Genomic DNA, 54,489 nt, shown 5'->3' with positions numbered 1-54,489 from the left:
CGGCAGCCTGCTCCACCAGTTCGGCGGCCGGCTGTTCGCCGAGGACGCCGGCGTCTCCCGCTTCGCCGAGGAGCCCGGGGTGCAGGCGCTGACCTGGCTGGTCGAGCTGGTCAACAAGGGCCACAGCCCGAAGAACGTGGGCCAGGACGCCGACTTCATCGCCCTGCAGAACGGCAAGGCCGCCTTCAACTGGAACGGCATCTGGTCCATCAACACGCTGCGCGAGCACAAGGACCTGGAGTGGGGCGTGGCGCCGCTGCCCCAGGTCGGCACCGAGCCCGCCGCATGGGCCGGATCGCACCAGTTCGTGATCTTCAAGCAGCGCCGGCCCGACCAGAACAAGCTGACCGCCGCCAAGGTGTTCATCAACTGGATCAGCGGCCACTCCATCGAGTGGGCCAAGGCCGGTCAGGTGCCCGCCCGCAAGACCATCCGCGAGAGCGCGGAGTTCAAGGAGCTGAAGGAGCAGGCGGCGATCGGCTCCCAGATCGACCACCTGTACTTCCTGCCGCCCGTGGCCGGCATCGGCGACGCCTCCGCGGTGGTCGATGAGGCCGTCAACGCGGCCGTCCTGCTGAAGAAAAGTCCCAAGGACGCCCTCACCGAGGCCGCGGCCAAGGCGGACAAGGTCCTGGAGCAGAACCGGAAGAAGTACGGCGCCTGATGGTCTCGCTCACGCTGAAGGGGGCCGCGTCCCGCACGGCCACCGTCGTTCCCCGGTCGGGACGGGCCACCCCCTACCTCTTCCTGGCCCCCTACCTGCTGCTCTTCGTCGTGTTCGTGCTGGCTCCGGCGATCTACGGGATCTGGATCAGCCTGCACGACTGGGACTACCTGCTGGAGGCCAGGCCGTTCGTCGGTCTGGACAACTACGCCGCCCTGCTCGACCCCGCCTCGGCGGTCTACGCCGACTTCTGGATGTCGATGCGGGCCACCGGCATCTTCACGCTGTTCAGCGTGCCGTTCCTGGTGGTGCTGCCGCTCGGGCTGGCGCTGCTGCTCCACCGGCCGTTCAGGGGCCGGACGTTCTTCCGCGGGCTGTTCTTCGCGCCGTACGTGCTCGGTGTGGCCGTGGTCAGCCTGATGTGGCGGCTGCTGCTCGACCCGAACCTGGGGCTGATCGACTGGCTGCTCGGCATCGACATCGGTTGGACGACGTCGCTGCCCTGGGCGTGGATCGCGCTGGTCGGCGTGACCGTCTGGTGGACGATCGGCTTCAACGGCGTGATCTACCTCGCCGGCATGCAGGACATCCCGCGCGACCTCTATGACGCGGCCAAGGTGGACGGCGCCGGCAAGTGGGCCGAGTTCCGCCACGTGACGCTGCCCGGCCTGCGGCCCGTCGGGTTGTTCGTGGTCACCACGACGATCCTGGCCTCGGCCAACATGTTCGGCCAGTCGTACCTGCTGACGCAGGGAGCGCCGGGCGGCGAGACCAGGACGGCGATCTACTACATCCTCGACCAGGGCCTCAGCCAGTACAAGATGGGCAGCGCCGCCGCCATGAGCTACGTGCTGACGCTCGTCCTGATCCTGGTCAGCGTGCTCAACTTCCGCCTGTTCAGGAGGCGCTCGTGAAGCGCTACACACTGCTCGCCGCGCTGTCCGTGGTGTTCGTGGCACCACTGCTGTGGGCGCTCGGCACCTCGCTGAAGAGCCAGTCGGAGGCCACGAGGATGCCGCCGACGTTGTTCCCGACCGAGCCGGTCACCAGGGCGTACGGCACGATCTTCGAGGGCACGACGCAGACCCCGGTGCTGCGCTGGTTCGCCAACAGCCTGATCGCGGCCACCCTGCACATGCTGCTCGTCCTGGCGGTCTCGTCGCTGGCCGCGTACGCGCTGGCCAGGCTGGAGTTCCGGGGCAAGCGGCTGATGTTCGTCGTCATCGTCAGCACGCTGCTGGTGCCGGGGTTCGTCTTCCTCATCCCGCAGTTCCTCATCATCGACCAGCTGGGCTGGCTCGACAGCCTGACCGCGCTGATCGTGCCGGGCGCGGCGGGCGCGTTCGGGGTGTTCTTCCTGCGCCAGTTCTTCCTCGGCCTGCCTCGCGAGCTCGACGAGGCCGCGCTGGTCGAGGGGGCCAACCACTGGCAGATCTTCACCAGGATCACGCTGCCGCTGTCGAAGCCGGCGCTGGCCACGCTGGCGGTGCTGAGCTTCCTGGCCAACTGGAACGACTTCATCTGGCCGATCTTCGTGATCTTCAGCCCGGAGTACTTCACGCTCCCGCCAGGGTTGTCGATCCTCCAGGGCGCCTACACGATCGACTACCCGGTGATCATGGCGGGTGCCGTGCTGGCCGGCGTTCCGGTGCTGATCCTGTTCGCGCTGACCCAGCGCTACGTCATCGAGGGCATCTCCCGCAGTGGGCTGAAAGGCTGAATGATCTGCTCCATGCACTCCAGGTGGGTCCCGGTGAACACCCGATGCCGGAACTTGGTCACGAAAACCACACGGCGTACCGTAACTTCTTCGCCTCCTGGTCGGGCAAGCGGAAAGGACCGAAGCTCGTCACCTGGGCCTCGACGCCCGCCTCGGCCAGCGCCTGCGCGTACGCGTCGCCGTCGCCGCGGAGCACGTCGTACGCCGCGGTCATGATCAGGGCGGGCGGCAGCCCGGTAAGGTCGTCCGCCAGCAGCGGCGAGGCGTAGGCGTGCCCGCGGTGCTCAGGAGCGCAGTACTGCTCGATGTTCGCGGTGAGCTCCTCCCGCGTCAGCACGACGGCGCCGGGGTCGGGGCCTCCCTGCTCGCCGTGAGGTCGAGGACGGGGATCTCCAGCACCTGGGCGCAGCGCGGCCCCGCCTGCTCGCGGAGCATGAGGGCGGTGGCGGCGGCCAGGCGGGCGCAGACGGTGTCGCGGTGGCGCAGCTCGCCGAGCCACCACCCGCCCCCGTGGACGTAGACGTGACAAGGGAGCGGCCCGGGACGTTCGGGCGTGTAGCCGCGCACCGTGATCCGCCCGCCGTCGACCTCGACCTCGTGGTCCACGACCGTCACGGGCGGCGCGGGCCGCGCCACTGTGGCGGCCCGCTGGTCCATGCCGCGATGGACCTGCCGGGCGACGAACTCGGGCCTCGCGCCGTCATCGCCGCCCGGCGCGGCCTCGCCCTGCTCGCCGGCGGCTTGGCCGCCTACGCCGCCCACCGCCCCGGCGCGGCACCACGCCGGGATTCAGCCGCCCCCTGGCCAGACCCGCCCGGGTCCCACCTGGCGTTCGGCCAGACCTCTGCTCGACCGGGTCAGGTGTGGGCTGGAGCAAGCCGGACGCCAGGCGCGGTCAGGGGTTGTCCATGCCGGGTGAGCGGGAGCTGCCCGGTGTGCCGGTGCCGTTGCCGGTGGACGTCGGTGACGGGCTCGGCGGGGCCGTGCCGGCCGACGTGGGCGACGGCGGGCTCGCGGGCGACGGCGTCAGACGGGCGAAGTGGCCCGTGCGCGGCTTGACCGGCACGGTAACCCGGAAGGGAGGCGCCCCGCGGAAGCTGAACGTCAGCGGGACCGCCCCGCCCCGGATGCCGCTGGCCGTGGCGAGAGGCTGCTCGCCCGTGCCGACGGGCTGGCCGGGAGGCAGGTTGATGGGGCCGGGCAACTGCACGGAGCCGCCCCCTTCGACGGTGATCCGTTCCAGTTGCAGCTGTTTGTCGCCCGCGTTGATCAGCACGCCGTACAGGGGGAACTGCGGCGGGGGTTTGGCCGGGTCGGCGCCGCCCAGGAGGAAGGCGTTGCGCAGGCGCACACCGTTCTGCCAGTCGGCGTTGGTGCCGTCGTTCTGCGGATGCCACTGCACGGTGTCGATCCCCAGCTTCGCGCATCCGCTGGCCGCCAGCGCCAGGGCGACCATGGCAGAGACGATGGGACGCATCGCACCCAACCCCTTTCGGCATCTCCGTCGTAGCCGGTCGCTACCCCTGACGGGTCCCGCCGAACCGCCGCCGCTCCGCAACCCCTGCGTACGCGGGGATTGCGGGGAAAAAGAGCTTGGTGACCATCGGCGATGCGTCCTGTAGCGTCGCGGGTAACGCGGCACTACCGGAGGAGCGGTAGATGGCAGAGGACCAGCGACTCGACGCGACGGATCAGCAGAAGCGACGGCAGGTGGTCCGGGCGGTGGTCGCCTCCGCCGTCGGCACCTCGATCGAATGGTACGACTTCTTCCTGTACGGCTTCGCCGCCAGCACCATCTTCGCGGAGCTGTTCTTCCCCACGAACGACCCGACGACCGGCCTGCTGCTCGCCCTCGGCACCTACTTCGGAGGGTTCGCCGCCCGCCCGATCGGCGCGGCGATCTTCGGCCACTACGGTGACCGCATCGGCCGCAAGGCCACCCTCATCATCACGCTGATGACCATGGGCATCGCCACCGCCCTCGTCGGCCTGGTGCCCACCTACGCCCAGATCGGCATCTGGGGTGGCATCCTGCTGACGCTGCTCCGCCTGCTCCAGGGCATCAGCGTCGGCGGCGAATGGGGCGGGTCCGTGCTCCTCGCCACGGAGTGGGGCAAGACGCGCGGCGGCCGGCGCGGCTTCCTGGGCAGCTGGCCGCAGTTCGGGGTCCCGGTCGGGCTCGTGCTCGGCTATCTCGCGCTGCAGGTCTTCCAGCCGCTCGACCCCTACTGGGGCTGGCGCATCCCGTTCCTGCTCAGCATCGTGATGGCCGCGGTCGGCCTCTACATCAGGCTCGGCATCCTGGAGACGCCCGTCTTCACCAGACTCCTGCGGGAGAACAAGGTCGAGCGCGTCCCCGTACGCCAGGTCATCGTGAAGAACTGGAGGGAGATCGTGCTGAGCGCGCTGCTGCGCACGGGCCAGCAGGCGCCGTTCTACATCTTCACCGTCTTCATCCTCACCTACGCCACCAGGACGCTCGGCTTCGAGGCGAGCGACGTCTACCTGTACGTCATCGTCGCGGGCGTCGTCTCGCTGTTCACCGTGCCGTTCTGGGGCTACATCTCCGACGTGGTCGGCCGCCGGCGGCTCTACATCATCGGCGCCGCGGCCATGGTGGTCTGGTCGTTCATCTACTGGCCGCTGCTCGACACCCGGGTGCCCGCGCTGGTGTTCCTGGCCATCGTGGCGGCCGCGCCCATCCACGACATCCAGTACGGTCCCCAGGCCACGTTCATCGCCGAGAGCTTCACGGGCCGCTTACGCTACAGCGGCGCCTCGCTCGGCTACCAGCTGGCCTCGGTCACGGCGGGCGGGCCCGCCCCCCTGATCGCCGTCTGGCTGTACGCCACGTACGAGAGCTCGTTCGCCATCGCCGTCTACATGGCGATCTGCGGCCTGATCAGCGTGGCCGCCGCGTACGCGCTGAAGGACCGCGCCCACATGGACTACGCGGTCGAGTACGACGAGGCCGGTCCCTAGCGGCATGCTTCGACGATCCTCGAAAGGAGAGCCGGCCTCCCGCTCGTGCGCCTAGGGTCGGGCGGGAGGCCGTACGGCTTGCCGATCGGGGGAAGGAAGCCGACATCACCATGCAAGCGAGTCCCTGCGCGCGCTGTGGAGCTCCGGTCCTGGCCGACGGGAACGCGCCGGGATGGTGGGTGGACCAGTGGAACGGGCGGCACTGCGGGGGCGACCCGCGCTTCCCGCACCTGGCGCCGCGGAAGAAGCAGGGCAACACGCTCTGGATCGTCGCGGGGTGCGTGGGCGCCGTGGCCGTGCTGGCGGCGGCGGCCGTGGTGGTGGTCGTCGTCAACCGAGGGCCGGACGAGCCGGCGGTGGCGCAGGTGGCGCCGACCCGGCGCAGCGCTCAGGCGGAGAAGCCCTCCGCGCGGGCCAGCGCGACTCCGGATCGGCCGAAGGCGGCCGAGGCGCCGGTGCCCTGCGACGAGGGGAAGGAACGCGGCCCCTACTGCTTCCCGTCCACGACGCGCGGAGCCGACTTCCTGGCCCGCGTCAAGAAGGCGATGAAGTGGCGGTGCTACAAGGCGGGGGAGACTGACCGCTCCGGCCTCAAGCTGCGCAACGCCGAGTGCCAGGCCGTGAACACCGTCGACGAGTCGTACACGAAGCGGGTGTCCATCGGCTACCGCACCCACAACCGTGACGAGGACGGCGTGATGAGAGAGGTCTCCGTCGTGGCCTCGACGCACGCCGAGAACAGGGGCACCACGGTCAAGAACACCGCGGCCCTGGCCGTCGACGCGTTCGAGATCGCGGTGATCCACCTGTGGCCCGGCAACAAGAAGCTGCAGAGCGAGGCGAAGCGGGCCCTCGCCAAGGCGCAGCGCCAGTGCAAGCCGGACCACGATCCGGAGTCGGTGCCGCTCTCGATCGGCTACACGGTAGGGTGCGGGGTCCCCATTCCCGTCGTGGTGAACAACAAGGAGGGCACGCCGGTCATGACCATCACGCAGTCGGTGGACATCTCGATCCCCTACGACTACGGCTGGGACGACTGACGCGCGAGGTCAGACCAGGCCGACCACGAAGCCCTCGTCCTTGATCCCCAGGTACGCCGCCGAGTGGAAGCGCCGCATGCCCTCCTCGATGACGGGGATGTACTTCGCGTTGGAGCCGAGCGGCAGCCGGTAGCCGTTCTTGACCGTGTGGAACTCCCACAGGTGCTCCATCTCCGGATGGCGCGAGCGGAAGCCGGGGTCTGCGGGGAAGAGGTCGAGGCGGACCATGGTCTTGCGGATGATGTAGTCGGTGAGCTTGACGCGGCGCTGTCGCGTACGCGAGATGCCGACCCCGGACAGCTCGGTCCACGGGGCGGTCCACGGCTTGCCCTTGGGGTCGTCCCAGTGCACGCCCGCGGCGTCGAAGACGAGCCGGCGGGTGCGGCTGATCCGGCGCCAGGTGAAGACGGGCAGCAGGCCGATGCCCAGGAAGATCAGCCCGAGGACGCCGACGACGACCGCCGTGCCCCCGCCGCCCTCCACCTGGCCGGTGAACGCCGAGTAGATCGAGAGGAGCCCGATCCCGCCCGCGACGGCGGCACCGACCAGCACCGGGGCCTTGGTGTCGCTGCCGACGTCGATCACCACGGGAGGCGGTGCCGCGCCGGGCCCCTGTTGCGGCGGGTACGGGCTGGGGAACGGTGGTTGCTGGGAGCCATAGGTCATGGACGTGCACGTTAGTGCGGGCAGTTCCTACTTCCGCACGTTTCGTAGTTTTGCGAAGAGTCGTGGCCGCGTGCCGGTCCGTCAGAGCAGAAGGTTGATGACGATCGTCAGCAGGATCGACAGGACGATCGAGATAGCGATCATGGTCAGGCATCCGGCCCATCCTCCGAGGGGCCGGACCTCCCAGTTTCCGAGGCGCATGACCGGCGGCTACCCGCCCGTGGCGGAGCTAAGCGATCACGGCTACGGCTTCGACCTCGACGAGCTGGTGGACGTACCCCAGCACGGTGACGCCCAGCAGCGTGCTGGGCACGTCGTGCGCCCCCATGTACTCCCGGTAGACCTGCCAGGCCGTCACCAGGTCGGCCTGGCGCGACGAGGCGACGTAGACGGTGGTCTTGACGATGTCGGTCAGCGAGGCCCCCGCGGCGTCGAGCGCCGAGACGAGGTTGCGCATCACCTGATGGGCCTGCTCCGCGTAGTCGCCCGGCGCCACCGTCGCTCCCTGAGCGTCGAGCGGGCATGCGCCCGCCAGCCAGATGGTGCGCGCCGGCGCGTCCACCGCCGCCGCGTAGGCGTATTCGACGTCCCGCGTGAGCCGGTCGTCACGGATCAGCCTCACACCAGTGCTCATTACCTCTCCATCGCCGCGTGGGTCTCGTGCGCCGCCCCACGATACGCAGGCCGGCGTGCGACTTATCCGCCGGGGCGAGGGTAGCGGAAAACGACCAACCCAAGGAGGCTCACGATGAGTACTTCGCACAAGTCGGCCACGCGCTCGCCGGTGCAGGTAGCCGCGCTGGTCGTCGGCCTGGTGTTCCTGCTCGTCGGAGTGCTCGGATTCATCCCGGGCATCACCACCAACTACGGCGACATGCAGTTCGCCAGCCACCACTCCGAGGCGATGTTGCTCGGCATCTTCCAGGTGTCGATCCTGCACAACATCGTGCACCTGCTCTTCGGAGTCGCCGGTGTCATGCTGGCCCGTTCGTGGTCGGGGGCGCGGGCGTACCTGATCGTCGGCGGCATCATCTACCTGGTGCTCTGGCTGTACGGCCTGCTCATCAACCAGGAGAGCGCGGCCAACTTCGTCCCGCTCAACACCGCCGACAACTGGCTCCATTTGTTCCTGGGCGTCGGCATGATCGCGCTGGGGGTGCTGTTGACCCGCGGCCGCGCGGCGGTCACGCGCTGACCCGAGCGGTCAGTAGGGACGCGACGTACCTACGCACCCGTATACGGGTAGCGATATAGGGGTTTTTCACGTCCCATCCCTCGGCGGGCGACGGGCATGCTTTGAGCGTGTCACCAGAGGGGAGAGGCCATGCTGCGAACCACCGAGCAGCCGCAGAACGCCCGTATGAGTCTGGACGCCCTGTCCGGGAACCGGTTGCTCGCCTTGAAGGACGGATTCGCCCTGCGGGCCGGCTGGGGCGGTGACGAGCAGGTGGTCACTTGGGAGTTGTCCGCGACGCAGTCCGCGGTGCCGAGCGCCCGGCGGATGGTCGCGAGCCGGCTGCGGGCATGGGGCCTGCGGGATCGGGCCGAGGCCGTCGAGACGCTGGCCGGCGTACTGGTCGACCAGGCGTTGCGGCTCGCCGCGGGCAAGATCCTTGTCAGCCTGTCCGCCGAGGACGGGTTGTGCAGGTGCGAGGTCGAGCATTGCCCCCGTCCGGACGGTCGGACGCGGAACCTGCTCGACCGCCTGGCCTGCTGCTGGGGTGTCGTCCGGACGGCCGGCGGGGAGGCCGTCTGGTTCGAGCTTCCCGAAGCCGGGCGTCGCTGACCCCCTCCGCACCCGGGCCGGGACCGGCCCTGCCGGCCCCGGCCCATGGGTGCGGCGTTCAGGTGTCGCGTTTCGCCTGCTCGATCTCCTCGTCGTGCTGAGGGCGCCACATGTGCGGATAGTGCAGGTCGAAGGCCGGCCGTTCGGAGCGGATGCGCGGCATGGACGTGAAGTTGTGCCGCGGCGGAGGGCAGGAGGTGGTCCATTCCAGGGAGTTGCCGAAGCCCCACGGGTCGTCCACGGTGACCCGCGCGCCGCTGCGCGCGGTCTTCCAGACGTTGTAGAGGAACGGCAGCGTCGACAGGCCGAGGATGAAGGCGCCGATCGAGGAGATCAGGTGCAGGTCGGTGAACTGGTCGATGGCGCTGTAGTCGGCGTAGCGCCGGGGCATCCCGGCCACGCCCAGCCAGTGCTGCACGAGGAACGTCGTGTGGAAGCCGACGAACAACGTCCAGAAGTGCCAGACGCCGAGCCGGTTGTCGAGCATCTTGCCGGTCATCTTCGGCCACCAGAAGTAGAACCCGGCGAACATCGCGAACACGACGGTGCCGAACACCACGTAGTGGAAGTGCGCCACGACGAAGTACGAGTCGTGCGTCTGGAAGTCGAGCGGCGGCGAGCCCAGGATGACCCCGGTCAGCCCGCCCAGCAGGAACGTCACCAGGAAGCCGACGGCGAACAACATCGGCGCCTCGAAGCTCAGGTGCCCGCGCCACATCGTGCCGATCCAGTTGAAGAACTTGACACCTGTCGGCACCGCGATGAGGAACGTCATGAATGAGAAGAACGGCAGCAGCACCTGCCCGGTCGCGAACATGTGGTGCGCCCAGACCGTCATCGACAGCCCGGAGATGGCGATGGTGGCGCCCACGAGGCCGATGTAGCCGAAGATCGGCTTGCGGCTGAAGACCGGGATGACCTCGGTGATGATGCCGAAGAACGGCAGCGCGATGATGTAGACCTCGGGGTGGCCGAAGAACCAGAACAGATGCTGCCACAGCAGCGGCCCGCCGTTCTCCGGCAGGTAGATCTGCGTACCCAGCTTGCGGTCCGCCTCCAGCGCCAGCAGCGCGGCGGCCAGCACGGGGAACGCCATCAGCACGAGCATGCTGGTCAGCAGCACGTTCCAGGTGAAGATCGGCATGCGGAACATGGTCATGCCGGGCGCGCGCATGCACACGATGGTGGTGAAGAAGTTCACCGCGCCCAGGATGGTCCCCAGACCCGACAGGGTCAGGCCCATGATCCACAGGTCGCCCCCCGTGATGGGGCTGTAGACCAAGTCCGACAGCGGCGTGTACCCCGTCCAGCCGAAGTCGGCCGCCCCGTCGGCGGTGGAGAACCCGCTCACCACCATCAGCCCGCCGAACAGGAACAACCAGAAGCTGACCGCGTTCAGCCGGGGAAAGGCGACGTCCGGTGCTCCGATCTGCAGCGGCATGATGACGTTGGCGAATCCGGCGAACAGCGGCGTGGCGAACAGCAGCATCATGATCGTGCCGTGCATGGTGAACAGCTGGTTGTACTGCTGCGTGCTGACCAGTTGCAGTCCCGGTTGGGCCAGTTCCCCCCGGATGACCAGAGCCATGAGACCGGCCAGGAGGAAGAAGGAGAACGACGCGATCAGATACATGTAGCCGATCACCTTGTGATCGGTCGTGGCCAGCCAGACCGCGATGAGCCTGCCCTTGCGCCGGACCCGTGACGGCTCCGGCGGCGAGGCGAGCGGCTCTTCCCGGGGCTTGAAGGTGGTCATGTATGATCTCCGTCTTTCCAGCGGGCATCGGCCGGCCACGCGCCGCGTACGAAGCGTGTGCCCCGCCACCTGCCTGACCAGCGTTCGCTACCCTGGCCCTCCTGCGCGAATCGCCGCCATACCGCGTGGCGGACGATCCGTTACGCCGCCATGAGAGACGGCGGTCCGCGGGGAGAACCGCTTCACCGGTTCTCGACCGGCGCCCGGCCCTTCGCCTCCTGCCGGGCGGGCGGCTCGGGCAGGCGCAGCGCGATCATGGCCACGTCGTCGTCGGCCGACAGCGGCAGGGCGCTCAGCAGCTCGTCACAGAACCGGTCGAGAGGCGCGTGGGCAAGCGCGCACGCGTGCCTGCGCAGCCGTTCCAGGCCCTCGTCGAGATGCTCGTCGTGCCGTTCCACGAGCCCGTCGGTGTAGAGCAGCAGCGTGCACAGCGGAGGGAGCGGCACCCGCGCGGACACGGACCGGGAGTCGTACGGGATGCCGAGCAGCGGGTTGGCGCCGTCCTCGAGGAAACGGCCCTGCCCGTCGCCGGTGATCAAGAGGGGCGGCGGATGGCCGGCCACCGAGTAGTTCAGCCGGTGACCGCCCTCGCCCTTCTCCACCCTGGCCAGCACACAGGTCGCGGTCTCCTCGCAGTAGAGGGTCTTCATCGCGATGTTGAGCCGGGCGAGAATCTCTCCCGGAGGCTCCTGCCGGTCCACGACCAGCCCTCTGAGCATGTTGCGCAGCTGGCCCATGGCGACCGCGGCGCGCAGGTCGTGGCCCGCGACGTCGCCGATGGCGAGCACAGTGGCGCCGTCGGGCAGCACGAACGAGTCGTACCAGTCGCCGCCCACGTCGGCGGCGGCGGGGCTGGCACGGTAGCGCGCGGCGATCTGCATGCCGGGCACCCGCGGCGGCTGCGCCAGCAGGCTGTGCTGCAGCGCCACAGCGATCTTGTGCGTGCGCTGGAACCGCATCGCGCTGCTCAGGCTGTCATGGGCCTGCTCGATCACCTCGCGGAGCATGGCGACGGTGCTCTGGCTGACCGGCGCGCGGTCACCGCAGGCCGCCACCATGACCACCGCCGCCAGCGTGCCGTCGATCACGACGGGCAGGAAGGCGAGGCTGTTGGCCTCGGTGGCCTCCAGCCACGTGCGCGTGCCCGCCGGTACGAGATCGCCCAGCTCCGATCCGGGGGCGAACGTCGTACGGAAGGGGCGCCGCCGGCGTACCACGGCGGCGAATCCGCTGTCGGAGGCCAGGCGTTCCTCGCTGAACGGCGGAAGCCTGGGCAGCCCGGCACGGGCCGCGGTGGCGATGCGCTCGACCACGAAGTCGCCCCCTCGCGCCAGCCCGTCGGCCAGGTCGATCACCAGGTGCACGCTGCACCCGTCGGCCAGGTCGGGCACGATGACGTTCGCCAGCGCGCCGAGCATGCCCTCCAGGTTCGTCCGGTCGGCCGTCGCCGCCGCGGCGGAGTCGAGCAGTCGCTGGCGCCGCTGCTCCTGCCACTGTTGCTCGATGTCGGTGCAGGTGCCCACCCACTCCACCAGGTGGCCGTCCTCCTGGATCGGCACGGCACGCGCCTGGAAATGCCGGTACGTGCCGTCGACCGTGCGCAGCCGGTAGACGTGCTCCCACACCTCGGAGACCTCCTTGATCGCGCGGTTCCACGACGCCTGTGTGGAGGCCCGGTCGTCCGGGTGCACGGCGTTCATCCAGCCGTCGTCGCGGAAGTCGTCCCACGACTGGCCGGTCACCCGCTCCCATCCCGGACTCGGCTCGGTCGCCAGGCCGCCCGGGTCGGCCACCCAGACGATCTGGGCGCTCACCCGGACCAGGCTCTGGTAGCGCCGCAGGATGCGGCGGCGCTCGTCGGCCACCGCCTGCAGTCGCTGCGCCACGGTGACCTGGTCGGTGACGTCCAGGAAGACCGCGAGGACGCCGTACGTGCCGTCATCGAAGGCGATCCGCGAGAGGCTGAAGGTGAAGAAGCGCTCGTGGTCCTCCGCGGCCTCACCCCCGGGGGCGTCGGTGCGGACGACCGGCCTGCCCGTTCGCAGCACCTGGTCGAAGATGCGGACGTAGTCCTCCTGGGCCACGCGGGGGAAGGCGTCCCTCAGCGGCGACCCGATCGGCCGCTCACCGAACAACGACCGGTACGTCTCATTCGTGTACAGCAGCCGGTGGTCGGGACCACGGGTCACCGCGACCCCCACGGGCGCCGGCTCCAGCACCTCGAAGGTCAGACCACTCACCCGCCGCCCGTAGACACCGTCCATTGCGACTTCCCCCGATGACGCCGTTCACGGTGATTCGCGAGCCCGTCTTGCCCCTACCCGTTCCAGCCGCGACGGGAACGCGGCAGGTCACGGCGCCGGCCCGCCTGACGCCCCGGACATCCCGGCGCGCGGGGAGGAACGCGCCCGCGCCCTGTGCGACGTCGCGCTCCGGTGACCTCGCACAGGTCCAGGACGGTCAGCGCAGTGGGAACCGGTCCGCGTCCACCGTGGCGAGATCGCGCAGGAAGCCGCGTTGGCGGGGGGCGTCCGGGTCGTTCCACTCGTCGGCGTCGATCAACGTCCACACCCCCCACTCCAGGAGCATGTAGCGCACGGCCACCGGCCACACGGCCAGCTCGGCCTCGGTGAGCCGGACGTGGCGCCGGTACGCCGAGGAGAAGGCCGACCACTCACCGGCCGTGAAGAGCCGGGGCGGGGCGGTGGCCATCTCGTTGTGGAACAGCAGCGCGGCCAGCGCCAGGTCGAGCACGCGCGGCGCGCACTCGGCGTTGTCGGGGTCGACCAGTACGGGTGCGCCGCCGGCGTACACCAGGTTGTTCGCCTTGAAGTCCATCGACACCGCGGCCCGCGGGAGCCCGCCGTCCCGCACCGGCGGCAGTGTACGCGCCATGAACGACTCCAGCCACGGCTCCATGCGCGCCATCACCTCGTCGCGCAGGTCGGGCGCGTGCTCGCCCAGCACCTGCCGCAGCCCGGTGACGTCCTCCTCGACCGAGGCCGCGTCATGGTCGGGCCAGCCGAACTCCGGCAGGTCGTCCACGGCGGGCCGGGCGGCGTGGATGCGGCCCAGGAGGTCGCCCGCGGCGGCCACGTCGTGCGCGGAGCCGGTGTACGGGCGACCGCCGACCCACGGGTAGGCCACCCAGAACCGATCGCCGACCCGGGCCGGGTTGTCCACGGGCAAGGGGAGCGGGGTGACCACGCCGGCGCCCTGCCCGGCCAGTGCCTCCACCCACCGGGCGATCGCGGCCGCGGCCGTCGCGGGGCCGGTGGTCCGCTTGATCACCGCCTTGCCGCCGTTGAGCCGGACGGGGAAGACGGGAGCGTACGGATAGCAGGACTGCTTCGGCCTGTCCGCCTCGTCGACGGCGAAGTGCTTGAAGACGTCGGCATAGCCGGCCGCCTGCTCGTAGGCCATGGGTGCTCCTGAGGGTCCGGGGCGATCTCGCACAAGGTAGCCTGAACCCGCATGGCGCGGGCAACCGCTTATCGGGCGGGCGCCGGTGGCTCGGGCACGTCCCGCCCGCAGGCCGCGCCCTTGCACCCCTGCAGCCGGTCGAGCTCCTTGCCGAGGTGGGCGGCGACCGCGGCGTAGCGCGGTACGCACATTAGCGTATGTCGTACCCGGAGAGGGGGCGCCTGCTACCGGACCGGACGCAGGCCGAGCAGGGCGGCCGCGCGCTCGCGCATCTCCACCTTGCGGATCTTGCCCGTGACCGTCATCGGGAAGGAGTCCACCACGTGCACGTAGCGGGGGACCTTGTAGTGGGCGAGGCGGCCCGCGCAGAAGTCCCTGAGCCGCTCGGCCGTCAGCGGCTCAGCCCCCGGCCGCATGACGACCCAGGCCATCAGCTCCTCGCCGTAACGTTCGTCGGGCACCCCGATGACCTGGACGTCGCTGACGTCCGGATGGCCGTACAGGAACTCCTCGATCTCGCGCGGGTAGATGTTCTCGCCGCCGCGGATGACCATGTCCTTGATGCGGCCGACGATGGTGACGTAGCCGTCGTCGTCCATGGCGGCCAGGTCGCCGGTGTGCATCCAGCGGGCCGCGGCGACGGCCTCCGCCGTGGCGTCCGGCTGCCCCCAGTAGCCGAGCATGACCGAGTAACCGCGCGTGCACAGCTCCCCGGGCACGCCCCGGGGCACGACCAGGCGCGTCTCCGGGTCGACGACCTTGACCTCGATGTGCGGCATGGCCCTGCCCACGGTCTCGGTACGGCGGGCCAGGCCGTCGTCGCGGCGGGTCATCGTGGACACGGGCGACGTCTCGGTCATGCCGTAGCAGATGGCGACCTCGGCCATGTTCATCTCCGTGACCACCCGTTTCATGACCTCCACCGGGCAGGGGGAGCCGGCCATGATGCCGGTACGCAGGGCCCTCAGGTCGTACGAACCCGTCAGGGCCAGCTCGGCGATGAACATCGTCGGCACGCCGTACAGGGAGGTGCAGCGCTCCTCCTGCACGGCCCGCAGCGTGGCCTCCGGGTCGAAGCCCGGAGCCGGCAGCACGACGCACGCGCCGTGCGAGGTCGCGCCGAGGTTGCCCATGACCATGCCGAAGCAGTGGTAGAGCGGCACCGGCAGGCACACCCGGTCGGCCTCGGTGTATCCGAGCAGCTCGCCGACGAAGTAGCCGTTGTTGAGGATGTTGTGGTGCGACAGCGTGGCGCCCTTGGGGAAGCCCGTGGTGCCCGAGGTGTACTGGATGTTGATCGGGTCGTCGAACGTCAGCTCCGCCGCCCGCCGCCGCAGCTCGGCGGGGTCGCCGCGTCTGCCGCTCGCGACCAGCTCGTCCCAGTCCCGCTCGCCGATGAACACGGTGTCGGCGAACCCGATCTCGCCGATCATCGCCCGGTAGTCGCTCGTCCTGTGGGACACCGCGCTGATCAGCAGCCGCATGCCGGACTGCTCGACGACGTACCGCAGCTCATGCGCCCGGTACGCCGGGTTGACGTTGACCAGAATCGCGCCGATCTTGGCGGTGGCGTACTGGACGAGCACCCACTCGGCGCAGTTGGGCGCCCAGATGCCCACCCGATCGCCCTTCGCCACACCGCGGGCCAGCAGGCCGAGCGCCACCTCGTTCACGGCGGCGTCGAACTCCGCGTAGGTCCAGCGGCGCCCGGCCGCCACGTCCACCAGCGCCTCGTGCCCGCCGAAGCGGGACACCGCGCGCTCGAGGTTCTCCCCGATCGTCTCGCCCAGCAGCGGAACACCGGACACGCCCGAGGCGTACGAGAGCAGTGCGTCACCCATGGGAACAGCCTCCGCCAGGATCGACCCGCTGACCAGCCCCGCCGGGGGATGGGCGGGGCCAGGCGTGGAAGGCCGCCGGACCGGGCACATCAAGGAGGTCTCCGAACAGAGGGGTGTGGCAGGACATGCCGTCCGTCGTGCTGATCGGCACACTCGACACCAAGGGCGAGGAGTACGCGTGGCTGCGCAACCGGCTCGTGGAGCTGGGCAGCGACGTGGTGGTGGTGGACGTCGGCGTCGGCGTTCCCGGCCAGACGCTGCTCGCCGACGTCTCCAACGAGCAGGTCGCCGAGGCGGGAGGAGGCGACCTGCGGGAGCTGCGCGCCGCCGGCGACCGGGGGGCCGCCGTGACCACCATGGGAGAGGGCGCGGCCGGGATCCTCGCCAGGCTGCACGCCGACGGCCGCGCCGACGCCGTGCTCGCGCTGGGCGGCAGCGGCGGCTCCTCGATCGCCGCGCGTGCCGTGCGCGACCTGCCCATCGGGCTGCCCAAACTGATCGTGTCGACGATGGCCGCCGGGGACGTCTCGCCGTACGTCGGGGCGAAGGACGTCACGATGATGTACAGCGTGGTCGACATCGCCGGCATCAACCGGCTCTCCCGCGAGATCCTCGGCAACGCCGCCGCCGCGGCGGCGGGCATGGCCCGTTCGCACCAGCTCGCCAAGGCCGAGCTGACCTCGGGCGGCTCCGACCGGCCGCTGATCGGCGCGTCGATGTTCGGCGTGACCACCCCTGCCGTCGACGCCGCGCGCGAGCGGCTCGCCGGGCTCGGCTACGAGGTGCTGGTCTTCCACGCGACCGGCGCTGGCGGGCGCGCGCTCGAAGGGCTCGCGGCGAGCCGGATGCTGGCAGGCGTGCTCGACCTGACCACCACCGAGCTCGCCGACGACCTCGTGGGCGGCGTCCTGTCCGCGGGGCCCGACCGGCTCACCGCCGCCGGTGCGCACGGCGTGCCGCAGGTGGTCGCGCCGGGCGCGCTCGACATGGTCAACTTCGGGCCCCGCGACAGCGTGCCCGCCGAGTTCGGCGACCGCCTGCTGTACGTGCACAACCCCACCGTGACGCTGATGCGCACCACGGCGGGCGAGATGGGCGAGCTGGGCCGCCGGGTGGCCGCCAAGCTGCGCGGCGCGAGCGGGCCGGCCGTGCTGTTCGTGCCCCGCAGGGGCGTGTCCGCCCTCGACGCGCCCGGTGGCGCCTTCGCCGACCCGAAGGCCGACGAGGCCTGCTTCGAGGCCATGGCCGAGGGGCTGCGCGGCTCCGGCGTCCCCGTCGAGGAGCTCGATCTGCACATCAACGACCCCGCCTTCGGCCGCGCCATGGCGGAGCGGCTGCACCGCATGATCACTGGAGGTGCCACGTGAACAGGCAGGACGTTCTTGACAGGCTCCGCGGCACGGTCGCGGACGGGCGGCCCGTCGTCGGCGCGGGAGCGGGCACCGGCCTGTCGGCCAAGTGCGCCGAGGCCGGCGGCGTCGACCTGATCATCATCTACAACTCGGGCCGCTACCGCATGGCCGGGCGCGGCTCGCTGGCCGGGCTGCTGCCGTACGGCGACGCCAACCAGATCGTCGTCGAGATGGCCTCCGAGGTGCTGCCGGTCGTCCGCGACACGCCGGTGCTGGCCGGGGTGTGCGGCACCGACCCGTTCCGCGTCATGCCGCTCTTCCTCGACCAGCTCAAGGCGATGGGGTTCGCGGGCGTGCAGAACTTCCCGACCGTGGGCCTGTACGACGGCACCTTCCGCCAGAACCTGGAGGAGACCGGCATGGGCTTCGAGCTGGAGGTGCAGATGGTGCGGCAGGCCCGCGAACGCGACCTCGTCACCGCCCCCTACGTCTTCGACGAGGGCCAGGCGCGGGCCATGGCCGAGGCGGGCGCCGACGTGCTCGTGCCGCACGTGGGGCTGACCACCAAGGGCAGCATCGGCGCCGGCACCGCGCTCACCCTCGACGAGGCCGCCGAACGGGTGCAGGCCATGCGTGACGCGGCCGTCGCCGTCCGGCCCGACGTGCTCGTGCTCTGCCACGGCGGGCCGATCGCCGAGCCCGGCGACGCCGCGTACGTGTTGTCGCGTACGAAGGGCGTGGTCGGCTTCTTCGGCGCCTCGTCCGTCGAGCGGCTGCCCACCGAGCGCGCCATCACCGAGCAGGTCCGGGCCTTCAAGTCACTCACGTTCTGAGAGCGAGGAACCGACATGCACGTCAGCCCCGACAACGTGCCGACGATGGCGTTCGACTGGGGGTCGATCAAGTGGTTCGTCACCCCGTCGGCCGTCGAGGGGGCGAGCAGCACCCTGGGCGAGGTCATCGTCAACCCCGGCCGCGGGCACGCCCGCCACAACCACCCCGCCGCCGAGGAGATCATCTACGTCATCTCGGGCGAGGGCCGCCAGATGGTGGACGACGGCGAGGAGTTCGCCATCAGGGAAGGCGACACCGTGCACATCCCCGCGGGCGTCTACCACTCGACGTACAACACCACCTGGCGGCCGCTGCGGCTGATCGTCACGTACACGCCCGGAGGAGAGGAGAAGGCGCTGGAAGCGGCGCCGGACCTCACACTGCACGAGCCGGGCCGCGTCGCGGAGTGGCGCCAGGCCTGATCTCGCGCGAGACTGCATGGCGGTGCCGAGGCGTACACCCGAAAGGCGCTGGTCGACCAGTACATCTCGTGGAAGCGCAGGCCGCGGCCCGAGGTGCTGAGCTCCAGCGGGATCCGGAGATCGTGCGCGGTGATGGGCACGGTTGACGCGGCGGCAGGCGTGGCCGCATCGGGTCACCGGCCGGAGCGGTCCAGGGGCCGGTCAGGGTGATGCGTCGTCAGGTCGGCGCCCCGGGGCCCGTGGTACGGGTCGCTCGCGCGCAGCCCGGCGGTCTGGATCACGCGGCTGATGTCGCTGGGCGTGAGCAGCCCGATCAGGCGCCCGTGCGGGTCGAGCACCACGGCCCGGCCGTCGGCGCAGCCGCCCATCCTGCCGAGCACGTCGATCAGTGTCTCGTCCGGCCGGGCGGCGGGCACCTCGTCGGAAGGGCAGGCGATGTCGCGCAGCCGCGTCGCCGTCCGCGCGTCCGGCGGCACCCGGCGGATGCGGTTGAGCGTGACCAGCCCGAGGAAGCGCATGTCGTGGTCCACCAGCGGATACGTGGACAGGCGCTCGCGCAGTACGACCCGGTCGACCAGTTCGGCCACGGTCTCGTCCGGATGGGCGACGACGAGCCGGTCCGCCATGACGTCACCGATCCTGACGCCGTGCAGCGACGAGCCGAGCTGCGCCTGCTGCTCCTCGGCACTGGCGGCGCTGACGAGGAACAGGCCGATCAGCGCCAGCCACAGCCCTTCGAACCCGCTGCCGGTGACGACCTGGAGGAAGCCCAGCGCGATGAGAATGTAGCCGAAGACCCGGCCTGCGCGGGCGGCGGCCACCGCGGCCCGCGTACGGTCGCCCCACCGCGACCACAGAGCGGCACGCAGCACCCGCCCGCCGTCCAGCGGCGCGGCCGGGATCAGGTTGAACACGGCCAGGATCACGTTGACCCCCGCCAGGTAGGTGAACATCCCGACCAGCAGCGGCGCCCCGCCCGCGGCGGCGGTCAGCAGCGCGACGGCCCCGAAGAACACGCCGCACGCGATGCTGGTGAGCGGCCCCACCACCGCGATCCTCAGGTCGGCCCCCGGCGTACGCGGCTCGCCGCGCAGTTCCGCCACCCCTCCCAGCAGCCACAGCGTGATACGCGCCACGTCGATGCCGTGGCGCTTGGCCACCAGCGCGTGGGAGATCTCGTGGGCCAGCAGCGAGGCCAGGAACAACACCGCCGTGACCAGCCCCGCCAGCAGGTACACCACGGGGGACGAGCCGGGGAAGACCACGGGGAACCGGCCGAAGGCCAGCCCGACGAGCAGGATCACCACGATGACCAGCACGCTGACGTTGAGCCCGACCGGGATCCCCCCGATCCGGCCGAGACTGATGGATGAGCGCATCCGCCCTCCCCACAGGTACGAGTACCCGCCCCACTACCCACAAAGGGCATGCCCACGCAGGAACCCGCGCGTTCAGGAACAACCGTGCGAAGAGGCGGTAGGATCAGCGGTGACCACCGGACACGAGGAACGATGTCGAGCATCAAAGAGGTCGCCCGGCTTGCCGGGGTCTCCGTCGGCACCGTGAGCAACGTGCTCAACCGGCCCGAGATGGTGGCCCCCCAGACGCGGCTGCGGGTGCAGGCGGCGATCGCCACGCTCGGCTACGTCCGCAACGGCTCCGCCCGGCAGTTACGGGCCGGCCGCAGCCGCACCATCGGCGTGGTCGCCCTCGATCTGGCCAACCCCTTCTTCATCGACGTGCTGCGCGGCGTGGAGACCGCGGCGCAGCCCCTCGACGTCAACGTCATGGTCTTCAACAGCAACAAGGACGCCTCCCGCGAGGCCGGACTGCTGGAGACGTTCGAGGAGCAGCGTCCCCTGGGCGTGCTCATCACGCCGGTCAACGACAGCGGCGAGGAGGAGCGGCTGAGCCGGCTCGTCTCCCGCGGCATCCCGGTGGTGCGCTTCGACAGCTCGGCCCCGCACAGCCGCGGTTGTGCCGTGGCGGTGGACGACGTGCTCGGCGGGCGCCTGGCCGGCCGGCACCTGCGCGAGCGGGGACACCGCCGCATCGCCTTCGCCGGCGGGCCGTTCAGCGTGCGCCAGGTGCGGGAGCGGCGCGACGGCCTGGCCGGTGTGCTGGACCCCTCCGACGTGCTGACCGTCATCCCGCTGCCCGACCTGACGGTGGCCACCGGGCGCGTCGCCGGCGCGGAGCTCGCCGGGCTGCCTCCCGCCGAGCGCCCCACCGCGCTCTTCTGCGCCAACGACCTGGTCGCGATCGGGGCGTTGCAGGAGATGACCCAGCGGGGCCTGCGGGTGCCGGCCGACGTGGCGATCCTCGGCTATGACGACATCGACTTCGCCGCGGCCGCGGCCGTGCCGCTGTCGTCGATCCGGCAACCGCGCGAGCAGCTCGGCCACACCGCCGCGCTGATGTTGCTGGAGGAGGCGAACCAGCCCGTCGGCCACGCTCACGAGCATCGCCAGGTCGTCTTCCAACCCGACCTGGTCGAACGCGCCTCCACCGCCGCTCCCTAGCGGCGCCGTCAGCTCATCTGGTCGTTGAGCTCGGTGGCGCCGGGGCCGGGGAAGGGGCCGTTGAACGGGATCGCGGTCGGGGAGGGTCGCAGCGTGCCCGAGAAGTCCTGGTAGGACAGCAGGATGGCCACCGCGAGCACCAGGACGACGCTGGTCGCCGCGGCCAGCGCCCACAACACGACCGCCGGGGTGCTCAGGGCGTCGAGCCCGCGGGGCGGGTCAGGCTCGCCGCCCCTGCCGCGCGGCCCCGCCAGGAGCTTGTCGAGCACGGGGTCCTCGTGCGCCAGCTGCTCTTCGATCTGCGCGAGCGCTCGCCGCTCGTCTCTGGACATCGCCATGATCTCAGGCCGTCTCCAGGGCATGACGGTAACGGCCGACCTGGAGAGGGGGTACAAGCACCTGAGGGACTCCCAACGTGGCTCTCCACATTCTTGCAGTATGCAACATTAGTGACTCCGCTGTCACGGCGCGCGGAGTTCCCGGGATCACCTTCGCACACGGGCCGCGCCGGTCGCCGAGGCGGCCCCGGCGGCGCGCGGGGGAGAGCGGCACGGACGTCCGGCCGGTCTCCGCGATCTTCCGACCTGCGGAGGAACGGCATCGGAGGCCGGGTCGCCATGTGGACGCCCGTCCCCGACCGTGTAGAACAGTTCTATGCCAGAGCGTCAATCCGCCCAGATGAACGGTGAGGACCGGGATGCTGTCATCTCGGCGGTGCTGGCGGGTTCGCGGCTGCTGGTCGCGATCGCGGCGCGCTCGCTCGGCGCCGTCGCCGACCGGGTGACGTTGCCGCAGTTCCGGATGCTCGTGGTGCTCTCAGGGCACGGCGAGACCAAGCTCGTCACCATGGCGGAGCTGCTCGACGTCAATTCGTCCACGGCCATGCGCATGGCCGACAGGCTCGCCGCCGCGGGGCTGGTGCTCCGCGAGGTCAACCCGCTGAACCGGCGGGAGAGCCTGATGCGCCTGACCGACGAGGGCAGGCGCATCGTGGACCAGGTGACCGCCCGCCGCAGGGACGAGATCGCGGCGATCGTCTCCCGGATGTCACCGGTGGAGCGCCGGGCGCTGATCTCGGCGATGGCCGCCTTCAACGAGGCGGGCGGCGAGTCGGCGGAAGCCGGCACCCACCCTCTCGGCTGGCCCGACGCCTGAGCGGCCCGGTCCCGCGCTTACGCGCCGGGCGGAGGGCCGGGAGCCGCGACGACGGCGACCCGGGGTGACCGCGACGACGGGATGACCGCGACGACGGGGGCGGGCCGCACGGTGGCGGCCCGCCCCGGCCAGGCGGTCAGCCTTCAGGGGACCAGGCGGTCAGGCGGCCCCGTCGCTGCCGAGGAAGCCCTGCTTGCCCAGCCAGTCGGAGGCGACCTTGCCCGGCTCCATGCCCTCGACGTCGACCTGCGCGTTGAGCTCCTGCATGGTCGCGTCGTCCAGCTTGGCAATCACGGGCTGCAGCACCTTCTCGACGGCGGGGCTCTTCTGGTAGGTCTCGTCCCTCAGGGTCATGGCGGCGTTGTAGATCGGGAAGAACTTCTTGTCGTCCTCCAGCACCGTGAGGTCGAGGGCGGCGATGCGGCCGTCGGTGGTGAACACCTCGCCGAAGTTGCAGGTCTCGCCCTTGTCGGTCTCGGTGTAGACGACGCCGGTGTCGAGCAGGGAAATGTTGTTCTTCGGGATGTTCATGTCGTACGCCTTGCTCAGGCCGGGCAGCCCGTCGTCACGGGTCGAGAACTCCGTCTCGATGCAGATCGTGACGTCCTTGGGGCTGGTCTTGGCCAGTTCGGCCACGTCGGAGACCGTCTTGACGCCCAGCTCCGTGGCCTTCTCGGAGCGGATGGCCAGGGCGTAGGTGTTGTTCAGCGGGGTCGGACCGATCCAGCGGATCTTGTTCTTCTCCAGGTCGGCCTCGGCGGTGGCCTTGAACTGCTCGGCGGAGTCCTGGATCGGCTTGGTGTTCTTCAGGAACTCGATCCACCCTGTGCCGGAATAGTCCCAGTACATGTCGATCTCTTCGGACTCCAGGGCCTTGCGGTTGGCCACCGTACCGCCGAGGTTGGTCTTGTCGACGACCTCGGCCCCGTGCGCCTTGAGCAGGTGCACGGCGATCTTGCCGAGCACGATGTTCTCGGTGAAGTCCTTGGAGCCGATGATGTACTTGGTCCCCTGGAGCTCGTCGCCCGCGCTGCCGGCTTCGACGGCGTCGGAGGAGCCGCAGGCGCTCAGGGTCGTGACCGAGAGGGCTGCGGCTGCGAGCAGGGTGAACGTCTGTCGGAGCGGGCGGGAGAACATGGAAGCACCTTCTTGCTATGTGATCGGGTCATTGCCGAAAAGCGTGGTCACATGCCGCGTGGCTTGAGCAGGTCCTCGGCGAGCCCGCCCAGCCAGTCGATGAAGAAGGCGATGCACGCGGTGAGCACGCCTCCGACGATGGTCACGGGCATGCGGTTGAGCTTGAGGCCGTTGACGATCAGCTCGCCGAAGCCGCCGGCCGCGACGAAGGCGCCGAGCGTGGCGACGCCCACGGTGAGCACGAGCGCGGTGCGCAGGCCGGCCAGGATGGCGGGCACGGCCAGCTTGAGCTCGACCCGGCGCAGGATCTGGCCCCTGGTCATGCCCATGCCGCGGGCGGCCTCGATGAGCGCCGGATCGACCTGCTGGACCCCGACCATGGTGTTGCGCAGGACGGGCAGCACGGCGTACGCGACGAGCCCGACCAGCGCGGTCTGGAAGCCGACGCCCATGAGGAACGTGGCCAGCACGAGCAGGCCGATGGAGGGGACGGCCTGGCCCAGGTTGCCCACGGTGAGGATGACGGGCGTGATCAGCCGGTTCCTGGAGCGCGAGGCGGCGATGCCGAGCGGGATCGCGATGATCACTACCAGCGTGGTGGCGGCCACGGTCATCTGGATGTGCTCGACGGCCTTGGTCAGGATCACCGCCTGGTTGAGGCTGCGCTGCTCGATCGAGTCGAGTTCCAGCGTCCCGACCCAGGCGTAGAGGGCGACCAGCACGGCGCAGATGGTGACGGGCGTGATGAGGTGGCGCGCGCCCACCGTACGGCCGCTCGTGCGGGAGTGCCCGACGGCCAGGGTCTCAGCGCTCACTGGACACCACGTCCTCCTGCTCGCCGGCCCGGGTGCCCACGGCCTCGCACAGGGCGGCGTACGTGAGCACTCCGGACGGCGTGGCGCAGCGGTCCGCACCGTGGGCGATCATGATGTCCAGCGCCTCGCGGAGGCTGGCGTCGGCGGACACCTGCGGCAGCCCGGAACCGGCCGGCGAGCCGGTGGCCGGCACCTCCGACACGCGCATCAGCGCCAGCCGCTTGAGCGTGGCGTCCTGCCCGATGAAGCTCGCGACGTACTCGTCGGCGGGGTCGGCGAGGATGGCGGCCGGTGTGTCGTACTGCGCGATGTGCGAGCCCTCGCGCAGCACGGCGATGCGGTCGCCGAGCTTGATGGCCTCCTCGAAGTCGTGCGTGACGAAGATGATCGTCTTGCGCAGCTGCTTCTGCAGTTTGACGAACTCGTTCTGCAGGTGCTCGCGCGTGATCGGGTCGGTGGCGCCGAACGGCTCGTCCATGAGCATCACGGGCGGGTCGGCGGCCAGCGCCCTGGCCACGCCGACACGTTGCTGCTGACCTCCGGAGAGCTGGCGAGGGTAGCGGTCGCGGAAGGCCGACGGTTCGAGGTTCACCAGGGACAGCAGTTCGTCCACGCGGGCGGAGATCCGGTCGGCCGGCCAGCCGAGCAGGTTGGGGACCAGGCCGATGTTCTGCGCGATGGTCTGGTGGGGGAACAGGCCGACCTGCTGGATGGCGTACCCGATGTGGCGGCGCAGCCGGTCGGGGTCGAGGCTCAGCACGTCCTGGCCGCCGATGAGGATCTCGCCGGACGTCGGCTCGACCAGGCGGTTGATCATCTTCATCGTGGTCGTCTTGCCGCAGCCCGACGGGCCGACGAACACGACCAGCTCGCCGGCCGGGATGTCGAGGGTGACGTTGTCGACCGCTGGGGCAGGCTGGCCCGGATAGTGCTTGGTCAGCGAGCGCAGCTCGATGCGCACGCCTTCGGTGTCACGGTCGAACACGAAGCCCCCTTGGGGTGGTGATGTAGCGAACGGCGAAGAAGAACAGGTCGAACAGGATGGCGATGACCACGATCCCCAGCGTTCCCGCGAGGGTGGCGTTCAGGGAGTTCACCGAGCCGAGCCGGGACAGGCCCTCGAAGATCTGCGTGCCCAGACCGGGGCCGTCGACGACGGCGGCGATGGCGGCGATCCCGATCAGCATCTGCGCCGAGATGCGCACGCCGGTCAGGATCAGCGGCCAGGCCAGCGGAAGCTGCACCCGCAGCAGCAGCCTGACGCGGCTCAGGCCCATCCCGCGGCCCGCCTCGACGGTGGCCGCGTCGAGGCCGCGCAGCCCGGTGACGGTGTTGCGGATGATCGGCAGGAACGCGTACGCGGTCAGCGAGACCAGCGTGGAGCCCCAGCCCAGCCCGAAGATGGGGATGAGGAGGGTGAGCAGCGCGAGTGACGGGACCGTCAGGATCCCGGCGGAGATCGCCACGGAGGTGCTGCGCACCTTGGGGGCGTCGTAGGCGAGGAGTCCGATGCCGACGCCGAACACGGTGGCGATCGCGATGGCGATTCCCACGACGACGGCGTGCTCGGTCGCGGCCAGCGAGAGGGTGTCCCAGCGTGAGAGCACGTACTCGCTGAAATTCATGGGGGTACCGGCTTCCTTTACGCTTGCATGGGTTCGCAAACGTATGCGATTAGTTGCGGTGAGCGCAAAACTAGGTGCAACTAGCGCAACAGTAGTGCAATGGTTCTGTTATGAACGGAGAGGGATGACGGACAAGCCGACCGTGCCCTCGGCAGGCCTACGCCGGGATATGGAGATTCTCGAACTGCTCGCAGGTCACGGCGATGATCGCGATGCTGACGGGTTCGGCGTCACCTGGATCGCGCAGCGGCTGGGGCGGGAGAAAAGCCAGGTGTCCAGGGCGCTGCGGGCTCTGGAGCTCGAAGGCATGGTCGAGCGCGATCCGGTCACCCGGCGCTACCGCCTCGGGTGGCGGCTGTTCGCCCTGGCGGCGCGCACCCAGCACGCCCGGCTCGTCCAGGTCGCCGCCCCTTACCTGCGGGGGCTGACCACCACCTTCGACGAGGACGCCTACCTGTGCGTGCTGCGCGGCAACCTGGTGCTGACGCTCATGTCGGTGCCGTCGTCGCGGGCCTATCACCGCGTCTGGGAGGGCATCTCCGTGCCGCTGCTCATGGCCGCCGCCGGCCGCTCCCTGGTCGCCGACTGGGACGAGCAGCGCGTACGCGACCTGCTGAGCGCCACCACCCTGCCCTCCGGGCTCGAATCGGCGGTCGGCGGCACGGAGGAGTGGCTGGCCGACCTCGCTCACGTGCGCTCGTGCGGCTACGCCGTGACGGACGTCGAGCTGGAAGACAGCACGGCCGGGGTGTCGGCGCCCGTGCGCGACCATCGGGGGCTGATCACGGCGGCGATCAGCGTGTCGGTCGCGAGGACGCATCCGGCGGCCCGGCTGCACGAGATCGGCGCCGCGGTCGGCGAGGCGGCGCGTCAGCTGTCCATCTCGCTGGGCCTGGTGCCGGACGGCCGCCCGATCATGTCCCCCATGAGGGGGTCGCCATGAAAGGCGCCCGCCCTCAGGTGCTCGGGGTCGGGAAACTCTCCGGTGTGGTCAGCCCGGTGCTTTCGAGCAGACGCTGATGGTTGAGCACGGCGGCGTTGCACTGCTCGGAGAACTTCCTGACCAGGGTGTTCTGCGTGCTGCCTCGGACCGTGCCGATGAGGCCGAAGATCTGGCCGTGCGCCAGGCGCAGCCACTTCACGTACGTGGTGTCGTAGGCGATCCCCGTACGTCCGGAAATGTCGGACATCCAGTTCTGCTGGTCGTCGGTGGGCCTGACGGGCAGCTCCACGTTCAGCTTGGTCGCGAGGTCGCGTGCCTCCTCGTCGAGCTCGTGGTGCTGCGACGCGATCTCCTTGCTGATCTCGCGGACCTTGGCCGTGCTCGCCTTCTGGACGGCCTCCTGGGCGATGGTCATCTCCCACAGGGTGGCCAGCCGTACTTTCTGGATCAGCGACCGGTCCGCTTCCGACAGCGGTCCCCACTTGGTGAGCCACGTGCCGGAGCCCTGATCCTCCGTGGGCGCCCCGGAGGCGTCCTGCGTCACCTCCGGGAACTCCGTGTCCACCGGCAGCGGGGCGGTGGTCTGCACGGTGGCGACATCGGGCAGGCCCGCACTCTGGGCGGGAAACGACGGGGCGCACGCGCCGAGCGGGACCATCCCCGCGAGACAGCAGACGACGATAACCGGACGGCAGCGTCGAAGTCGCATGTGCCGTCATCCCCTCTGGCTTCGGGCTCGGCCCTGGCTGGGCGGTGCCGGGTCACTACGGGATACGCGGCGCCCGCGGGGACCGTTCAAGCGGCATGCCGAAAAGGCGCAGGAAGCGAGGCCGGAATACGGACACCCTCCGTTGCGGAAGGCGACGGACTGCTAGGGTGGGCTCGCACAACACGGTCCCCCCACCTGGACGGATGCCATGAACCCGATGGAACCCGGCGCCTACGGGGCTCATCCGGACTTCGACATCGGGTTCGACCGTCACGGGCGCATCGCGCTCCTGCACCTGAAGGGCCGCCTCGCCGGAGTGGCGTCGCTCGTCCTCCAGCAATATCTCGTCAAGGTGCTGGTCGCCCGGATCCCGCCGCTGTTCATCGTGAACGTCGAGGGCCTCACCGAGACCGACGACTCCGGCCGCGAGACGCTGCGCTCGGCCGACCGGCACGCACGGGCGTCGGGCGGACGCATGATCGTCGCGGGTGGCGACGCGGCGCTGCGCCTGCAACTGGGCGCCCTCGACCTGGTGCCGTCCGTCGACGACGCGTTCGCGGAGCTCACCAGCTCGGGCGCGGGCGACCTGCTGTAGCCACGCGCGGGTCTTTTCCGATTGATGGACCGACGTGGTGCTCATGTGCCCTGGTCAAGGGGAATGTTCGCTCCGACGCGATCCGCAGAGGAAGGAACGGCCCGTGCCCACCACCAAACGCACCACCAAGCCCCGCAAGAAGGGCTCCAGCCAGCCGTGGATTCACCAGGACGGCGTTGAGATCCAGGAGTTCGGCACGGTCCGCATGTTCCCGCTCGGGCTCACGTACGAAGCGCGGATGTACTCCTGCCAGCGCCTCAACCAGGTGCTCGCGGACACGCAGATCCTCTACAGCCTGTACAAGAAGCACCACTGGCTGATGCGCGGCCCCACCTTCTACCAGCTCCACCTGCTGCTCGACAAGCACGCCGCGGAGCAGCTCGAGATCATCGACTTGCTCGCCGAGCGGGTGCAGACCCTCGGCGGCGTGGCGGTCGGCGACCCCAGGCACGTCGCCGAGATCACCGTCATCCAGCGCCCGCCGGACGGCGCGGAGGAGGTGCCCGCCATGTTGTCGCGGCTGATCGAGGCGCACGAGGCGATCCTGGTGGCGGCGCACGACGCGGCCGCCCGCACCGCCGAGATGGGCGACGACGGCACCAACGACCTGCTCGTCTCCGACGTCATCCGCAAGGGAGAGCTGCAGACCTGGTTCCTCATCGAGCACCTGGTGGACACGCCGCTGGTCGAGCCGGCCCGCGACCGCTGAAGAGCCGGGCCGGTGATGCGCCGCGGGAAGGCGTGAGGCATCCTCTCAAGGATGACCCCCAGGAACAGCCCCCGCACCACGCTCGTACGACGCATGCGCAACCTCGCGGTGCTCGAACCGGTGAACATCGTGATCTTCGGCCTGGTGGCGTTCGTGGTCCTGCCCGCGCCGCTCAACACCGTCAACGTGACGGGGTTCGTCCTGGTGGCCGTGCATCTGCTGATCGGGGGCGCGTACTGGGCGATCAAGGTGCGGCAGTTGCGCGCCCGGCTGCCGGGACCGCCGATGATCGCCGTCTTCTGGTGGTTGCGCCGGTTGTGTGAGACAGCCCTGGTCGCCGGGTTCGTCGTGCTGGCGGTGTTCGCGGCGCGCGGGGAGGTGGGGCTCGAATCGGTGCCGGGCGTCCTGTTCTACCTGATGGCGGTGGCCGAGTACGTGAACTACTTCCACTGGCAGCTCAGCCACCAGACCTCCGCCGACCTCGCGAGGTTGCTGCGGACGCGGCGCGTGCACCGTTCGCACCTCTACCTGGACATGCGCGCTCACCGATCCTGAGCGTCCTCGACGGAGGAGCCGCGCGCCGGCCACGTCGCGCGGGAGAGGGGCCGCCGTCCGCCCTTTCCCCTGGCTAGAGTCCCCGGAATGGAAGAGACCTCCCGCAACACGACCTACGGCGCCGTGGCCACCTCCCTCGCCTTCCACGGCGACCACGAGCTGGGCGAACTGCTGAAGGAGGCCGTCCCGCTCGGCTCCGGCATCGGCGGGAGGTCGGCGCTGCTGGAGGTGGAAGGAACGCCGGTGTTCGTGAAACAGGTGCCCCTCACCGACCGGGAGCTGCTGCCGGAGACCGTCCGGTCCACCGCGAACGTCTTCGGGCTTCCGCCCTTCTGCCGCTACGGCATCGGCGGCATCGGCGGTCCGGGCGGCGGTGCGTGGCGGGAGCTGGCCGTGCACGTCATGACCACGAACTGGGTGCTGGCCGGGCGGTTCCCCGGTTTCCCACTGATGTACCACTGGCGGGTGCTGCCGGACGGCCCGCATCCGCCGCCGGAGGAGCTGGCCGACGTGGAGCGGGCGGTCGCCTTCTGGGGCGGCGGCCCGGAGGTGCGGGAGCGCATCGAAGAGCTCCACCGCTCCCGGGCGAGTCTCGTGCTGTTCCTCGAACACTTCCCGCACGACCTGCACGAATGGCTCAAGGCGCCGGTGGCGGCAGGGGGCGAGACCGCCGGCTCGGCCTGTGAGCTGGTGGAGCGGGAGCTGGAGTCGGGGGTCTCGTTCATGAACGCCCATGGCCTGCTGCACTTCGACGCCCACTTCCAGAACATCCTGACCGACGGGCGCCGGCTCTACTTCGCCGACTTCGGGTTGTCCATCTCCTCGCGCTTCACGATGTCGAGCGAGGAGTCGGACTTCTTCCGCCGGCACGCCACGTACGACCGCGCGTACACGCGTACGCACCTGGTGAACTGGCTGGCGGCCGAGCTGTACGGCGCCGCCACGGCGGACGAGCGGGGCGTCCTCATGCGCAGGTGGGCCGACGGGGAGCGGCCCGAAGGCGTCCCGGAGACGGTCGCGGCGATCCTCACCCGGCACAGCCCGGTGGCCATCGTGATGTCCGGCTTCTACCGCAGGTTCCAGCGGGAGAGCCGGCTGGTGCCGTACCCGCTGGAGGAGATCCTGGCGTTGTGACGTGTCGCGCCGGAGGGCCGGAATCACGCCCCGGCCCTCCCGGCGCTCTCAGGCGGCTTCGTGCCGGCGCTGGCAGCCGATGCAGTAGCGCGCCAGCGGCCGGATCTTGAGCCGCTCGAACGGGATGCCCGTCTCGCAGTGGGAGCAGCGCCCGTAGGTGCCCTCGGACAGCCGTTCGAGGGCCTGGCCGAGCTCGGCGATGGCGCGGTCGGCGGCGGCGATGTTGACGAGCAGTTCCTGCCACGTGTCGTCGGCACCACTGCCCTCGCTCGCCGCCGCCTGCAGACCGGCCAGCTGGTTGCTGCGCCTGGCCAGCTGCTCCTGGAGCTCCTGGCGCAGGGTCTCGGCCTGCACGCTGCTGAGGTGAGTCGTTCCGTTGGTGTCAGTCATGCTGATGTCCTCTCTGGAGCGCGCACCGGTCGCAGATGCTCCGGTACGGCATCCGCAGGAGCTGTTCGTAGGCGATGAAAGTCCCGCAGCCCCGGCACATTCCGTAGATGCCCCTGTCCATGCGGTCGAGTGCGGCCTCGATCTCGGACGTGCGGGCATCGGCCGTGGCGCCGGCCGGTCGGGGGCGGGACAGGGCGGCCGTGAGCTGCTCCTGCAGCAGCTCACGAAGTTCCTCCAGCCGCGCCAGGTGCCGCTCGTAGTGCTGCAGGTGCGTGTGGACTGATTTGACGTCGGCCATGGCAGTGTTCGGCTCCTTGCTTGCGGATAACGGCGCACCCCGGGGGTGGCCGAAGGCAGCGCTCACGGACGGGGCCCGGGCATGTGCCACCGGGCCTCACACCGCGCGAGCGGCAGGAGAAGAGGAGCGCTAGATCAGCGGCGGACTGCGCGATCCGGCCGTGCGGTGCGCGAGTTGCTGGGGATCGCGGATCCCGCCTGGATCGAGCCCGGCGGCGGGCAACCTCGCGAGCAGCCCGGCCTCGTGCCGGCGCTCACCGCGCAGGGGCGGCCACAGCGGCAGCACCTGGCGCTCGCCGGTCGCGGTCTGCGGCGGCATGCTCGACAACTGCGCGTCCCACGCCTCGGGCGTCCACGTCTGCATGGTGCCCAGGCCGGGTTGGTACGCACGGCCGCCGTGCCAGTTGTATGTTGATCCGACCAGCAACAAGGACAGCAGGACCAGACCCATCACGCCGGCGAACGTGATGGGCCCTCGTGGTGTTCTCCACGGTCCCGTCATAAGGCCGACCATAGCCCAGACGGTGGGAAAAGGCATGTGTGCCGGTTCGGCGGAAACCGCGGCCGTCCCGCCTCGCGGGGACCGGGGGCGTACGGATCCTGGGTGAGCCCCACCAGGCCGGGTAGAATCCGACATTGAGGTATGAATTCCGCAGATCGCGGCGTGGCCGCGGCGGCTGGAGGTGATGCCGTCTCTCCGAGAAGACCGTCACTCCACTGCGCGAGGGAAGGAACGTCATGCCTGGCAACAAAGCCGTCGTCTACGAAGGTCCAGGCAAGGTCGAGGTACACGAGACCGACTACCCGGAGTTCGAGCTCAAGGACGGTCCGGGGGTCAACCCGGCCAACGTGGGGCGCAAGCTGCCGCACGCCGCGATACTGAGGACCGTCGCGACCAACATCTGCGGCAGCGACCAGCACATGGTCCGCGGCCGGACCACGGCGCCGCACGGCCTCGTGCTGGGGCATGAGATCACCGGCGAGGTCGTCGAGACCGGGCCGGACGTCGAGTTCATCAAGACCGGCGACCTCGTGTCCGTGCCGTTCAACATCTCCTGCGGGCGCTGCCGCAACTGCAAGGAGCGCAAGACGGGCATCTGCGAGAACGTCAACCCCGACCGTCCCGGATCCGCGTACGGCTACGTCGACATGGGCGGCTGGGTCGGAGGACAGGCGGAGTACGCGCTGGTTCCCTACGCGGACTGGAACCTGCTCAAGTTCCCGGACAAGGACCGGGCCATGGCCAAGATTCTCGACCTGGCCATGCTCTCCGACATCTTCCCGACCGGCTTCCACGGCTGCGTCAGCGCCGGCGTGGGCCCGGGATCGACCGTCTACATCGCCGGCGCGGGGCCGGTGGGGCTGGCCGCCGCCGTGTCGGGGTTCCTGCTCGGAGCCGCCGTGGTGATCGTGGGCGACCTCAACAAGGAGCGTCTGCAGCAGGCGCGCAGCTTCGGCTGCGAGACCGTCGACGTGTCGGCCGGCGAGCCGAGGGACCAGATCGAGCAGCTCCTCGGCGTGCCGGAGGTCGACTGCGCCGTGGACGCCGTGGGCTTCGAGGCCCGTGGCCACGGGCGCGCGTCGGAGGAGGAGCACCCGGCCACCGTGCTCAACTCGCTCATGGACCTCACGCGGGCGGGCGGTGCGCTGGGCATCCCCGGCCTGTACGTGACCGGAGACCCCGGAGCGCCCGACGAGGCCGCCAAGCACGGATCGTTGTCGATCCAGTTCGGTCTCGGCTGGGCCAAGTCGCACAGCTTCGTGACCGGTCAGTGCCCGGTCATGAAGTACAACCGGCAGCTGATGATGGCGATCCTGCACGACCGCGTGCAGATCGCGAAGGCGGTCAACGCCACGCCTATCCCGCTGGACCAGGCGCCGCAGGGATACCACGAGTTCGACGAGGGTGCTGCCCGCAAGTACGTGCTCGACCCGCACAACATGTTGTCCACGGCGGCCTAGCGTCACCCAGGGCCGCGAGCGGTGCTCGCGGCCCTTCTTCCTGCGTTATTCCGGCCGTTTGTAAGGGGCGAATCTCCGCTATTTCGTGTCATGTCGACTTCTCTTGGGCGGGGAGTTATGGAGTTCCCGGAACAAGCTGAAGGGGCGATATTGGCTTTTTTTCACCGGTTCTTTCCCGGTGCTGGGACTTCGGGCTCGGCGTGGCGTTGTGGCGCAGCTCGCGGCAACTGTAAGCATCGTACCGATCTCGTTGGCTTGCCCGCCGACAGTCGCGGCCACGGGTCGCATTCCGAAAGGAACGGTACATGTTCACGCTTATTCCCCGAGCAGGAAAGACGGCTAAGTCCAAAGTGGGACATTCACTGCGGAGTATGACGAAGTCAACGGTGCACGGCACCTTGACCATGGCGCTGGTGGTCACCCTGGCCCCGGCGGCGCTCGCGGCGGACGACGACGACAAGCACAAGCACAAGCATCGCGATCACCACGGTCGTTGCAGCCCGCACACGTTCTTCAGGGTCAAGCGCCTCTCGCCGCGCAACTTCTTCGTGCCACGCACGCGCTTCATCGACGGCCCCGGCGGCTCGATGACGGTGTCCGTCACGCGCGAGCACGAGGTGCTCGCCTTCCTCGAGACCGAGCGCGAGCGTACGGTCGACTTCACCGCCGGCGACGTCGTCCGCAGCCTGCGCAAGATGGGGCTTCCCCACCTCGAGGAGCGGCACATGGTCTTCACCGGGCACGAGTACACCCGGGAGATCTCCAAGGGCAAGTACGGCAACATGTGGTACCGCGTCTTCGGCTACCGCGTCGGCTGGTCGGCCTGGCGGGTGCTCGGCACGTGCCGCCACGTCGAGGTCGGCACCGGCATCGCCAACGTCCCCTCAAGGGTGGAGGGCTGGCGTTACTGGGAGACCAAGCATCCGAAGTTCAAGAACCGCCTGCTGTCCTGGAAGTGACGAGGCCGAGCCCGTGACCCCGAACGTGGCACCGGGACCTCGGCAGGGTGGGCCGGGGACTCGATGCCAGGTTCGCGGAGGTGGCGGGCCGCCTCGCCGCCCGTGAGCCGCCCGTGAGCCGCCCGTGAGCCGCCCGTGAGCCGTGAGTTGCCGTGGTCAGCTCACCCGGATGTTCTGGAACTGCGCCGTGCCGTCGAAGACGTTGAGCCCGAAGCGGCCGCTCGCGTACTGGTCGTCCTTCGCGTCGATGACGGGCTCCGCGCGATCGTCCAGGTAGACCTTGATGCTCTGCCCCTGGGTCACGACCTTCAGGTGGTAGGTCCGACCCGCCTTGATCGGTGCCTTGTACGTGGCGATGTCGCGTCCGGGCCGCCACAGCTTCACCACGCCCGCCTCGGCGTCGACGTTGGCCGTGTAGTGCCGTTCGGCCCGCGGGCCGGCCCGGAACGTGAGCGCCGCCGCGGCGCCGTCGACCAGCCGCACGTCACCTTCGTAGGTGAAGTCCGCGCCCGTGTGGTCGCTGAGGTAGAACGCGTCGCCCCCGGCCGAGCCCTGCTTGCCGGCCGCGACGTCCGTCCACGAGCCGCTGACCACCCGCCACTGGCCGGGAAGGTTGTGCTCCAGCGTCGGCTCGCCCATGCCCCACGCGGGGGCGAGCTCGTGGATGCGGAGCGAGACGAGCCTGACGCCGCCTCCCTCGACGTGCAGGGCCACACCTCTGCTGTCGGCGCGCGGATCGAAGGCGACGTTCCTGGTGATCGAGGCCAGGCCGTCGTTGCCGAACACCTCCAGCTGCCCCCTGTCCACCAGGATCCGCATCGTGACCCGCCCTTGGGAGGGCTCAAGGGGAGCGCTCATGAGCGTGCGGGTCCGCGTGTCGTAGAGGACCTCGCTCCCGGCGTCGCCGCCCGGCCGCACGTCCAGCTTGAAGCCGAACCGCTCGGCCGTGGCGCCCCGCACGTCGAACTCGGCCTCCACCTCGTACGTGTCGAGCGACTGGTCCCGCAGCAGCTTCGCGGCCGTCGCCGGGGTGAGCCCGCGCCCGCGCCACGACGAGGTCCGGTACCGCAGCTTCTCCAGCTCCTTGATCGGCTGACGGGTGACGCGGACGCCGTCGCCGGTCGTGCGCAGGCCGAGCACGGCGGGGAAGCTGGCGTTGCCTGTCCAGGTCGTGCCCTGGTTGCCACCCATCCAGGCCATCTGCACCACTCGGTCGTCGGGCATGTCGTTGAACACCTGCCCGGCGTAGAAGGAGCCGCCGGCGTGGTTGGTTCCGTGATCCATTCGCTGCGGCTCGTCCCAGTCGGTGGTGAAGGTGGTGCCGTCGAAGTCGCCGACGACGTACTCGCCGCTCGCGTCGGTGAGCACCCACTTCGTCCTGCGCCTGTCGCCGTCCACGGGGAGGGCGAAGAAATCGGGGCACTCGAACAGCCAGCCGGCCGCGTACCTGCTCAGGAACGTCCAGTCGAGCAGGTCGGGGGAGGAGTAGAGGTTGACGCCGTTGCCGCCCTCGTCGGACCAGACCAGCATCACCCACCGCTTGCTGGCGGCGTGCCAGAACACCTTGGGGTCGCGGCTGGTGCCGGGCATGGTCACGACCTTGCGCCCGTTGTCGTACGCCTTGAAGGTGCGGCCCGCGTCGGTGCTGTAGAAGACCGAGACGCCGTTGGTGCCGGAGAAGACGACGAGCGGATCCTCGGCGCCGTCGCGCAAGCCCGAGGTGTTGGCCGCGTCGACGACCCCCGCCCCTGACCAGAGGTCGCCGGGGTGCACGCCGGGTTCGAGGGCGATCGGCTTCTGCGTCCAGTGGACCAGGTCGGTGCTGGTGGCGTGGCCCCAGTGCATGGTGTCCCAGCCCAGACCGTGCGGGTTGTGCTGGTAGAAGAAGTGGTAGGTGCCCTTGTAGTGGAGGAGCCCGTTCGGGTCGTTCATCCAGCCGCCCTGCGAGCTGAAGTGGAACTGGCCCCGGTACGGCTCGGTGTACGTGGTCGGCTGGTAGGGGAACTCCGGCTGGTCGGCTGTGGTGCCGGCGGACGGGGCCGCCGCGACGACCATGCCGGTGAGCGCGATGAGGGACGTCAATCCGCGTACGAGCCGTCTCATGACATCGAGGGCCTTCCATCTCGGGGGTGATGTCAACGTTGACATGTCAACGTTGACATCGGCTTGGAGAGCATCATCGGCGTTGCCCCGCGAAACGTCAATGCCTCACCCGCGTAACGGAACCGGCGTGCCGCGCGGCCGGGAAAATGGGGAGCGCGGCAGGGAGGGCGGCCGGTACGCTGGCCGCATGTCTACGCCCCGGATCTCCTAGCCAGGACACCCGCCTTCGCAGCACCCGTGTGTCCTTGAGCTTATCCGGAGCGTCTTCAAATGATCACCTTCCGTGGTGTCGACGTGCGCGTCGGCGCCCGCCTCCTGCTGTCGGGCATCACCGCCCACGTGGCCCCCGGCGACCGCATCGGCCTGGTCGGCCGCAACGGCGCAGGCAAGACCACCCTCATGAAGATCCTCGCCGGGCAGGCACAGCCCGCGGCCGGCGCCGTCACCCGTACGGGGCCGGTCGTCCACCTCCCGCAGGACCCGGCCGCCGCCGACCCGGGCACCTCCGTCATCGGCCGCATCCTGTCGGCACGCGGCCTCGACCAGGCCGTACGCGCCCTGCGCGCCGCCGAGAGCGCCCTCGCCGAGTCCGCCGACGAACGGGCGATGGCCCGCTACGCCCGCGCGGAGGCCGAGTTCCAGGCCCGCGGCGGCTACGCGGCGGAGGCCGAGGCCGCCAGGGTCGCCGCCGGGCTCGGCCTGCCCGACCGCGCACTCGCCCAGCCGCTCGGCGCCCTGTCCGGCGGGCAGCGCCGCCGGGTCGAGCTGGCCCGCGTGCTCTTCGCGGAGCGGGGCGTCCTGCTGCTCGACGAGCCGACCAACCACCTGGACGCGGACTCGATCTCCTGGCTGCGCACCCACCTGTCCGGCTGTTCCGGCGGCCTTGTCCTGATCAGTCACGACACCGGGCTGCTGGCCGACGTGGCCAACCGGATCTGGCACGTGGACGCCGACCGCGCCGCGCTCGACGTGCACAACACCGGCTGGCACACCTACCTGGCCGACCGCGAGGCCGACGACCGGCGCAGGGCGCGCCTGCGGGCCGCCGCCGAACGCAAGGCCGCCGCGCTGCACGCCCAGGCCGGGCGCATGCGCGCCAGGTCGGCCACCGCCGTGCGGGCCAGGGACATGTCCCGCCGCGCCGACCGCATGCTGGCCCAGACGCAGCCCGTACGCCGGGACGAGAAGGCGGCCCGCATCCGGCTGCCCGAGCCCGCCCCCTGTGGCCGGATGCCGCTCGGCGCGATCAGCCTGACCAAGTCGTACGGCACGCTGCCCGTGCTGTCGGGGATCGACCTGGCCATCGACCGGGGCAGCAGGCTCGTGGTGCTGGGGTTCAACGGCGCAGGCAAGACCACGCTGCTGAAGCTGCTGGCCGGGTACGAACGTCCCGACTCCGGCCGGGTGGTGCCCGGCCACGGGCTGCGGCTCGGCTACTTCGCCCAGGAGCACGACACCCTGGACCCGGCGCACACCGTCGGGCAGCACCTGGCCGCCGCCGCCCCGCACCTGAGCGGCGGCGAGGCGCGGACGGTGCTCGGGTCGTTCCTGTTCGGCGGCGACGACGTGGACAAACCGGTCGGGGTGCTGTCGGGCGGGGAGAAGACCCGGCTGGCCCTGGCCGGGCTGGTCAGCTCTCGGGCCAACGTGCTGCTGCTCGACGAGCCGACCAACAACCTCGACCCGGCGTCCAAGGCGGAGGTGCTGGCGGCGGTCGGGGCCTACCGCGGGGCCGTGGTCATGGTCACGCACGACCCCGATGCCGTCGAGGCGCTGCGGCCCGACCGGGTGCTGCTCCTGCCCGACGGGGTCGAGGACCTGTGGAACTCCGGGTACGCCGACCTGGTCCGCGCTCCGGTAGCCCACGGCCAGTAACGCCACGAAAAGACCACCCGGACGCCAACGGCCAGGGGCAGGGTGCGCCCCGACACCGACACCGACGTGGTGGCCGACAGCCCCGACAGGGAGACGCTCACCTGGCAGGAACGCGGCGCAGCGGGCCCAATGGCGCTGCTGATCAAGCGGGTGGCCGCCACGGAGGGCGAGCCGGTGCCGCCCGGGGGTCGCCGGCGGGGCACGCCCGGGTGCCCGCCGGGCGGGTGGTGCTGCTCGGCGACAACGCCGCGGCGAGCTTCGACCCGCGGCAGGCCGGGTGTTTTCCCGCCGGCCGGGTCGTCGCCGTCGTGATCGGGCGGCTGGGCGGCCACAGAGCTCCCGGGAAAGGCTCCCGGGAAAGGCTCCCGGGAAAGGCTCAGGGACACCGAAGAAGGAAGGGGACCGACGATGGTGAAGCTGATGGAGTCGCTGTGCGACCGCCCCGGTGCGCTGGCTCCGGCGGGTGTCCTCGCCGACGGCCCGTGAGGGACGCCTCCGTCAGTTCCAGGCCGCGGTGCCGGCGTTGTGGACCCGGGTCAGCGTGCCCAGGAGGCCGCCGGGCGGGTCGCTGAACTGGAAACGCTTGTCGAGCCCGGTCACCTTGAGCAGCCGGGCCAGGCGGGCCTGGACCCCGCTCAGCACGAGACGGCCGCCCGCGGCCTCGGCGGTGTTGGCGGCCGAGATCAGCGCGCCCAGGCCCGAGGAGTCGCAGAAGCCGACCTCGCGCAGGTCGGCGATGATGAACGGCGGCGTGCGGCGTGACATCGCCTGCAGCAGGCCGCGGCGGAACTCGGCCGCCGACGTCATGTCGAGGTCGCCCGTCACCGTCAGGACGGCGGCTCCATCGCGCTGGGTGACGACGCAGGTGAACCCGGTCCGGTCTTCGCTCCCCATGCCGATCCTCCGCTCCCAGCATCCGCACCGTCCCCGCCCGGGACGTGCGGCGATCGGGGTCGCCTCCATGATTGCACAGTGCAACGGACCCGGGAAGTCATGGACATGGCGCAACGATCCGCGTACAACGCTGCGTATGCCGCAGAAGAGGGCGGATCCGCAGGTGGCGTGCGCCTGGCCATGATGGCGGCGCCGCCGCGGGCTGCGCTAGCGTATGGACCGGAGTGCCGCGGGCCAGGTCGGCGCGTCAGGCCGGGCGACTCGACGGAGGCTCCACGATGAACGACAGCGGCAGCGGCGTGGGCCGTCCACGCAGGCGGGAGACCGGATGACGCCGCGCCGCTCGGCGCTGCCGGGGCGCGGCCGGCACCCGGCCGTCGTGATCGTCGCCGGCTTCGGGCTGGCGGTGCTGTCCGGCACGCTGCTGCTGGCCATCCCGCAGGCCACCGCCGGCGGTGAGCCCTCCGACTGGTTGACCGCGCTGTTCACCGCCACCTCCGCGGTCTGCGTGACCGGTCTGGTCGTGGTGGACACGCCCACGCACTGGTCGGTGTTCGGCGAGGTGGTCATCGCGCTGCTCATCCAGATCGGCGGGCTCGGCATCATGACGCTGGCCACCCTCATCATGGTCATCGTCTCCGGCCGGGTCGGTCTGCGCGCGCGGCTGTCCGCGCAGCTGGAGACGAAATCCGTGGTGGCCGCCGACCTGCGTCAGGTGCTGCGCAAGGTCGTGCTGTTCAGTCTGGTGTGCGAGGCGGCCGTGGCCGTCGTGCTCACCACCCGTTTTGTCATCGCGTACGGCGAGCCGCCGGGGCGGGCGGCCTACCTGGGCGTCTTCCACGCGGTGTCGGCGTTCAACAACGCCGGGTTCGCCCTGTGGCCGGACAACCTGATGCGGTTCGTGGCCGATCCGTGGATCTGCCTGACCGTCGCCGCGGCCGTCATCGTGGGCGGGCTGGGCTACCCGGTCGTCTTCGACCTGCTGCGCCACTGGCGGCGCCCCAGCCGCTGGTCCCTGCTGACCAGGGTCACCGTCGGGCTCAGCGTCCTGCTGATCGGGGCGGCCATGCCGGCGTTCCTCGCGGCCGAGTGGCGCAACCCCGGCACGATGGGCCCGCTGGACGACTCCGCCAAGCTGCTGTCGGCCTTCTTCGCCGCGGTCATGCCGCGTTCCGGCGGGTTCAACACCCTCGACATCGGCCAGATGAACCCGTCGTCGTGGCTGGTCACCGACGTGTTGATGTTCATCGGCGGCGGCAGCGCGGGCACCGCGGGCGGCATCAAGGTCACCACGTTCGGTTTCCTGCTGTTCATGGTCTGGGCCGAGCTGCGCGGGGAGACCCAGGTCAACATCGGCCATCGCCGGCTGCCCGCAGCCACCCAGCGCCAGGCGCTGTCCATCAGCCTGCTGGGCGCCGGACTGGTGACGCTCTCGGCCCTGCTGATGCTCACGATCACCTCCCACGGCCTCGACCGGGTGTTGTTCGAGGTGATCTCGGCGTTCGGCACCAACGGGCTGTCCACCGGCATCACCGCGAGCACCCCGCTGGCCGGGCATGTGCTGCTCAGCCTGCTGATGTTCGTCGGCCGCATCGGGCCTTTGACGCTGGGCTCGGCGCTCGCGCTGAAACACCGCGCCCGCCGCTACGAGCTTCCCGAGGAACGCGTGATCGTCGGCTGAACGCCGGATCACCGGGAGGACGACGGCAACGGACGGTACGGGCCCCAGGAGTCGGCGATGCGGTTGGCCACGACGTAGAGGAGGTTGACCGTCACGATCGCCGGGGCGATCACCCCGCGAAGCCGGAGAACTCGCGCTCGAACGCCACCGCCAGGATCACCGCCGTGATGCCGTTCTGCTGCGCCAGTCCGAGGTGCACGCGGTCGGTGACGGGCAGACCGTGGGTGAGCACCAGCGCCGCGAGCATCCGAGCCGCGAACGCGGCCAGCCCGAGCAGGAGGCCCTTCATCAGGCTCGCCCCGCCGACCAGCAGCAGCCCCATCAGGAACGCCGAGAGCGCGAAGGCCGCGGTCACCGCCCGCGACAGCCACCGCGAGTCGGGAATCCGCAGGTAGAGGCCGGCGGCGGCCACGCCGAGCATGAGGGAGCTCCAGGCCGCGGAGACGGTCGCAGTGGCCGCCGCCAGGTAGCTGAGCAGCGGCGGCGCGTTCCTGATCAACCGCCAGACGGCGTACGCGGCGGCCGCGAACACCGCGTTGAGTCCCAGGTCGGCAAGGTAGGCGAGGGTGAGCCCGCCCTCGGCGGGCCTGGAGAGCGAGACGGCGTAGAACGCGAGGATCACCGTGATGGGGTCGTCGAAGGAGGACCACGCCCCGAGGATGGTCTTGGCCCGTGACGATAACCGGTTGTCGGCCATCACCGCGGCGACCGACAGCGGGTCGATCTGGGCCACCGCGATCGCGAGGATCATCGAGCGCGGGTCGCCGGTGACGACGTACATCACGCCGGCGATGAAGGCCGCCTTCAGCAGCACGCCGACCGTCACCGCGAGCAGGATCAACCGGCCGTGCTGGCGGGCCTCGGTGCGGTCGATGCCGTGGGTGCTGCCGTACAGGCCGATCGCCAGCAGCAGGCTGCTCAGCAGTAACTACGGGCCCGAGTGTTCCAGGCCCGTGATGTCGCCGAGGTCGGCCGCCACCCAGCCGAGACCGACCAGGAGAAGCAGGAACGTGATCTTTACCAACGTTTCACTCCCTCAGCGGGCACTCCCGCGGTCCGGCGCCTCCGAAAGGGTCCATATCACTCCGCCGGGCGGGACACCATACGGGTGAAGGCTTACCGCGGCTCCTGGCTGGTGTCGGCGATCAGCGGTTCCAAGACGAGCCCGGGGTTCTCGCGCATGATGGTGCGCATCCGCCACTGGTCGGTGAACAGCGCGAGCAGCGCCTGGTCACGGCCGCGCTCCAGCACCTCGGCGCCGCGTCGGCCTGCCAGCAGCGGCACGGAGGCGGCGTCGGTGCGCCTGGCCAGGGTGTAGTCGAGCCGGTCGAGGCTGATCCGCGCGCCGAACTCGGCGGACAGGCGGTGCTGCACCACCTCGAACTGCATCGGCCCGACCGCCGCCAGCACCGGCGCCTGGTCGCCGCGCAGGTCCGAGCGGAGCACCTGGATGACGCCCTCGGCGTCGAGCTGGTCGATGCCGCGCCGGAACTGCTTGGCCTTGCTGGAGTCGCGGGCGCGGGCGACGGCGAAGTGCTCGGGCGCGAAGCTGGGGATCGGCGGGAAGGTCACCGCAGACCCGTCGTAGAGGGTGTCGCCCGGCCGCAGCGCGCTCGCGTTGACCAGGCCCACCACGTCACCGGGGTAGGCCTTGTCCAGGGTGGTGCGCTCCTGGCCGAACACGCTCTGCGCGTATTTGGTGGCGAACGGCCGCCCGGTCGCCGCGTGGGTGAGGACCATGCCGCGCTCGAACCGGCCCGAGCAGACCCGTACGAACGCGATCCGGTCGCGGTGGGCCGGGTCCATGTTGGCCTGCACCTTGAACACCAGCCCGGAGAAGGGCGCGTCCAGCGGGCGCACGGCGCCGGCGACGTCGGGCCGGGCGGCCGGCGGGGGAGCCAGCTCGACCATGGCGTCCAGCAGCCGGGCCACCCCGAAGTTGGGCAGGGCGGCGCCGAACAGCACCGGGGTGGACTCGTGGGCCTCGAAAGACTTCTGGTCGTGGTCGGCGCCGATGGCCGACAGCAGCGAGACCTCCTCGCCCGCCCGCTCCCAGTCGTGCCCCAGCTCGGCGTGGGCCTGCCCGGCGGTCAGCTCGTCCTCCTGAGCCCTGGTGGCCCCGCCCGGGGTGCGGGTGTAGCGGACGGCACGCCCGGTGGCCCGGTCGATCACGCCGTGGAAGTGGCCGGCGGCGCCGAGCGGCCACGTGACGGGGGTGGGCCGCAGGCCGGTGCGCCCCTCGATCTCGTCGAGCAGCTCCAGGGCGTCGCGGCCGGGACGGTCCCACTTGTTGACGAAGGTGATGACCGGGATGCGGCGATGGCGGCACACCTGGAACAGCTTCATCGTCTGCGGCTCCATGCCCTTGGCCGCGTCGATCAGCATCACCGCGCAGTCGACGGCGGCCAGCACCCGGTAGGTGTCCTCCGAGAAGTCGGCGTGGCCCGGAGTGTCGACGAGGTTGAACACGTGGCCCCGGTAGTCGAAGCGGAGCGCCGCGGAGGTGATCGAGATGCCGCGCGAACGTTCGAGCTCCATCCAGTCGGAGGTGACGCCGCGCCGCCCCGCCTTGCCGTGGACCGCTCCCGCCGCGCTGATGGCGGAGGCGTGCAGAGCCAGCGCCTCGGTCATCGTGGACTTGCCCGCGTCAGGATGGCTGATGACGGCGAACGTCCGGCGGCGGCGGCCTTCCTCCGTGATGTCGGTCATCGTCCTATCTTGCCGGGTGACGGCCCATGGCCGTGACGGGTGTCATGCGAGGGACGGCGCCTGGCGTGTCCGCGCCCCGGTGACGCGCACTTGTGGCGATCATTCATTCTGTGCTGAACCGGAGGTCGTTTCTCGCGATGGGGCTGGCGTCGGGCCTGCCGTCCCTGGTGCCGTCCGCAGCTTTCGGCGAGCCGTTCACCTTGGGGGTGGCCTGCGGAGACCCCGATCCTGGCGGGTTCGTGGCGTGGACGCGCCTGGCCCCGCAGCCGCTGGCCGAGGACGGGTTCGGCGGCATGCCCGCGGATCCCGTACCGGTGCACTGGCAGGTCTCGAGCGACCCGGCGGGCAGGAACGTGGTGCGCCACGGCGTGTACGTGGCGTCCCGGGCATGGGCGCACAGCGTGCACGTCGAGGTCACCGGCCTGCGGCCGGGACGGGAGTACTGGTACAGGTTCAAGGCCGGCCCCTACGTCTCGCCGGCCGGGCGGGCGCTGACCGCGCCCGTGCCCGGCACGATGCCCCGGTCGCTGCGCGTGGCCGTCTGCTCGTGCGCCAACTACCAGCACGGGCACTTCACCGCGTACGCCAGGATGGCGCGCGAGCGCCCCGACCTCATCGTGCACCTCGGCGACTACATCTACGAGCAGGGCAGCGACCACGTGGCGCTGCCCGGCGGCAACGTCCGTGCCCACGAGGGGCCCGAGGCCGTCACCCTCGCCGGCTACCGCCGCCGCCACGCGCTCTACAAGACCGACCCCGACCTGCGCGAGGCCCACGCCGCCGCGCCGTGGGCGGCCATCCTGGACGACCACGAGGTGGTCAACAACTGGACGAGCCTGATCCCCGCCCAGCGCCGCGAGGCCGCCTTCCGCGCCTACTACGAGCACATGCCCCTGCGCTCGCCCGCGCGGCCTGGCAGCACCGCCGTACAGCTCTACCGGCGGTTGCGCTGGGGCAGGCTCGCCACGCTGCACATGCTCGACACCCGCCAGTACCGCGACCCGCACCTGTGCGGCGCGGGCTACAGCTCGTGCCCGACTCCGGCCGACCCCGCCCGTACGATGATCGGCCTGGACCAGGAGAACTGGCTGCTGCGGGGTTTCCGGCGCTCCCAGGCCCGGTGGGAGCTCGTCGGCCAGCAGGTCTTCTTCGGCCAGCGCGACCGCGACCCCGGGCAGGGCCGCCTGGTCAGGCAGGACGCCTGGGACGGCTACACCGGCAGCCGTCAGCGGGTCACCGAGGGCTGGGTCAAGGCCGGCGTGCGCAACGTCGTCGTGCTCACCGGCGACGTGCACGCGCACTGGGCGGGCGACCTCGTCCTCGACTACGACGATCCCGGATCGCGTCCCGTCGGGGCCGAGCTCGCGGTCACCTCCATCGCCAGCGGCGGGGACGGCCACGACGATGATCCGGCCACGGACCCGCTGCTGGCCGCCAACCCCCACCTGAAGTTCCACCTGCGCCGCAGGGGCTACCTCATGGTCCTGGTCACCCCTGGAGCGCTCACCGCCGACTTCATGACCGTCCCCTACGTCAGCACTCCGGGGGCCGCGGCGCTGACCGCCGCCACCTTCACGCTGTCCGACCTCGTCGACGGGCTGCACCGCCAGGCGTGACAGGCCGTCGCGACGCACTTCGGCCCGCATCACCGCAGGTCATGGCTATAATGGTGGAGGTGGATCCCGTTGCCTGGGACGAGCCGGACGGCCCGGCGATCGTCATGACCGACGCCGACGGCAGCGTGGTCGGCTGGTCGGAAGCCGCGGAGAAGTTGCTCGGCTACCACGCCGACGAGGTCCTGCACCGCTCCAGCGACGCCTTCATGAAGCCCGGGGACCGCACGGCGCGCGGCCAGGAAGGACGGTGGTCCGGGCTCGTCACGGCCCGCCACCGCGCGGGCGGCGCGATCCTCGTCCACGTCGAGGGTGTCCGCCTGCGCACCGCGCGGCAGCGCGAGAGCTGGCTCCTGACGCTGACACCGGACGGGCCGCCGGTGCTGGAGCCGATCATCGGCCGCGCCCCCGTGGCCATCGGCGTCTGGGACACCGGCCTGCTCTGCCTCTGGCTCAACGACACGGCCCGGCGCCTGAGCGACGTCTTCCCCCTCTTCCGGCTCGGCAGCCGGCCCGAGGTGTGCGCACCGGGCTTCGACGCGGAGGCCACGGCGGGGGCGATGCGGCGGGTGCTCGAGGACGGCACACCGGTGCTCGACCGCGAGTGCCGCCGGACCGCCGAGGACGGGCTCACCGAACACATTTTCTCGACCTCGTTCTACCGCCTCGACGGCGCCGACGGGCGGCCGCTGGGCGTGTGCGCGTTCGCCGTCGACACGAGCCACAGCCGGGCACGCGACCGGCTGGCCCTGCTCGGCGAGGCCAGCATCAGGATCGGCAGCACACTCGACGTCATGGAGACCGCGCAGGAGCTGGCGGAGCTGGCCGTGCCGCGCCTGGCCGACTACGTCACGGTCGACGTGTCCGAGCGGGTCCTGCCCGACGACGAGTCCATGCGCCGGCTGGGTTCCACCGATGTGAGCGTCCCCGCGTTCCACCGCGCGGGCGTGGCCTCGATCCACCGGGAGCTCCCCGAATCGCTCTGGCGGCGGGGCGATGTCGTCTACGTCCCGCCGTCGTCCCCCTTCACCGCCGTCCTGTCCTCGGGCCGGTCCCATTTCGAGCCCGTGATGGACACCTCGTCCGGCACCTGGCTCGACGTCGACCCCGACCGGGCGCGGGTCATCCACGACACCGGGATGCACAGCCTGATCATCGTCCCGCTCAAGGCCAGGGGCGACATCCTGGGCGTCGCCGTGTTCGTCCGCACGGAGAATCCCGTGCCGTTCGGCAAGGAGGACCTGGACCTCGCCGAGATGCTGGCCGCCCGCGCCGCGCTGAGCCTGGACAACGCGCGCCAGTACACCCGCGAGCGCACCGCCGCCCTGGCCCTGCAGCGCGACCTTCTGCCGCGCAACCTCTCCGGCGCCGGCGCCGTCGACGTGGCCTGGCGCTACCTGCCGTCCGACGTCATCGGCACCGTCGGAGGCGACTGGTTCGACGTGGTCCCGCTGGGCGACGGCCGGGTCGCCCTGGTGGTCGGCGACGTGACCGGGCACGGCATCAACGCCGCGGCGACGATGGGGCGGCTGCGCACGGCCGTGCGCACGCTCTCGTACCAGGGGCTCCCGCCCGACGAGGTGCTCGCGTTCCTGGACCGCATGGTCGTACGCCTGGCGGAGGAGGACGCGGGCGCGGGCGACCAGCCCCTCGACACCACGGGAGCCACCTGCGTGTACGCGGTCTACGACCCGGTCACCCGGCGCTGCGCCATGTCCGTGGCCGGACACCCGCCGCCCGCGATCGTGCACCCGTCAGGAGAGGTGACCTTCGCTTACCTGCCCGCCGGCACCCCGGTCGGCCTGGGGCTGGGCTCGTACGAATGCGTCGAGATCGAGCTCGCCGAGGGCAGCCTGATCGCCCTCTACACGGACGGCCTGGTCGAGCGGCGCGGGGCCGACATCGACGCGGGCCTGCACCGCCTCAGCACCGTCCTGGCCGTCCCCGGCCTCCCGCCCGAGGACCTGTGCGACCAGGTGATCGGCACGATGGTGGACGGCACGCCCTCCGAGGACGACATCGCCCTCCTCATCGCCCGCACCCGCACCGCCGGCCCGGCCCCCAGCTGACGCCCCCGCTGGTTTCCCGGACGCTCGCCACGGCCTATCGTGTGCCGCATGCCTGACGCCATCTTCGAACATCCGCGCCTGGCCGCGATCTACGACGATCTCGACTCCGACCGCAGCGACCTCGACGTGTACGCCGCCATCGCCGGCGAACTCGGCGCACGGAGCGTGCTCGACGTCGGATGCGGTACGGGGACGTTCGCGTTGCTGCTGGCCGGGAACGGCATCGAGGTGACCGGCGTCGACCCCGCCGGGGGCTCGCTCGACGTCGCCCGGGCCAAAGCCGGCGCCGAGCGGGTGCGCTGGATCCACGGTGACGCGACGAGCCTGCCCGCCCTGCGGGCCGACCTGGCGACGATGACCGGGAACGTCGCCCAGGCGATCGCGGCGCCGGACGACTGGGCGGGGACGCTGCGGGGGGTCCATGACGCGCTGCGGCCCGGCGGGCACCTCGTGTTCGAGACCCGCGATCCGGCCAGGCGCGCGTGGCTGGAGTGGAATCGTGCGGAGACGTACCAGAGGGTCGACATCGAGGGCGTCGGCGTCGTCGAGACCTGGACCGACCTGATCGACGTCAGCGGACCGCTGGTGACGTTCCGGGGGACGTGCGTGTTCGCGGCGGACGGCGCGGTGCTGACGTCGCACTCGACGCTGCGTTTCCGCGAGCGGGACGAGGTCGAGGCGGATCTGGCCGAGCACGGATACACGGTGAAGGAGGTTCGCGGGGCGCCCGACCGGCCGGGGCGGGAGTTCGTGTTCTTCGCTCAGCGGCCCGAGGAGTGAGCCGGGGTCACGGCTCTTCTTCCCCCTCCTCCGGCGCTTCGGTCACGATCTTGGCTGCTATCGCGTAGTCGACGCGGATCGCGCGGTACGTCTCGCCCTCGGCGACGCGTTCGGGCAGGCCGGTACGGCGGCTGCCCGACCCCGACCGGTGGGCCGGTTCACCGGAGAACGTGACCGCCACCTCCGGCGCCTCCTCGAAGGTCACGCTGCCGGCGCGGACCGTCGCGGAGAAGACGATGTCCGCAGCCCTGACGAGCCGCTCACCGGGCCGTCGGTCGGGCGTTTCGCCGGGCCCTCTGCCGGGGCGTTCGTCACCCATGTCGGGCTCGCCTCCTCCTCCTTGCGCGCTACTCTCTGCGGCGCTTGCCCGGTGTCAGGTCGCGCAGCCGCCGCACGCCTGCGCGCCCTGCGGCTCGGCCCAGCTCTCGCAGGGCGGGGCCGAGCGTCGTCGGCGCCTCTTCCCGCGGCTCGGCACCGGACAGCTTTCCTGCCCGGCCCGGGCGGCCCTTCCGCGGTTCTTCCTCGGCTCGTGCGGCGCTGTCGCCCTTCGCCCCGGCACCCGCCTGGCGGCCCTCCCGCTCGTCTCGTGCGGCGCTGTCGCTTCTCGGCTCGGCTTCCGCGTTCGCCGGGGTGGTGGGTGCGGCGCTTTCTGCGGCCTGTCCGGCGGCGGCCGTGGTCTCCCGCACCGCGCCACCGGCAGCGCCCGCCGACTGCTCCACCGTGCCCTGCAACGTGGTGCCCGTACGCTCGCCGACGTCTCCGGCCGCCTGTCCCGCGCCTGTGCCGACGTCGCCGACGGCTTGGCCTGCGCCTGTGCCGACGTCGCCCACGGCCTGTCCCGCGCCCGTGCCGACGTCGCCGACGGCTTGGCCTGCGCCTGTGCCGACGTCGCCCACGGCCTGTCCGGCCCCCGAGCCGACATCGCTGACCGCGCGGCCCGCGCCTGCCCCGACGTCGCCCACGGCCTGTCCGGCGCCTGCCCCGACGTCTCCGACGGCTTGACCGGCGCCCGTGCCGACGTCGCGCACCGCGTGGCCCGCGCCGGAGCCGACGTCGCGGAGGGCGGACCCCACTCCCCGGGTGATGTTCTCGATCAGCTGGGGGTTGTCGTCGATCGTTTGCAAGACGTCCTTGATGATCATGGCGACGTTGTCGAGCCGTACCTTGAGCAGCGCCTGCGCCTCGACGCCCACGATGTCGAGGTTGACCCGGCCCAGGGCGACGTCCGCCCCGACGTGCAGGTGCAGCAGGTCGAGCACGTCCGCGTCCAGGGACACGCGCGCCCGCAGGTCCTCCACCTCGAGCTTGATCTCGTCGACCTTGACGATCGGCACGTCGAGGTACACGTCAGGGTCCACGGCACCGCCTGACGGGTTCACCTCCGGCGGTGCCGGGCGGCGTTCGGCCGGTTCCGGCAGGTTCTCGGACATGTCCTCCCCTTGGGTGGCTTGTCGCAGCCCTCTGGCTCACTGCCCGATGCTCCGCAAAAGGGACATAAAGCCGGGCAAATCATGGCTGGTTGGCGCTCCCAAGCCGTTCCGCCCGGACCGCGCGATGTCGTGGTGGCTCCCATTCCGTGGCCGCGCACGTGAGGATCTGCTGGACGTGGTCGGCGTGGGATGGCGCCGCCCTGTCGGTGAGGGCGGGCACGCGCTACGCGCGGTCCGTGCAGATCGTCAGGGGCGGGTCCGGGTAGACGAGGTACAGCGGGCGGTCGAGGTCGTTGCGCACGGGGTAGGCGGCGTCCTCGCCGCACAGCTCCTTGTCGGCGCTCCCGTCCACCCGCTTGACGATCCGGTACGTCGCCGACGGCCCGCACGCCACCTTGGTCGCCCTGCCGGTGGGGAAGCCCACCTCCTGGTGGAAGCAGTCACCCACCTGGCCGTTGAGCGTCAGGCACAGATGCCAGCCGCCGCCCCTGACATATCCGCTGGTCGCGTAGCCGTAGGTGGTGCTGCCGCACGACCGTTCGCCGCGCTTGAGCCGCACGGCCACCCGGTACGCCGCCTCGGGCGCGGCACAGCCGACGATCCGGAACTCGGTGGTCTTCTTTCCCTCCCCGAGCGCCTCCAGGCAGTCGCCCGGCTGCGCCCGCGACGGGTCGTCCTCCGCGGCGCATCCGGCAAGGACCCACACGCCGATCATCGCCATTACCACGATCTTGCCCTTCGCCACCGTCCCATCTTGGCAGCAGTCCGGACCGGATCCTCATCTCGGTCAAGAATGACCGTTTACCGTGCGTCTGTGCTGGTTCATCGGGACATGGAGGCGGCGCCGGAAGCGGCGGCCCCGTCACCGCGGGGCGCGAGGAGCGCGGCCCGCGGCGACGGGCCATCGGGCTGGCCGTGCTGTTCGCGCTGGGTATGGCCGTGCGTGGCGCCGCGGACGCTGGGGGCCCGGATTCCACAGAGGGGCGGCCGCTACGCCGGGATGGCCGGCGGCGCACGTCACCAGGTCACGGGCAGTTCGTACCGGCCGTAGACGGACCTGTCGTGCTCGATCGGCACCCGCTCCAGGCCGGTCGCCGCCGCGGGGTGGGGATGCGCCGGTAGAGGGTGCCGTAGACCACCTGCAGTTCCATCCGGCCAGCGACTGGCTCAGGCACTGGTGCACGCCGTAGCCGAAGGCGACGTGGTGGCGGGCCTCACGGCGCGGGTCGAGCCGGTCGGGGTCCGGGGAAGGCGGCCGGGTCGCGGTTGCCGATGTCGTTGGCCGGGATCAGGCCCTCGCCGGCCCGGACGACCTGCCCGGCGATCTCGATGTCCTCCAGCGCGACGCGGCGGCGCCACGACCACGGGGACGCCGGAGGCGTAGGCTCACACGGTCAGCTCGATCGCCGCCGCCGGGCAGACGTCGGCCGCCTCACGCACCGTGGCGTGCAGTCGCTCGGGCGGCGCCGCGTCGAGCAGGAGCACGACCCCGTCGTCCTCCCGCTGGTCGAACACCTCCGGGGCGAGCAGCACACACTGGCCGGCTCCGCAGCATTTGTCCTCGTCGACGGTGATTCTCATGTTGGTTTCCCCCTGGTTCGTGCATCGGTCGGGACGGGACGGGGTCAGGGAGCGCGGGTGACGGGCGCCTCCCACAACCCGACGATCGCGTCGATCAGCCCGGTCGCGGCGTCGTGCCAGCCGGTCCGGGGGGTCGGGACGCCTTCGGCGAGCGCGCGCTCCCGCTCGGCGCACATGTGCACCATCAGCTGGCGGGCCATGTCGTTGCGCTCGGCCCGCACCTCCGGCGGCAGCGCGGGGAGGCACCGGTCGAGCCCGTCGATGATCTGCTGCAGCGAGGGGGAGGTGAGCGACTCCTCGATCATGATCTCGCGGAGGGTGGGATCGGTCATCACCTGGGCGCCGAACCGGGCGAACCAGGTCGGGCTGCCCAGGGAGGCCAGGTGCTCGGCGACGGGGCGTACGAGGCAGGCCACCCAGTCGCGGACGTCGGCGGAGTCGCCGAGCTCGGCCACCATCCGCCCGCGGATGCGCTCGGTGTGCTGGGCGTGCTTGCGGGCGATCGCCCGCACCAGGTCCGCCTTCGTGCCGAAGTGGTAGCCGACGGCGGCGTTGTTGCCCTGGCCCGCGGCCTCGCTGACCTGGCGGTTGGACACGGCGAACACCCCGTGCTCGGCGAACAGCCGCTCCGCCGCCGTAAGGATCTGCTCCCGCGTCGCGCTGGCCCGTGCGGCCCGGGGGTGTCCGGCCGCCACGGTCACCACCGCACCGGGACCTCGCGCAGCCCGCCGACGGCGAGCCCTTCGACGCGGTGCAGGTCCTTCGCGGGAACGGCCAGCTCCAGCGAGGGCAGCCGGCGCAGCAGCACCTCGAGCACGGTCTGCAGCTCGGTGCGGGCCAGCGCCTGCCCCAGGCACGAGTGCGGGCCGGACCCGAAGGTCAGGTGCGGGTTGGGGACGCGGTCGAGCCTCATCTCACCGGCGTGCTCGAAGGCGTTCTCGTCGCGGTTGGCCGCGGCCATGCTGCACACCACGGTCGTGCCCCGGGGGATGACGGCGCCGGCGATCTCGACCTCCTCGCCGAGGTAGCGCGGCATGCCGAAGCCGGGGTTGGCGTCGAACCGCAGCGCCTCCTCCACCGCGGAGCGCACCAGGGAAGGATCCGCGAGCAGCCGCTCCCAGCGCCGCCGGTCGGCCAGCAGCATGGCCACCATCTTGCCGATCATGTTGGCCGTGGTCTCGTGCCCGGCGACCAGCAGCCCCATGCCGGTGGCGACCAGCGCTCCGTCGGGCATCGGCTCGCCGGCGGCGTCGGCGCCCTTGCTGAGCTCGCTGAGCAGGTCGTCGCCCGGCCGGGCGCGCCTGGCCGCGACGTGCTCGCCCATGTACGCCACGAACTCGGCCTGCGCCGCGTCGATCTCCGCCTGCGTGTAGCGGGTCAGGTTGAGCAGCGTGTCGGACCAGTACGCGAACTTGTCGCGGTCGGAGTCGGGGACCCCGAGCAGGTCGCAGATGACCCACACAGGCAGCGGGAAGCCCAGGCTCGCCTTGAGGTCGGCCGGATGACCCTGGGCCACCATGTCGTCGATGAGCCGGTCGGCCATCGCCTCGATGCCGGGCTTCAGCGCCGCCATGCGCCTGGCCGTGAACCATCTGCCGACCATGCGCCGCCACCGCTGGTGCCCTTCCCCGCTCTGCGGGATGGTCGAGGCCATCGAGCTGTTGAACACGCCGCCCGACTCGTTGGCGGCGATGCGGGCCGCGTCGTCGGCGTCCAGTTGCCGGGTGAAGCGCGGGTCCGACAACACCAGTTTCACGTCGTCGTACCTGGTCAGCAGGGATGCCTGGTCGCCGCTGGGCAACCTCACCCGGGCGACGGGGCACTGCTCGCGCAGCCGCGCCCACTCGGCCGGCGGATCGAGCGCGGCGTCGCTGGGAATGGGGTAGTTCAGCGTTTGTGCCACGTCGTCTTGGCGCATCACGACCTCCTCGGATTTCGCCGCCAGTTAACCGGGCAGGTCAGCTTAAGTCAAGCGACTGCATTAAAATCGGGTCGTGGTCGCGCTCAGGCGGTGTCAGTCGCGAGCCGTTCGCGTGGGAAGTGCGCGCCCGAGGCGGCCGAGCGGGGACATGAGCATGACCAGTGGCGAGAGCGCCATGGCGGCGGCGCTCACCAGCAGGCCGGCGCGCAACCCCCACTGACCGGCCAGCCAGCCGCCGAGCAGCGAGCCCAGCGGGGTCAGGCCCATGCCGGCGAAGGAGATCGTGGCGACCACCCGGCCCTGCATGAGCACGGGGGTGACGGCCTGCCGCACGCCCATCATGGTGACGTTCACCAGCTGGCCGCAGGCGCCGAACGCGAAGTTGATCGCCATGAGGGCGGCGAGCGTGCCGGGCGAGGAACCATGCAGCGCGGGCACGGCCAGCATCACGGCGTCGCCGAGCAAGGCAGCCGACACCATCACCACGCCGAAGCCGTACCGTCCCGGCAGCCTGGCGGCCAGCAGCGCGCCGGCGAGCGCGCCCGGACCCGTCGCCGCGAGCGCCAGGCCGACCGCCGCGCCGGGCAGCCGTAGCTCGCGCGCCAGGAAGACCAGGTAGACGGTCATCAGGGCGGCCAGCGCGAACTGGTAGGCGGCGGTCGAGAGGCCCACGGCCCGCAGCGTGGGATCGCGGGTGACGAGCCGGAGCCCCTCGGCGATCCGCCTGCCCATGGAAGCGGGCGTTCCGGAAGGTCCGGGCAGCGGCTCGGGACGGCGTATGCGCAGGATCGACAGGAACGACAGCGTGTAGAAGGCGGCGCTCGCCACGACGGCGACCGGCGCGGACAGGAGCGACACCAGCGCGCCGCCGAGCGCGGGCCCGCCGATCTGCGCCGCCGACCTGGTGCCTTCGAGCGCGCTGTTGCCCTGCGCCAGCCGGTCGTGCTCCACCAGCCGTACGAGGGAGGCCTGGTAGGCCACGTCGAAGTACACGCTGAGCACGCCCACGAGGAAGGCGGCGGCGAACAGCGCGGGCATGCCGAGAACCCCGAGGGCGTACGCGACGGGGATCGCCGCCAGCGTCGCGGCCCGGCCCAGGTCCGCGGCCACCATCACGTCGCGGGAACGACGGCGGTCGACCCACGCGCCGGCGAGGAGCGAGCACAGCAGAATGGGCGCCTGCTCTGCCGCGCGCAGCGCGCCGAGCTCGCCGACGCCGGCGCCGAGCGCCACCACGGCGACGAGCGGCAGGGTCACCAGGGTCGCCTGGGTCCCCAGCTGGGAGGCGGTCTGCCCGGCCCAGAGCCGGCGGAAGTCGGCGTCGCGCCACAGCGGGCGGCCGGAGCCCGCCGCCTTCATCGCCGGCCCCGCTGGGGGTCGGACGGGGGACCACAAGAGCACACGACAGGGGGAACGTACGGCACGGGGAAGCTCCTTGAGCAGCCGGGAAACGGGCCGCCGCCCGGTAGGTCAGGCGGTGGCGGGCTGGCTGTGCCGCAGTTCGGAGGCGGCACGCGAGGACAGGTCGGTGACGACCGTGAACGTCAACGCGTGCCTGGCTGGCCGGGCATCTCTCGAACTCCTGGGTCTCGTACCGTCCGTGGCAGGCTAGCCGCCGGCCGACCGGAGCGAAACCGGTTTTCCGCCCTGCGTCGCAGGACGAATCTTGCCTTTCGCTCCCTAATGGTCAATAGTCGAACAATATCGGTCAGATTCGGTCGTTTCGGCGACCGGAACTGAGTGGGCCCGGGTGCCGCCCGGTCGCCGTCACCCCCGAGAACGCCCGAGGTGACCATGAGACGCACGGCTGCTGCGCTCGTCCTGCTCGCGGTGCTCGCCG

General features: G+C 70.9%; 56 protein-coding genes (1 of these 56 only partly in view). 25 read left to right on the top strand and 31 right to left on the bottom strand.

What is annotated here, in order from left to right:
- The 3 genes in view from GUY59_RS16065 to GUY59_RS48700 are tightly spaced (each overlapping or abutting the next) and all read left to right on the top strand, a layout consistent with a single transcriptional unit that may run on beyond the window.
- Positions 1 to 664, top strand: the 3' portion of a protein-coding gene (locus GUY59_RS16065; RefSeq protein ID WP_138200529.1) for an ABC transporter substrate-binding protein. The gene continues 668 nt to the left of window position 1, outside the view; 664 of the gene's 1,332 nt are visible here — the last part of the coding sequence; the start codon falls outside the window, past its left edge; its stop codon occupies positions 662 to 664.
- The gene (locus GUY59_RS16060) at positions 664 to 1,578 is read left to right on the top strand and encodes a carbohydrate ABC transporter permease (protein WP_138200530.1); all 915 of its coding nucleotides are present in this window, start codon (positions 664 to 666) and stop codon (positions 1,576 to 1,578) included. The genes GUY59_RS16065 and GUY59_RS16060 overlap by 1 nt, the downstream gene beginning before the upstream one ends.
- Positions 1,575 to 2,384 carry a carbohydrate ABC transporter permease gene (locus tag GUY59_RS48700; protein WP_138200531.1) on the top strand — a complete coding sequence of 270 codons (810 nt, stop codon included), beginning with the start codon at positions 1,575 to 1,577 and terminating at the stop codon, positions 2,382 to 2,384. The genes GUY59_RS16060 and GUY59_RS48700 overlap by 4 nt, the downstream gene beginning before the upstream one ends.
- A gap of 58 nt (positions 2,385 to 2,442) precedes the next feature.
- Here GUY59_RS48700 and GUY59_RS16050 read toward each other — a convergent pair whose 3' ends face one another.
- The 3 genes from GUY59_RS16050 to GUY59_RS16040 all read right to left on the bottom strand — a co-directional run bounded on the left by GUY59_RS16050 (position 2,443) and on the right by GUY59_RS16040 (position 3,861).
- On the bottom strand, positions 2,443 to 2,721 hold the full coding sequence (locus tag GUY59_RS16050; protein ID WP_252374901.1) for an alpha/beta hydrolase fold domain-containing protein: 279 nt from the start codon (positions 2,719 to 2,721) through the stop codon (positions 2,443 to 2,445).
- Positions 2,715 to 3,146, bottom strand: coding sequence for an alpha/beta hydrolase fold domain-containing protein (locus GUY59_RS48695; RefSeq protein ID WP_138200533.1), 432 nt, complete (start codon positions 3,144 to 3,146; stop codon positions 2,715 to 2,717). Before GUY59_RS48695 ends, GUY59_RS16050 begins: the two co-directional genes overlap by 7 nt.
- Positions 3,147 to 3,279: 133 nt before the next feature.
- A complete protein-coding gene (locus GUY59_RS16040; protein WP_138200534.1) occupies positions 3,280 to 3,861 on the bottom strand; it encodes a hypothetical protein in 582 nt (193 codons plus the stop codon).
- 182 nt (positions 3,862 to 4,043) lie between these two features.
- Here GUY59_RS16040 and GUY59_RS16035 point away from each other — a divergent pair, with 182 nt between their 5' ends.
- The gene (locus GUY59_RS16035) at positions 4,044 to 5,366 is read left to right on the top strand and encodes an MFS transporter (RefSeq protein WP_138200535.1); all 1,323 of its coding nucleotides are present in this window, start codon (positions 4,044 to 4,046) and stop codon (positions 5,364 to 5,366) included.
- A 110-nt stretch (positions 5,367 to 5,476) separates the two neighbouring features.
- Positions 5,477 to 6,406 (top strand): hypothetical protein, encoded by a 930-nt coding sequence (locus tag GUY59_RS16030; RefSeq protein ID WP_138200536.1) that lies wholly within the window; start codon positions 5,477 to 5,479, stop codon positions 6,404 to 6,406.
- Between the two features lie 9 nt (positions 6,407 to 6,415).
- On the opposite strand, the gene GUY59_RS16025 is transcribed toward GUY59_RS16030, so the two are convergent.
- Positions 6,416 to 7,072: a hypothetical protein gene (locus GUY59_RS16025; RefSeq protein ID WP_201760932.1), complete on the bottom strand. Its 657-nt coding sequence runs from the start codon at positions 7,070 to 7,072 to the stop codon at positions 6,416 to 6,418.
- A gap of 229 nt (positions 7,073 to 7,301) precedes the next feature.
- The gene (locus GUY59_RS16020) at positions 7,302 to 7,706 is read right to left on the bottom strand and encodes a RidA family protein (protein WP_138200537.1); all 405 of its coding nucleotides are present in this window, start codon (positions 7,704 to 7,706) and stop codon (positions 7,302 to 7,304) included.
- Between the two features lie 114 nt (positions 7,707 to 7,820).
- Between GUY59_RS16020 and GUY59_RS16015 the strand changes: the two genes are divergently transcribed.
- Positions 7,821 to 8,267 (top strand): DUF4383 domain-containing protein, encoded by a 447-nt coding sequence (locus GUY59_RS16015; RefSeq protein WP_132332571.1) that lies wholly within the window; start codon positions 7,821 to 7,823, stop codon positions 8,265 to 8,267.
- Between the two features lie 129 nt (positions 8,268 to 8,396).
- A complete protein-coding gene (locus GUY59_RS16010; protein ID WP_138200538.1) occupies positions 8,397 to 8,858 on the top strand; it encodes a hypothetical protein in 462 nt (153 codons plus the stop codon).
- Between the two features lie 58 nt (positions 8,859 to 8,916).
- Here GUY59_RS16010 and ctaD read toward each other — a convergent pair whose 3' ends face one another.
- The 5 genes from ctaD to GUY59_RS15990 form a co-directional block, all read right to left on the bottom strand.
- Positions 8,917 to 10,614, bottom strand: a complete 1,698-nt coding sequence (gene ctaD, locus GUY59_RS16005) for an aa3-type cytochrome oxidase subunit I (protein WP_138200539.1) — start codon at positions 10,612 to 10,614, stop codon at positions 8,917 to 8,919.
- Positions 10,615 to 10,796: 182 nt separating this feature from the next.
- Complete coding sequence (locus tag GUY59_RS16000) at positions 10,797 to 12,878, bottom strand: SpoIIE family protein phosphatase (RefSeq protein ID WP_138200540.1); 2,082 nt, start codon at positions 12,876 to 12,878, stop codon at positions 10,797 to 10,799.
- Positions 12,879 to 13,074: 196 nt separating this feature from the next.
- Positions 13,075 to 14,037, bottom strand: coding sequence for a phosphotransferase (locus GUY59_RS15995; protein ID WP_138200541.1), 963 nt, complete (start codon positions 14,035 to 14,037; stop codon positions 13,075 to 13,077).
- Positions 14,038 to 14,105: 68 nt separating this feature from the next.
- On the bottom strand, positions 14,106 to 14,228 hold the full coding sequence (locus GUY59_RS50010; RefSeq protein WP_269128807.1) for a hypothetical protein: 123 nt from the start codon (positions 14,226 to 14,228) through the stop codon (positions 14,106 to 14,108).
- Between the two features lie 33 nt (positions 14,229 to 14,261).
- Positions 14,262 to 15,878 (bottom strand): AMP-binding protein, encoded by a 1,617-nt coding sequence (locus tag GUY59_RS15990; protein ID WP_138200542.1) that lies wholly within the window; start codon positions 15,876 to 15,878, stop codon positions 14,262 to 14,264.
- Between the two features lie 125 nt (positions 15,879 to 16,003).
- Here GUY59_RS15990 and GUY59_RS15985 point away from each other — a divergent pair, with 125 nt between their 5' ends.
- From GUY59_RS15985 to GUY59_RS15975, 3 genes are read left to right on the top strand one after another with little or no spacing between them, the layout of a single operon-like run.
- Positions 16,004 to 17,245, top strand: coding sequence for a Tm-1-like ATP-binding domain-containing protein (locus GUY59_RS15985; RefSeq protein WP_138200543.1), 1,242 nt, complete (start codon positions 16,004 to 16,006; stop codon positions 17,243 to 17,245).
- Positions 17,242 to 18,063 carry a phosphoenolpyruvate hydrolase family protein gene (locus GUY59_RS15980; protein WP_138200544.1) on the top strand — a complete coding sequence of 274 codons (822 nt, stop codon included), beginning with the start codon at positions 17,242 to 17,244 and terminating at the stop codon, positions 18,061 to 18,063. The genes GUY59_RS15985 and GUY59_RS15980 overlap by 4 nt, the downstream gene beginning before the upstream one ends.
- A 15-nt stretch (positions 18,064 to 18,078) precedes the next feature.
- Positions 18,079 to 18,486 (top strand): cupin domain-containing protein, encoded by a 408-nt coding sequence (locus GUY59_RS15975; protein ID WP_132332578.1) that lies wholly within the window; start codon positions 18,079 to 18,081, stop codon positions 18,484 to 18,486.
- A 173-nt stretch (positions 18,487 to 18,659) separates the two neighbouring features.
- On the opposite strand, the gene GUY59_RS15970 is transcribed toward GUY59_RS15975, so the two are convergent.
- Positions 18,660 to 19,865, bottom strand: coding sequence for a site-2 protease family protein (locus GUY59_RS15970; RefSeq protein WP_138200545.1), 1,206 nt, complete (start codon positions 19,863 to 19,865; stop codon positions 18,660 to 18,662).
- Positions 19,866 to 19,997: 132 nt separating this feature from the next.
- On the opposite strand from GUY59_RS15970, the gene GUY59_RS15965 reads away from it, so the two are divergent.
- Complete coding sequence (locus GUY59_RS15965; protein WP_138200546.1) at positions 19,998 to 21,008, top strand: LacI family DNA-binding transcriptional regulator; 1,011 nt, start codon at positions 19,998 to 20,000, stop codon at positions 21,006 to 21,008.
- Between the two features lie 8 nt (positions 21,009 to 21,016).
- On the opposite strand, the gene GUY59_RS15960 is transcribed toward GUY59_RS15965, so the two are convergent.
- Positions 21,017 to 21,346 (bottom strand): DUF3040 domain-containing protein, encoded by a 330-nt coding sequence (locus GUY59_RS15960; RefSeq protein WP_161714562.1) that lies wholly within the window; start codon positions 21,344 to 21,346, stop codon positions 21,017 to 21,019.
- 316 nt (positions 21,347 to 21,662) lie between these two features.
- Here GUY59_RS15960 and GUY59_RS15955 point away from each other — a divergent pair, with 316 nt between their 5' ends.
- Positions 21,663 to 22,163 (top strand): MarR family winged helix-turn-helix transcriptional regulator, encoded by a 501-nt coding sequence (locus GUY59_RS15955; RefSeq protein WP_138200548.1) that lies wholly within the window; start codon positions 21,663 to 21,665, stop codon positions 22,161 to 22,163.
- A gap of 159 nt (positions 22,164 to 22,322) precedes the next feature.
- On the opposite strand, the gene GUY59_RS15950 is transcribed toward GUY59_RS15955, so the two are convergent.
- The 4 genes from GUY59_RS15950 to GUY59_RS15935 are packed head-to-tail and all read right to left on the bottom strand — an operon-like array spanning position 22,323 to position 25,740.
- Entirely contained in the window at positions 22,323 to 23,300 is a 978-nt protein-coding gene (locus GUY59_RS15950) for a glycine betaine ABC transporter substrate-binding protein (protein WP_138200549.1), read from the bottom strand.
- 47 nt (positions 23,301 to 23,347) lie between these two features.
- The gene (locus tag GUY59_RS15945; protein ID WP_201760931.1) at positions 23,348 to 24,115 is read right to left on the bottom strand and encodes an ABC transporter permease; all 768 of its coding nucleotides are present in this window, start codon (positions 24,113 to 24,115) and stop codon (positions 23,348 to 23,350) included.
- Positions 24,105 to 25,100, bottom strand: a complete 996-nt coding sequence (locus GUY59_RS15940) for an ABC transporter ATP-binding protein (protein ID WP_138200550.1) — start codon at positions 25,098 to 25,100, stop codon at positions 24,105 to 24,107. The genes GUY59_RS15945 and GUY59_RS15940 overlap by 11 nt, the downstream gene beginning before the upstream one ends.
- Entirely contained in the window at positions 25,087 to 25,740 is a 654-nt protein-coding gene (locus GUY59_RS15935; RefSeq protein WP_132332585.1) for an ABC transporter permease, read from the bottom strand. Before GUY59_RS15935 ends, GUY59_RS15940 begins: the two co-directional genes overlap by 14 nt.
- 124 nt (positions 25,741 to 25,864) lie before the next feature.
- Here GUY59_RS15935 and GUY59_RS15930 point away from each other — a divergent pair, with 124 nt between their 5' ends.
- Entirely contained in the window at positions 25,865 to 26,683 is an 819-nt protein-coding gene (locus GUY59_RS15930; protein WP_161714561.1) for an IclR family transcriptional regulator, read from the top strand.
- Positions 26,684 to 26,696: 13 nt separating this feature from the next.
- Here GUY59_RS15930 and GUY59_RS15925 read toward each other — a convergent pair whose 3' ends face one another.
- Positions 26,697 to 27,392, bottom strand: a complete 696-nt coding sequence (locus GUY59_RS15925; RefSeq protein ID WP_138200552.1) for a DUF4142 domain-containing protein — start codon at positions 27,390 to 27,392, stop codon at positions 26,697 to 26,699.
- A gap of 208 nt (positions 27,393 to 27,600) precedes the next feature.
- On the opposite strand from GUY59_RS15925, the gene GUY59_RS15920 reads away from it, so the two are divergent.
- From GUY59_RS15920 to GUY59_RS15905, 4 genes are all read left to right on the top strand, one after another.
- A complete protein-coding gene (locus tag GUY59_RS15920) occupies positions 27,601 to 27,987 on the top strand; it encodes a hypothetical protein (RefSeq protein WP_138200553.1) in 387 nt (128 codons plus the stop codon).
- Positions 27,988 to 28,090: 103 nt separating this feature from the next.
- Positions 28,091 to 28,696, top strand: a complete 606-nt coding sequence (locus GUY59_RS15915) for a Dps family protein (protein ID WP_252374902.1) — start codon at positions 28,091 to 28,093, stop codon at positions 28,694 to 28,696.
- A gap of 51 nt (positions 28,697 to 28,747) precedes the next feature.
- Positions 28,748 to 29,251, top strand: coding sequence for a hypothetical protein (locus GUY59_RS15910; RefSeq protein WP_201760930.1), 504 nt, complete (start codon positions 28,748 to 28,750; stop codon positions 29,249 to 29,251).
- An 87-nt stretch (positions 29,252 to 29,338) separates the two neighbouring features.
- Positions 29,339 to 30,385 carry a protein kinase family protein gene (locus GUY59_RS15905; RefSeq protein WP_138200555.1) on the top strand — a complete coding sequence of 349 codons (1,047 nt, stop codon included), beginning with the start codon at positions 29,339 to 29,341 and terminating at the stop codon, positions 30,383 to 30,385.
- A 48-nt stretch (positions 30,386 to 30,433) separates the two neighbouring features.
- On the opposite strand, the gene GUY59_RS15900 is transcribed toward GUY59_RS15905, so the two are convergent.
- From GUY59_RS15900 to GUY59_RS15890, 3 genes are all read right to left on the bottom strand, one after another.
- Positions 30,434 to 30,775, bottom strand: coding sequence for a TraR/DksA family transcriptional regulator (locus GUY59_RS15900; protein ID WP_132332591.1), 342 nt, complete (start codon positions 30,773 to 30,775; stop codon positions 30,434 to 30,436).
- Positions 30,768 to 31,073 (bottom strand): TraR/DksA family transcriptional regulator, encoded by a 306-nt coding sequence (locus GUY59_RS15895; RefSeq protein WP_138200556.1) that lies wholly within the window; start codon positions 31,071 to 31,073, stop codon positions 30,768 to 30,770. The genes GUY59_RS15900 and GUY59_RS15895 overlap by 8 nt, the downstream gene beginning before the upstream one ends.
- A 129-nt stretch (positions 31,074 to 31,202) precedes the next feature.
- Positions 31,203 to 31,574: a hypothetical protein gene (locus tag GUY59_RS15890; RefSeq protein WP_138200557.1), complete on the bottom strand. Its 372-nt coding sequence runs from the start codon at positions 31,572 to 31,574 to the stop codon at positions 31,203 to 31,205.
- A 236-nt stretch (positions 31,575 to 31,810) separates the two neighbouring features.
- Between GUY59_RS15890 and fdhA the strand changes: the two genes are divergently transcribed.
- Positions 31,811 to 33,034 carry a formaldehyde dehydrogenase, glutathione-independent gene (gene fdhA / locus GUY59_RS15885; RefSeq protein ID WP_138200558.1) on the top strand — a complete coding sequence of 408 codons (1,224 nt, stop codon included), beginning with the start codon at positions 31,811 to 31,813 and terminating at the stop codon, positions 33,032 to 33,034.
- Between the two features lie 371 nt (positions 33,035 to 33,405).
- Positions 33,406 to 33,993 (top strand): hypothetical protein, encoded by a 588-nt coding sequence (locus GUY59_RS15880; protein ID WP_138200559.1) that lies wholly within the window; start codon positions 33,406 to 33,408, stop codon positions 33,991 to 33,993.
- A gap of 156 nt (positions 33,994 to 34,149) precedes the next feature.
- On the opposite strand, the gene GUY59_RS15875 is transcribed toward GUY59_RS15880, so the two are convergent.
- Positions 34,150 to 36,096 (bottom strand): GH32 C-terminal domain-containing protein, encoded by a 1,947-nt coding sequence (locus tag GUY59_RS15875; protein ID WP_138200560.1) that lies wholly within the window; start codon positions 36,094 to 36,096, stop codon positions 34,150 to 34,152.
- A 270-nt stretch (positions 36,097 to 36,366) separates the two neighbouring features.
- Here GUY59_RS15875 and GUY59_RS15870 point away from each other — a divergent pair, with 270 nt between their 5' ends.
- The gene (locus GUY59_RS15870; RefSeq protein ID WP_171055358.1) at positions 36,367 to 37,971 is read left to right on the top strand and encodes an ABC-F family ATP-binding cassette domain-containing protein; all 1,605 of its coding nucleotides are present in this window, start codon (positions 36,367 to 36,369) and stop codon (positions 37,969 to 37,971) included.
- 42 nt (positions 37,972 to 38,013) lie between these two features.
- Positions 38,014 to 38,283, top strand: a complete 270-nt coding sequence (locus tag GUY59_RS15865) for a hypothetical protein (RefSeq protein ID WP_138200561.1) — start codon at positions 38,014 to 38,016, stop codon at positions 38,281 to 38,283.
- Positions 38,284 to 38,469: 186 nt separating this feature from the next.
- Here GUY59_RS15865 and GUY59_RS15860 read toward each other — a convergent pair whose 3' ends face one another.
- Positions 38,470 to 38,865: an STAS domain-containing protein gene (locus GUY59_RS15860; protein ID WP_161714560.1), complete on the bottom strand. Its 396-nt coding sequence runs from the start codon at positions 38,863 to 38,865 to the stop codon at positions 38,470 to 38,472.
- Positions 38,866 to 39,193: 328 nt separating this feature from the next.
- Between GUY59_RS15860 and GUY59_RS15855 the strand changes: the two genes are divergently transcribed.
- Positions 39,194 to 40,546, top strand: a complete 1,353-nt coding sequence (locus GUY59_RS15855; protein ID WP_138200562.1) for a TrkH family potassium uptake protein — start codon at positions 39,194 to 39,196, stop codon at positions 40,544 to 40,546.
- A gap of 109 nt (positions 40,547 to 40,655) precedes the next feature.
- Here the strand turns inward: GUY59_RS15855 and GUY59_RS15850 are convergent, their stop codons facing one another.
- Entirely contained in the window at positions 40,656 to 41,387 is a 732-nt protein-coding gene (locus GUY59_RS15850; protein WP_289513841.1) for a hypothetical protein, read from the bottom strand.
- A 275-nt stretch (positions 41,388 to 41,662) separates the two neighbouring features.
- Positions 41,663 to 43,255, bottom strand: coding sequence for a peptide chain release factor 3 (locus tag GUY59_RS15845; protein ID WP_138200564.1), 1,593 nt, complete (start codon positions 43,253 to 43,255; stop codon positions 41,663 to 41,665).
- A 110-nt stretch (positions 43,256 to 43,365) separates the two neighbouring features.
- On the opposite strand from GUY59_RS15845, the gene GUY59_RS15840 reads away from it, so the two are divergent.
- The 3 genes from GUY59_RS15840 to GUY59_RS15830 are packed head-to-tail and all read left to right on the top strand — an operon-like array spanning position 43,366 to position 47,717.
- Positions 43,366 to 44,871 (top strand): alkaline phosphatase D family protein, encoded by a 1,506-nt coding sequence (locus tag GUY59_RS15840; RefSeq protein WP_252374903.1) that lies wholly within the window; start codon positions 43,366 to 43,368, stop codon positions 44,869 to 44,871.
- Positions 44,872 to 44,930: 59 nt separating this feature from the next.
- On the top strand, positions 44,931 to 46,937 hold the full coding sequence (locus GUY59_RS15835) for a SpoIIE family protein phosphatase (RefSeq protein ID WP_161714559.1): 2,007 nt from the start codon (positions 44,931 to 44,933) through the stop codon (positions 46,935 to 46,937).
- 48 nt (positions 46,938 to 46,985) lie between these two features.
- A complete protein-coding gene (locus GUY59_RS15830; protein ID WP_138200566.1) occupies positions 46,986 to 47,717 on the top strand; it encodes a class I SAM-dependent methyltransferase in 732 nt (243 codons plus the stop codon).
- 7 nt (positions 47,718 to 47,724) lie between these two features.
- On the opposite strand, the gene GUY59_RS15825 is transcribed toward GUY59_RS15830, so the two are convergent.
- The 7 genes from GUY59_RS15825 to GUY59_RS15795 all read right to left on the bottom strand — a co-directional run bounded on the left by GUY59_RS15825 (position 47,725) and on the right by GUY59_RS15795 (position 54,008).
- The gene (locus tag GUY59_RS15825) at positions 47,725 to 48,036 is read right to left on the bottom strand and encodes a hypothetical protein (protein WP_201760929.1); all 312 of its coding nucleotides are present in this window, start codon (positions 48,034 to 48,036) and stop codon (positions 47,725 to 47,727) included.
- Between the two features lie 28 nt (positions 48,037 to 48,064).
- On the bottom strand, positions 48,065 to 49,147 hold the full coding sequence (locus GUY59_RS50005) for a hypothetical protein (RefSeq protein ID WP_138200567.1): 1,083 nt from the start codon (positions 49,145 to 49,147) through the stop codon (positions 48,065 to 48,067).
- 223 nt (positions 49,148 to 49,370) lie between these two features.
- Complete coding sequence (locus GUY59_RS15815) at positions 49,371 to 49,892, bottom strand: LppU/SCO3897 family protein (RefSeq protein WP_132332604.1); 522 nt, start codon at positions 49,890 to 49,892, stop codon at positions 49,371 to 49,373.
- 641 nt (positions 49,893 to 50,533) lie between these two features.
- Positions 50,534 to 50,728, bottom strand: coding sequence for a ferredoxin (locus tag GUY59_RS15810; RefSeq protein WP_138200568.1), 195 nt, complete (start codon positions 50,726 to 50,728; stop codon positions 50,534 to 50,536).
- A gap of 44 nt (positions 50,729 to 50,772) precedes the next feature.
- Positions 50,773 to 51,432, bottom strand: coding sequence for a TetR/AcrR family transcriptional regulator (locus tag GUY59_RS15805; RefSeq protein ID WP_252374904.1), 660 nt, complete (start codon positions 51,430 to 51,432; stop codon positions 50,773 to 50,775).
- Positions 51,426 to 52,646, bottom strand: a complete 1,221-nt coding sequence (locus tag GUY59_RS15800) for a cytochrome P450 (RefSeq protein ID WP_138200569.1) — start codon at positions 52,644 to 52,646, stop codon at positions 51,426 to 51,428. The genes GUY59_RS15805 and GUY59_RS15800 overlap by 7 nt, the downstream gene beginning before the upstream one ends.
- Positions 52,647 to 52,742: 96 nt before the next feature.
- A complete protein-coding gene (locus tag GUY59_RS15795) occupies positions 52,743 to 54,008 on the bottom strand; it encodes an MFS transporter (protein ID WP_138200570.1) in 1,266 nt (421 codons plus the stop codon).
- Between the last annotated feature and the right edge of the window lie 481 nt (positions 54,009 to 54,489).

Source organism: Nonomuraea sp. K271 (assembly GCF_009908215.1).
In the GTDB taxonomy this organism is placed as follows: Bacteria; Actinomycetota; Actinomycetes; order Streptosporangiales; family Streptosporangiaceae; genus Nonomuraea; species Nonomuraea longispora.
This window is presented reverse-complemented; position numbering and strand designations above follow the sequence as displayed.

What these genes read in the sequence shown, in the direction of transcription:
- GUY59_RS15975 (WP_132332578.1), top strand. Translation starts at nt 18,079, where the DNA reads ATGCACGTCAGCCCCGACAACGTGCCGACGATGGCGTTCGACTGGGGG.
- GUY59_RS15875 (WP_138200560.1), bottom strand. Translation starts at nt 36,096, where the DNA reads ATGAGACGGCTCGTACGCGGATTGACGTCCCTCATCGCGCTCACCGGC.
- GUY59_RS15970 (WP_138200545.1), bottom strand. Translation starts at nt 19,865, where the DNA reads ATGCGCTCATCCATCAGTCTCGGCCGGATCGGGGGGATCCCGGTCGGG.
- GUY59_RS15870 (WP_171055358.1), top strand. Translation starts at nt 36,367, where the DNA reads ATGATCACCTTCCGTGGTGTCGACGTGCGCGTCGGCGCCCGCCTCCTG.
- GUY59_RS15910 (WP_201760930.1), top strand. Translation starts at nt 28,748, where the DNA reads ATGACCCCCAGGAACAGCCCCCGCACCACGCTCGTACGACGCATGCGC.
- GUY59_RS16000 (WP_138200540.1), bottom strand. Translation starts at nt 12,878, where the DNA reads ATGGACGGTGTCTACGGGCGGCGGGTGAGTGGTCTGACCTTCGAGGTG.
- GUY59_RS16060 (WP_138200530.1), top strand. Translation starts at nt 664, where the DNA reads ATGGTCTCGCTCACGCTGAAGGGGGCCGCGTCCCGCACGGCCACCGTC.
- GUY59_RS15990 (WP_138200542.1), bottom strand. Translation starts at nt 15,878, where the DNA reads ATGGGTGACGCACTGCTCTCGTACGCCTCGGGCGTGTCCGGTGTTCCG.
- GUY59_RS15855 (WP_138200562.1), top strand. Translation starts at nt 39,194, where the DNA reads ATGACGCCGCGCCGCTCGGCGCTGCCGGGGCGCGGCCGGCACCCGGCC.
- GUY59_RS15800 (WP_138200569.1), bottom strand. Translation starts at nt 52,646, where the DNA reads ATGCGCCAAGACGACGTGGCACAAACGCTGAACTACCCCATTCCCAGC.
- GUY59_RS15985 (WP_138200543.1), top strand. Translation starts at nt 16,004, where the DNA reads ATGCCGTCCGTCGTGCTGATCGGCACACTCGACACCAAGGGCGAGGAG.
- GUY59_RS15960 (WP_161714562.1), bottom strand. Translation starts at nt 21,346, where the DNA reads ATGGCGATGTCCAGAGACGAGCGGCGAGCGCTCGCGCAGATCGAAGAG.
- fdhA (WP_138200558.1), top strand. Translation starts at nt 31,811, where the DNA reads ATGCCTGGCAACAAAGCCGTCGTCTACGAAGGTCCAGGCAAGGTCGAG.
- GUY59_RS16030 (WP_138200536.1), top strand. Translation starts at nt 5,477, where the DNA reads ATGCAAGCGAGTCCCTGCGCGCGCTGTGGAGCTCCGGTCCTGGCCGAC.
- GUY59_RS15995 (WP_138200541.1), bottom strand. Translation starts at nt 14,037, where the DNA reads ATGGCCTACGAGCAGGCGGCCGGCTATGCCGACGTCTTCAAGCACTTC.
- GUY59_RS15925 (WP_138200552.1), bottom strand. Translation starts at nt 27,392, where the DNA reads ATGCGACTTCGACGCTGCCGTCCGGTTATCGTCGTCTGCTGTCTCGCG.
- GUY59_RS15900 (WP_132332591.1), bottom strand. Translation starts at nt 30,775, where the DNA reads ATGACTGACACCAACGGAACGACTCACCTCAGCAGCGTGCAGGCCGAG.
- GUY59_RS15880 (WP_138200559.1), top strand. Translation starts at nt 33,406, where the DNA reads ATGACGAAGTCAACGGTGCACGGCACCTTGACCATGGCGCTGGTGGTC.
- GUY59_RS15795 (WP_138200570.1), bottom strand. Translation starts at nt 54,008, where the DNA reads ATGAAGGCGGCGGGCTCCGGCCGCCCGCTGTGGCGCGACGCCGACTTC.
- GUY59_RS15895 (WP_138200556.1), bottom strand. Translation starts at nt 31,073, where the DNA reads ATGGCCGACGTCAAATCAGTCCACACGCACCTGCAGCACTACGAGCGG.
- GUY59_RS15955 (WP_138200548.1), top strand. Translation starts at nt 21,663, where the DNA reads ATGCCAGAGCGTCAATCCGCCCAGATGAACGGTGAGGACCGGGATGCT.
- GUY59_RS15965 (WP_138200546.1), top strand. Translation starts at nt 19,998, where the DNA reads ATGTCGAGCATCAAAGAGGTCGCCCGGCTTGCCGGGGTCTCCGTCGGC.
- GUY59_RS16040 (WP_138200534.1), bottom strand. Translation starts at nt 3,861, where the DNA reads ATGCGTCCCATCGTCTCTGCCATGGTCGCCCTGGCGCTGGCGGCCAGC.
- GUY59_RS16015 (WP_132332571.1), top strand. Translation starts at nt 7,821, where the DNA reads ATGAGTACTTCGCACAAGTCGGCCACGCGCTCGCCGGTGCAGGTAGCC.
- GUY59_RS15920 (WP_138200553.1), top strand. Translation starts at nt 27,601, where the DNA reads ATGAACCCGATGGAACCCGGCGCCTACGGGGCTCATCCGGACTTCGAC.
- GUY59_RS16025 (WP_201760932.1), bottom strand. Translation starts at nt 7,072, where the DNA reads ATGACCTATGGCTCCCAGCAACCACCGTTCCCCAGCCCGTACCCGCCG.
- GUY59_RS16020 (WP_138200537.1), bottom strand. Translation starts at nt 7,706, where the DNA reads ATGAGCACTGGTGTGAGGCTGATCCGTGACGACCGGCTCACGCGGGAC.
- GUY59_RS15890 (WP_138200557.1), bottom strand. Translation starts at nt 31,574, where the DNA reads ATGACGGGACCGTGGAGAACACCACGAGGGCCCATCACGTTCGCCGGC.
- GUY59_RS15930 (WP_161714561.1), top strand. Translation starts at nt 25,865, where the DNA reads ATGACGGACAAGCCGACCGTGCCCTCGGCAGGCCTACGCCGGGATATG.
- GUY59_RS15825 (WP_201760929.1), bottom strand. Translation starts at nt 48,036, where the DNA reads ATGGGTGACGAACGCCCCGGCAGAGGGCCCGGCGAAACGCCCGACCGA.
- GUY59_RS15845 (WP_138200564.1), bottom strand. Translation starts at nt 43,255, where the DNA reads ATGACCGACATCACGGAGGAAGGCCGCCGCCGCCGGACGTTCGCCGTC.
- GUY59_RS16010 (WP_138200538.1), top strand. Translation starts at nt 8,397, where the DNA reads ATGCTGCGAACCACCGAGCAGCCGCAGAACGCCCGTATGAGTCTGGAC.
- GUY59_RS15905 (WP_138200555.1), top strand. Translation starts at nt 29,339, where the DNA reads ATGGAAGAGACCTCCCGCAACACGACCTACGGCGCCGTGGCCACCTCC.
- GUY59_RS15810 (WP_138200568.1), bottom strand. Translation starts at nt 50,728, where the DNA reads ATGAGAATCACCGTCGACGAGGACAAATGCTGCGGAGCCGGCCAGTGT.
- GUY59_RS15935 (WP_132332585.1), bottom strand. Translation starts at nt 25,740, where the DNA reads ATGAATTTCAGCGAGTACGTGCTCTCACGCTGGGACACCCTCTCGCTG.
- GUY59_RS15950 (WP_138200549.1), bottom strand. Translation starts at nt 23,300, where the DNA reads ATGTTCTCCCGCCCGCTCCGACAGACGTTCACCCTGCTCGCAGCCGCA.
- ctaD (WP_138200539.1), bottom strand. Translation starts at nt 10,614, where the DNA reads ATGACCACCTTCAAGCCCCGGGAAGAGCCGCTCGCCTCGCCGCCGGAG.
- GUY59_RS15860 (WP_161714560.1), bottom strand. Translation starts at nt 38,865, where the DNA reads ATGGGGAGCGAAGACCGGACCGGGTTCACCTGCGTCGTCACCCAGCGC.
- GUY59_RS50005 (WP_138200567.1), bottom strand. Translation starts at nt 49,147, where the DNA reads ATGTCCGAGAACCTGCCGGAACCGGCCGAACGCCGCCCGGCACCGCCG.
- GUY59_RS16035 (WP_138200535.1), top strand. Translation starts at nt 4,044, where the DNA reads ATGGCAGAGGACCAGCGACTCGACGCGACGGATCAGCAGAAGCGACGG.
- GUY59_RS15830 (WP_138200566.1), top strand. Translation starts at nt 46,986, where the DNA reads ATGCCTGACGCCATCTTCGAACATCCGCGCCTGGCCGCGATCTACGAC.
- GUY59_RS50010 (WP_269128807.1), bottom strand. Translation starts at nt 14,228, where the DNA reads ATGTGCGTACCGCGCTACGCCGCGGTCGCCGCCCACCTCGGCAAGGAG.